This is a genomic window from Nocardia sp. NPDC058480, assembly GCF_042720495.1.
In the GTDB taxonomy this organism is placed as follows: Bacteria; Actinomycetota; Actinomycetes; order Mycobacteriales; family Mycobacteriaceae; genus Nocardia.
This window is the reverse complement of sequence record NZ_JBHXMN010000014.1, coordinates 1-57671: the sequence shown is the minus strand read 5'-3', so window position 1 is coordinate 57671 and position 57671 is coordinate 1. Positions and strand designations below refer to the sequence as shown.

At 67.2% G+C, this 57671-nt stretch carries 51 protein-coding genes; 22 read left to right on the top strand and 29 right to left on the bottom strand.

What is annotated here, in order from left to right:
• Positions 1–329: 329 nt before the first annotated feature.
• Positions 330–1256: a carbohydrate kinase family protein gene (locus tag ACFWO8_RS26250; protein ID WP_378964688.1), complete on the top strand. Its 927-nt coding sequence runs from the start codon at positions 330–332 to the stop codon at positions 1254–1256.
• Between the two features lie 137 nt (positions 1257–1393).
• Here the strand turns inward: ACFWO8_RS26250 and asnB are convergent, their stop codons facing one another.
• Positions 1394–3370 (bottom strand): asparagine synthase (glutamine-hydrolyzing), encoded by a 1977-nt coding sequence (gene asnB / locus ACFWO8_RS26245; protein ID WP_378964684.1) that lies wholly within the window; start codon positions 3368–3370, stop codon positions 1394–1396.
• Between the two features lie 483 nt (positions 3371–3853).
• Between asnB and ACFWO8_RS26240 the strand changes: the two genes are divergently transcribed.
• Both ACFWO8_RS26240 and ACFWO8_RS26235 read left to right on the top strand, forming a co-directional pair.
• Positions 3854–4843 carry a cytochrome c oxidase subunit II gene (locus ACFWO8_RS26240; RefSeq protein WP_378964676.1) on the top strand — a complete coding sequence of 330 codons (990 nt, stop codon included), beginning with the start codon at positions 3854–3856 and terminating at the stop codon, positions 4841–4843.
• A gap of 10 nt (positions 4844–4853) precedes the next feature.
• On the top strand, positions 4854–5270 hold the full coding sequence (locus ACFWO8_RS26235) for a cytochrome c oxidase subunit 4 (protein ID WP_101463622.1): 417 nt from the start codon (positions 4854–4856) through the stop codon (positions 5268–5270).
• A gap of 58 nt (positions 5271–5328) precedes the next feature.
• On the opposite strand, the gene ACFWO8_RS26230 is transcribed toward ACFWO8_RS26235, so the two are convergent.
• From ACFWO8_RS26230 to ACFWO8_RS26220, 3 genes are all read right to left on the bottom strand, one after another.
• On the bottom strand, positions 5329–6600 hold the full coding sequence (locus tag ACFWO8_RS26230) for an FAD-binding oxidoreductase (protein WP_378964207.1): 1272 nt from the start codon (positions 6598–6600) through the stop codon (positions 5329–5331).
• A 51-nt stretch (positions 6601–6651) separates the two neighbouring features.
• On the bottom strand, positions 6652–8205 hold the full coding sequence (locus ACFWO8_RS26225) for an alkaline phosphatase D family protein (protein WP_378964200.1): 1554 nt from the start codon (positions 8203–8205) through the stop codon (positions 6652–6654).
• A gap of 96 nt (positions 8206–8301) precedes the next feature.
• The gene (locus ACFWO8_RS26220) at positions 8302–8994 is read right to left on the bottom strand and encodes an O-methyltransferase (protein ID WP_378964195.1); all 693 of its coding nucleotides are present in this window, start codon (positions 8992–8994) and stop codon (positions 8302–8304) included.
• 161 nt (positions 8995–9155) lie between these two features.
• Between ACFWO8_RS26220 and ACFWO8_RS26215 the strand changes: the two genes are divergently transcribed.
• Entirely contained in the window at positions 9156–9860 is a 705-nt protein-coding gene (locus ACFWO8_RS26215; protein WP_378964189.1) for a TetR/AcrR family transcriptional regulator, read from the top strand.
• Positions 9861–9879: 19 nt separating this feature from the next.
• On the opposite strand, the gene ACFWO8_RS26210 is transcribed toward ACFWO8_RS26215, so the two are convergent.
• The 11 genes from ACFWO8_RS26210 to ACFWO8_RS26160 form a co-directional block, all read right to left on the bottom strand.
• Positions 9880–11259, bottom strand: a complete 1380-nt coding sequence (locus ACFWO8_RS26210; RefSeq protein ID WP_378964185.1) for an ABC1 kinase family protein — start codon at positions 11257–11259, stop codon at positions 9880–9882.
• Positions 11260–11590: 331 nt separating this feature from the next.
• A complete protein-coding gene (locus ACFWO8_RS26205) occupies positions 11591–12319 on the bottom strand; it encodes a lysophospholipid acyltransferase family protein (RefSeq protein ID WP_378964176.1) in 729 nt (242 codons plus the stop codon).
• A gap of 118 nt (positions 12320–12437) precedes the next feature.
• A complete protein-coding gene (locus ACFWO8_RS26200) occupies positions 12438–13433 on the bottom strand; it encodes an ROK family protein (protein WP_378964171.1) in 996 nt (331 codons plus the stop codon).
• On the bottom strand, positions 13430–14125 hold the full coding sequence (locus ACFWO8_RS26195) for a hypothetical protein (RefSeq protein ID WP_378964167.1): 696 nt from the start codon (positions 14123–14125) through the stop codon (positions 13430–13432). Before ACFWO8_RS26195 ends, ACFWO8_RS26200 begins: the two co-directional genes overlap by 4 nt.
• Positions 14115–15365 (bottom strand): ArsA family ATPase, encoded by a 1251-nt coding sequence (locus ACFWO8_RS26190; RefSeq protein ID WP_378964164.1) that lies wholly within the window; start codon positions 15363–15365, stop codon positions 14115–14117. Before ACFWO8_RS26190 ends, ACFWO8_RS26195 begins: the two co-directional genes overlap by 11 nt.
• A gap of 26 nt (positions 15366–15391) precedes the next feature.
• A complete protein-coding gene (locus ACFWO8_RS26185; protein WP_378964161.1) occupies positions 15392–15829 on the bottom strand; it encodes an SRPBCC family protein in 438 nt (145 codons plus the stop codon).
• 186 nt (positions 15830–16015) lie between these two features.
• Positions 16016–16411 carry a polyketide cyclase / dehydrase and lipid transport gene (locus ACFWO8_RS26180; protein WP_378964156.1) on the bottom strand — a complete coding sequence of 132 codons (396 nt, stop codon included), beginning with the start codon at positions 16409–16411 and terminating at the stop codon, positions 16016–16018.
• Positions 16412–16454: 43 nt separating this feature from the next.
• On the bottom strand, positions 16455–17582 hold the full coding sequence (locus tag ACFWO8_RS26175) for a glycosyltransferase family 4 protein (protein ID WP_378964151.1): 1128 nt from the start codon (positions 17580–17582) through the stop codon (positions 16455–16457).
• A gap of 63 nt (positions 17583–17645) precedes the next feature.
• A complete protein-coding gene (locus ACFWO8_RS26170; RefSeq protein ID WP_378964146.1) occupies positions 17646–18653 on the bottom strand; it encodes a peptidase MA family metallohydrolase in 1008 nt (335 codons plus the stop codon).
• Positions 18654–18662: 9 nt separating this feature from the next.
• Entirely contained in the window at positions 18663–19727 is a 1065-nt protein-coding gene (locus ACFWO8_RS26165) for an NlpC/P60 family protein (RefSeq protein ID WP_378964140.1), read from the bottom strand.
• A gap of 224 nt (positions 19728–19951) precedes the next feature.
• Positions 19952–20521, bottom strand: coding sequence for a C40 family peptidase (locus tag ACFWO8_RS26160; RefSeq protein WP_378964133.1), 570 nt, complete (start codon positions 20519–20521; stop codon positions 19952–19954).
• Between the two features lie 674 nt (positions 20522–21195).
• Between ACFWO8_RS26160 and ACFWO8_RS26155 the strand changes: the two genes are divergently transcribed.
• The 4 genes from ACFWO8_RS26155 to ACFWO8_RS26140 all read left to right on the top strand — a co-directional run bounded on the left by ACFWO8_RS26155 (position 21196) and on the right by ACFWO8_RS26140 (position 25316).
• Positions 21196–22470, top strand: coding sequence for an ATP-binding protein (locus ACFWO8_RS26155; protein WP_378964124.1), 1275 nt, complete (start codon positions 21196–21198; stop codon positions 22468–22470).
• 37 nt (positions 22471–22507) lie between these two features.
• Positions 22508–24367 carry a DEDD exonuclease domain-containing protein gene (locus ACFWO8_RS26150; RefSeq protein WP_378964120.1) on the top strand — a complete coding sequence of 620 codons (1860 nt, stop codon included), beginning with the start codon at positions 22508–22510 and terminating at the stop codon, positions 24365–24367.
• Positions 24368–24484: 117 nt separating this feature from the next.
• Positions 24485–25036, top strand: coding sequence for a hypothetical protein (locus ACFWO8_RS26145; RefSeq protein ID WP_378964115.1), 552 nt, complete (start codon positions 24485–24487; stop codon positions 25034–25036).
• 4 nt (positions 25037–25040) lie between these two features.
• Positions 25041–25316 (top strand): Lrp/AsnC family transcriptional regulator, encoded by a 276-nt coding sequence (locus ACFWO8_RS26140; protein ID WP_378964112.1) that lies wholly within the window; start codon positions 25041–25043, stop codon positions 25314–25316.
• Between the two features lie 9 nt (positions 25317–25325).
• Here the strand turns inward: ACFWO8_RS26140 and trpD are convergent, their stop codons facing one another.
• Together trpD and ACFWO8_RS26130 are read right to left on the bottom strand one after the other, a co-directional pair.
• Positions 25326–26387, bottom strand: a complete 1062-nt coding sequence (gene trpD / locus ACFWO8_RS26135) for an anthranilate phosphoribosyltransferase (protein WP_378964106.1) — start codon at positions 26385–26387, stop codon at positions 25326–25328.
• A 91-nt stretch (positions 26388–26478) separates the two neighbouring features.
• Complete coding sequence (locus ACFWO8_RS26130) at positions 26479–26895, bottom strand: hypothetical protein (protein ID WP_378964101.1); 417 nt, start codon at positions 26893–26895, stop codon at positions 26479–26481.
• A gap of 143 nt (positions 26896–27038) precedes the next feature.
• On the opposite strand from ACFWO8_RS26130, the gene ACFWO8_RS26125 reads away from it, so the two are divergent.
• The 5 genes from ACFWO8_RS26125 to ACFWO8_RS26105 all read left to right on the top strand — a co-directional run bounded on the left by ACFWO8_RS26125 (position 27039) and on the right by ACFWO8_RS26105 (position 33026).
• Complete coding sequence (locus tag ACFWO8_RS26125) at positions 27039–28475, top strand: RNA-guided endonuclease InsQ/TnpB family protein (RefSeq protein ID WP_378964098.1); 1437 nt, start codon at positions 27039–27041, stop codon at positions 28473–28475.
• Between the two features lie 268 nt (positions 28476–28743).
• Positions 28744–29355: a heme-copper oxidase subunit III gene (locus ACFWO8_RS26120; RefSeq protein ID WP_378964094.1), complete on the top strand. Its 612-nt coding sequence runs from the start codon at positions 28744–28746 to the stop codon at positions 29353–29355.
• A 55-nt stretch (positions 29356–29410) separates the two neighbouring features.
• Positions 29411–30283: a c-type cytochrome gene (locus tag ACFWO8_RS26115; RefSeq protein ID WP_378964090.1), complete on the top strand. Its 873-nt coding sequence runs from the start codon at positions 29411–29413 to the stop codon at positions 30281–30283.
• Entirely contained in the window at positions 30280–31419 is a 1140-nt protein-coding gene (locus ACFWO8_RS26110; protein ID WP_378964085.1) for a ubiquinol-cytochrome c reductase iron-sulfur subunit, read from the top strand. The genes ACFWO8_RS26115 and ACFWO8_RS26110 overlap by 4 nt, the downstream gene beginning before the upstream one ends.
• Positions 31416–33026 (top strand): cytochrome bc complex cytochrome b subunit, encoded by a 1611-nt coding sequence (locus tag ACFWO8_RS26105; protein ID WP_378964082.1) that lies wholly within the window; start codon positions 31416–31418, stop codon positions 33024–33026. The genes ACFWO8_RS26110 and ACFWO8_RS26105 overlap by 4 nt, the downstream gene beginning before the upstream one ends.
• Positions 33027–33084: 58 nt before the next feature.
• Here the strand turns inward: ACFWO8_RS26105 and ACFWO8_RS26100 are convergent, their stop codons facing one another.
• Positions 33085–33582 (bottom strand): polyadenylate-specific 3'-exoribonuclease AS, encoded by a 498-nt coding sequence (locus ACFWO8_RS26100; protein ID WP_378921815.1) that lies wholly within the window; start codon positions 33580–33582, stop codon positions 33085–33087.
• Between the two features lie 143 nt (positions 33583–33725).
• Between ACFWO8_RS26100 and ACFWO8_RS26095 the strand changes: the two genes are divergently transcribed.
• Positions 33726–34382 (top strand): response regulator transcription factor, encoded by a 657-nt coding sequence (locus ACFWO8_RS26095; RefSeq protein WP_378964077.1) that lies wholly within the window; start codon positions 33726–33728, stop codon positions 34380–34382.
• Positions 34379–35572 carry a sensor histidine kinase gene (locus ACFWO8_RS26090; RefSeq protein ID WP_378964070.1) on the top strand — a complete coding sequence of 398 codons (1194 nt, stop codon included), beginning with the start codon at positions 34379–34381 and terminating at the stop codon, positions 35570–35572. The genes ACFWO8_RS26095 and ACFWO8_RS26090 overlap by 4 nt, the downstream gene beginning before the upstream one ends.
• A gap of 52 nt (positions 35573–35624) precedes the next feature.
• Here the strand turns inward: ACFWO8_RS26090 and ACFWO8_RS26085 are convergent, their stop codons facing one another.
• On the bottom strand, positions 35625–35999 hold the full coding sequence (locus ACFWO8_RS26085) for a hemophore-related protein (RefSeq protein WP_378964067.1): 375 nt from the start codon (positions 35997–35999) through the stop codon (positions 35625–35627).
• Positions 36000–36153: 154 nt separating this feature from the next.
• Between ACFWO8_RS26085 and ACFWO8_RS26080 the strand changes: the two genes are divergently transcribed.
• Positions 36154–37539 carry a class II 3-deoxy-7-phosphoheptulonate synthase gene (locus ACFWO8_RS26080; protein ID WP_378921718.1) on the top strand — a complete coding sequence of 462 codons (1386 nt, stop codon included), beginning with the start codon at positions 36154–36156 and terminating at the stop codon, positions 37537–37539.
• A gap of 78 nt (positions 37540–37617) precedes the next feature.
• Here ACFWO8_RS26080 and pknB read toward each other — a convergent pair whose 3' ends face one another.
• Complete coding sequence (pknB, locus tag ACFWO8_RS26075) at positions 37618–39537, bottom strand: Stk1 family PASTA domain-containing Ser/Thr kinase (protein WP_378964667.1); 1920 nt, start codon at positions 39535–39537, stop codon at positions 37618–37620.
• Positions 39538–39662: 125 nt separating this feature from the next.
• Here pknB and ACFWO8_RS26070 point away from each other — a divergent pair, with 125 nt between their 5' ends.
• Positions 39663–40031: an Rv2175c family DNA-binding protein gene (locus ACFWO8_RS26070; RefSeq protein WP_378964056.1), complete on the top strand. Its 369-nt coding sequence runs from the start codon at positions 39663–39665 to the stop codon at positions 40029–40031.
• Between the two features lie 97 nt (positions 40032–40128).
• Here the strand turns inward: ACFWO8_RS26070 and ACFWO8_RS26065 are convergent, their stop codons facing one another.
• From ACFWO8_RS26065 to ACFWO8_RS26050, 4 genes are all read right to left on the bottom strand, one after another.
• The gene (locus ACFWO8_RS26065) at positions 40129–41253 is read right to left on the bottom strand and encodes a phytoene/squalene synthase family protein (protein WP_378964663.1); all 1125 of its coding nucleotides are present in this window, start codon (positions 41251–41253) and stop codon (positions 40129–40131) included.
• Between the two features lie 38 nt (positions 41254–41291).
• Positions 41292–42953 (bottom strand): alpha-(1->6)-mannopyranosyltransferase A, encoded by a 1662-nt coding sequence (locus ACFWO8_RS26060; protein ID WP_378964049.1) that lies wholly within the window; start codon positions 42951–42953, stop codon positions 41292–41294.
• 101 nt (positions 42954–43054) lie between these two features.
• On the bottom strand, positions 43055–44734 hold the full coding sequence (gene crtI, locus ACFWO8_RS26055) for a phytoene desaturase family protein (protein ID WP_378964043.1): 1680 nt from the start codon (positions 44732–44734) through the stop codon (positions 43055–43057).
• A 13-nt stretch (positions 44735–44747) separates the two neighbouring features.
• Positions 44748–45902, bottom strand: coding sequence for a polyprenyl synthetase family protein (locus tag ACFWO8_RS26050; protein WP_378964657.1), 1155 nt, complete (start codon positions 45900–45902; stop codon positions 44748–44750).
• A 251-nt stretch (positions 45903–46153) separates the two neighbouring features.
• Here ACFWO8_RS26050 and ACFWO8_RS26045 point away from each other — a divergent pair, with 251 nt between their 5' ends.
• A complete protein-coding gene (locus ACFWO8_RS26045) occupies positions 46154–47155 on the top strand; it encodes a methylenetetrahydrofolate reductase (RefSeq protein WP_378964038.1) in 1002 nt (333 codons plus the stop codon).
• A gap of 193 nt (positions 47156–47348) precedes the next feature.
• Here the strand turns inward: ACFWO8_RS26045 and ACFWO8_RS26040 are convergent, their stop codons facing one another.
• Positions 47349–47858 (bottom strand): DinB family protein, encoded by a 510-nt coding sequence (locus ACFWO8_RS26040; RefSeq protein ID WP_378964034.1) that lies wholly within the window; start codon positions 47856–47858, stop codon positions 47349–47351.
• 446 nt (positions 47859–48304) lie between these two features.
• Here ACFWO8_RS26040 and ACFWO8_RS26035 point away from each other — a divergent pair, with 446 nt between their 5' ends.
• From ACFWO8_RS26035 to ACFWO8_RS26020, 4 genes are all read left to right on the top strand, one after another.
• Positions 48305–50734: a pyridoxal-dependent decarboxylase gene (locus ACFWO8_RS26035; RefSeq protein ID WP_378964028.1), complete on the top strand. Its 2430-nt coding sequence runs from the start codon at positions 48305–48307 to the stop codon at positions 50732–50734.
• A complete protein-coding gene (locus ACFWO8_RS26030; protein ID WP_378964023.1) occupies positions 50731–51489 on the top strand; it encodes a hypothetical protein in 759 nt (252 codons plus the stop codon). Before ACFWO8_RS26035 ends, ACFWO8_RS26030 begins: the two co-directional genes overlap by 4 nt.
• Positions 51486–53252, top strand: a complete 1767-nt coding sequence (argS, locus tag ACFWO8_RS26025) for an arginine--tRNA ligase (RefSeq protein WP_378964019.1) — start codon at positions 51486–51488, stop codon at positions 53250–53252. Before ACFWO8_RS26030 ends, argS begins: the two co-directional genes overlap by 4 nt.
• A 98-nt stretch (positions 53253–53350) precedes the next feature.
• Entirely contained in the window at positions 53351–54061 is a 711-nt protein-coding gene (locus ACFWO8_RS26020) for a 2'-5' RNA ligase family protein (protein WP_378964011.1), read from the top strand.
• Here ACFWO8_RS26020 and ACFWO8_RS26015 read toward each other — a convergent pair.
• From ACFWO8_RS26015 to ACFWO8_RS26000, 4 genes are all read right to left on the bottom strand, one after another.
• Positions 54058–55278: a multiprotein-bridging factor 1 family protein gene (locus tag ACFWO8_RS26015; protein ID WP_378964007.1), complete on the bottom strand. Its 1221-nt coding sequence runs from the start codon at positions 55276–55278 to the stop codon at positions 54058–54060. The genes ACFWO8_RS26020 and ACFWO8_RS26015 overlap by 4 nt on opposite strands.
• A 341-nt stretch (positions 55279–55619) precedes the next feature.
• Positions 55620–56198: a DUF2867 domain-containing protein gene (locus ACFWO8_RS26010; protein WP_378964004.1), complete on the bottom strand. Its 579-nt coding sequence runs from the start codon at positions 56196–56198 to the stop codon at positions 55620–55622.
• Between the two features lie 508 nt (positions 56199–56706).
• Positions 56707–56844 carry a hypothetical protein gene (locus tag ACFWO8_RS26005; protein WP_378963999.1) on the bottom strand — a complete coding sequence of 46 codons (138 nt, stop codon included), beginning with the start codon at positions 56842–56844 and terminating at the stop codon, positions 56707–56709.
• A 189-nt stretch (positions 56845–57033) separates the two neighbouring features.
• Complete coding sequence (locus ACFWO8_RS26000) at positions 57034–57279, bottom strand: hypothetical protein (RefSeq protein WP_378963995.1); 246 nt, start codon at positions 57277–57279, stop codon at positions 57034–57036.
• Between the last annotated feature and the right edge of the window lie 392 nt (positions 57280–57671).

The following is a 57671-nucleotide window of genomic DNA, read 5'->3' as shown; positions in this document are numbered from 1 at the left end:
TTCGGCGTTCCGTCTCGCCCCTCGGATCCGGGGCGGCCGAAAACGTGGTGGTTGGGTTGGGAGTCCGTAGGTGGGCGGGTAAGTGCGCGTGGTCCACTCGTGAGGGTGGTTGCCTTCGGCGTGGTGGGCGCGTGGTCCATTGGTGACGGTGGGTTACGCCCAGCGCGGGTGATCAGGTTGCGCTGAGGTGAACCATCGGGGTGTGGCGCTTGCTACCGTTGAAGTCCGGGATCGGTTGATCCCGGACTTCTTTTGTTTCCCGTCTAGCGTCGAAGGGGCCCTGCCTCGTGTCTGTTGCCGTGTCCGCATCCATCGCCACCGACCACCTCATGCGCTTCCCCGGCCGGTTCGCCGATGCGCTGCTCGCTGATCAACTCGATCATGTGTCCCTGAGCTTTCTCGTCGACGATCTGCAGATCCGCCGTGGCGGAGTGGCGGGCAACATCGCCTATGCGATGGGTCTGCTGAAGCAGCGTCCGGTGCTCGTGGGTGCCGTCGGCGCCGATTTCGCCGAGTACCGCCAGTGGCTGGAGGCCAGCGGCGTCGACTGCTCGGCGGTGCACGTCTCCGCGACGTCGCACACCGCGCGGTTCGTGTGCACGACCGATGAGACGATGGCGCAGATCGCCTCGTTCTATCCGGGTGCGATGAGCGAGGCGCGCGATATCGACATCGCCGCGATCGCCGCCGCGCACGACGTCGACCTGGTGCTGGTCGGCGCGAACGATCCCGAGGCGATGGTCGCCCACACTCGCCAGGCCAAGGCACAGGGCATCGCCTACGCCGCCGATCCGTCCCAGCAGCTGGCTCGCCTCGACGGCGAGCAGGCGAGCGAACTGGTCGACGGCGCGGCCTACCTGTTCACCAACAAATACGAGTGGGCCCTGCTGCAGCAGAAGACCGGCCTCAGCGAAGCCGACATCACCGCCAAGGTCGGCATCCGGGTCACCACTCTGGGCTCCGAAGGTGTGCTCGTCGTCGACGCCGACGGCACCGAGGTCCGCGTCGGCGTGGTGCCCGAGGTGGCCAAGGTCGACCCGACCGGCGTCGGCGACGGTTTCCGCGCCGGCTTCCTCACCGCCCACCGCGCCGGCCTGAGCCTGGAACGCGCCGCCCAGCTCGGCTCCCTGATCGCGGTCCTCATCCTGGAAACCACCGGCACCCAGGAGTGGACCCTCAACACCGAAGACGCACTCGAGCGCCTCACCAAGGCCTACGGCACCGACGCCGCCGACGAACTGGCCTCGCTTCTGTAGCGATGATCTACGCCCCGGGGTGGCACGTGCCACCCCGGAATGCGTAGCGCAACAACTGATTTCGTTACGACATGGGTAACTCGCCGGGAACGGCCAGAACCCGCATGGTCCTGACCGTCGGCCCGGCTACTCAGCCCTTACGCACTCACGTCCGGCTGAATACCCGGAGAGGCGGGCCGGACCGGGTAGGTCGGTTCCTGGATTTCGGGCTTGATGCGGTCTTCTACGAAGATGCCGTGCCAGACCATGAAGACCAGGACGGTCCAGAGGCGGCGGCTGTGGTCCGAGAGGCCTGCTTTGTGGTCGCGGAGCATCTGGAGGATGGCCGGCTTGTTCAGCAGGTGGTCGGTCTGGGACTCGGCGATCTGGGTTTCGGCCCAGTCGTAGAGTTCGGTGCCGCGCAGCCAGTGGCGCAGGGGGACCGGGAAGCCGAGCTTGGCGCGGTGGAGGACGTGGTCGGGGACGATCCCGTCCAGGGCCTGGCGCAGCGCGTACTTCGAGGTTTCCTTGGTGATCTTCTGGTCGAAGGGGATGCCTTCGGCGACGCGCATGACCTCGTTGTCGAGGAACGGCACACGCAGTTCGAGTGAGTTGGCCATGGTCATTTTGTCGGCCTTGACCAGGATGTCGCCGCGCAGCCAGGTGAACAGGTCCAGGTGCTGCATGCGGGCGACCGGGTCCCAGCCGGCGGACTGGGCGTAGATCGGGGCGGTCACGTCCTGGTGGGTCCACTCGGGGCGGAAGTCGCGCAGGACCGAGCGCAGCTGGGCGTCGTTGAAGCTGCGGGCGTTGCCGTAGTAGCGCTCTTCGAGGGACAGCGATCCGCGGTGCAGAAGGGACTTGCCGCGCTTGCCGTCGGGGATCTTGTCGCTGAGCTTGCCGAGCAGCTTGCGCGCACCGGCAGGCAGGTATTCGAAAGGCTTGAGCGACAACGGTTCCCGGTAGATCGTGTAGCCGCCGAACAGTTCGTCGGCGCCCTCACCGGAGAGCACCACCTTGACGTGCTTGCGGGCCTCCTTGGCCACGAAGTACAGCGGGACCAAGGCAGGGTCGGCGACCGGGTCGTCGAGGTACCAGACGATCTCGGGGATCGCGGCGGCGAACTCGGCGGGGGAGACCACCTTGACGATGTGGCGGGCGCCGATCAGCTCGGCGCTCTCGGCGGCCACGTCGACCTCGGAGTAGCCCTCGCGCTCGAACCCGGTGGTGAAGGTGATCAGCTTCGGGTTGTGGCGCATGGCCAGCGCGGCGATGGCGGTGGAGTCGATGCCGCCGGACAGGAACGAACCGACGGTGACATCGGCGCGCATGTGCTTGGCGACCGAGTCCTCCAGCGCGGCGGCGATCTCGGCGTAGCGGGCCTTCTCCGCACCCTCGGCGAACGGGCGAACCCGGAAGTCGGGGCGGAAGTAGCGGGTTGTGACCGGCTCCTGGCCGAGCTTCACCGTGGCGTAGGTGCCGGATTCGAGGCGGCGGATGTTGCGGTGCAGCGACTCGGGCTCCGGCACGTACTGCAGCACCGTGTAGTGCTCGAGGGCGCGCGGGTCGAGCTCGTCGGACAGGTCGAGCGGGCTCAGCAGTTCGAGCAGGCTCTTCTTCTCGCTGGCGAAGGCGGTGCCGCCGGGGCCGGTCGCGATGAACAGCGGCTTGATACCGAACGGGTCGCGCGCCAGGAACAGCTGCGAGGTCTCGGTGTCCCAGATCGCGAAGGCGAACATGCCGCGCAGCTTGCGCACGGCCTCGGGGCCCCAGAAGTGGAAGGCGGCCACGATGGCCTCGCCGTCACCGTCGGTGGCGAAGATCTTGGCATCGGGGAATTCGGCGCCGTGTTCGACGGCCAGCTGCTCGCGCAGCTCGAGGTAGTTGTAGATCTCGCCGTTGAAGGTCATCGCGTAGCGCTGCGGGTTGTCCGCGGGCCCCCAGCGCAGCGGCTGGTGCGAGTGCTCGATATCGATGATGGACAGGCGATTGAACCCGAAGATCATGTGATCGTCGTGCCAGGTGCCCTTCTCGTCCGGGCCACGATGCCGCTGGCAGTGCAGCGCGTCGTACACCTGATCGACCACCGCGGTCGTCGCGGAATCAGCTGTCAGGAATCCGAGCAGTCCGCACACGGTGTCGCCCAACCTTCTCTCGTTCGATGATGGGTGGCCACAAACGGGCCGAAACGCTGTGTCCGAGTATGCCGCACACCTGCCCGACACGCCGCGCTCGCCCGCTCGCGCGGGGCACCCGGTCGCCAGACGGGGGTCAAACCGCAGGTCGCGATGATCGGTGACGTCACGGCGGAGTGTCGAAAGTGACCCCGCGACAAGACAGTGCCCGCTTTGGTCTACGCTGCGTAGTACTCAGGTCCTTCTCAGGTGTGCAGGCGTCACAGCGGCAATACTTCAGGACGGCCTGAAACTGCTTTGAAGAGGTGTCGGAACGGGCGAATCGCCGCCCGGACGACGCAATGTGTCGGAATGTGTGGCGACCAGGAAGGCGTGAGCGTGGCGCACAAGGCGAGCGAAGAGATCGGGGCACGACCCGTTAAGGGCCGGCAGGGCCGGATCCTTCGGCGGGCCGGGCTGGCGGTGTCCTTGGGGATCACCGCGATGCTCGTCTCGGGCTGCTCGATCGACAATGTTTGGCTCCGATTCGGCTGGCCATCGGGTATCACCCCGCAGGCCACCCGGATGCGTGAGTTGTGGACCTGGTCGGTGCTGGCCGCGCTCGCCATGGGCGTGCTGGTCTGGGGCCTGACCTTCTGGACGGTCATCTTCCACCGCAAGCGCAAGAACTCCCCGGAGTTCCCGCGCCAGACCGGGTACAACGTGTCGCTCGAGCTGACCTACACGGCGATCCCGTTCGTGATCATCGCGGTGCTGTTCTACTTCACCGTGGTCGTGCAGAACTACGTGCACGAGAAGACCGACAACCCGGATGTCACCGTCGATGTGACCGCCTTCCAGTGGAACTGGAAGTTCGGCTACCGCAACATCAACAATGTCGGCGGTCTCACCTGGAACGGCATCGATACCGAGCGAGAGCTGCTGAACGAAGAGCAGCTCGCCGAGTACCGTGAGCTGAAGAACGACAAGGGTCACCCGCAGCCGGGTCCGTTGCACGGCAAGCCGGCCAACGACATCCTCTCGTACCTGCACTACGACAAGGTCGAGACCTTCGGCTCCAGCGAAGAGATTCCGGTCCTGGTGCTGCCGACCGGCAAGCGCATCGAGTTCCAGCTCGCCGCCGCCGACGTGATCCACGCCTTCTGGGTGCCGGAGTTCATGTTCAAGCGCGACGTGATGCCGAACCCGAAGGAAAACCAGTCCGACAACGTCTTCCAGATCTCGGAGATCGAGAAGGAAGGCGCGTTCGTCGGCCGCTGCGCCGAGATGTGCGGCACCTACCACTCGATGATGAACTTCGAGGTCCGCGCGGTCTCGCCGGAGAAGTACGCCAAGTACATGCAGGCGCGCATCGACGGCAAGACCAATGGTGAGGCGCTGGCATCGATCGGCGAGTCGCCGGTGGCCACCTCCACGTACCCCTTCAACACCAAGCGCGATATCAAGAGCGCTTCGGTGAACGAGAGCAAGTGAGGATTCTGATATGAGGATCGAAGCGCGGATCTTCGAACTGCTCACGGCCTTCTTCATCCTGGTTGGCATCGTCTACGGGTTCTTCACCGCGCAGTCGCGCACCGGCATCGAGTGGGCAGGCACCACCGCGATCGTGCTGACCGCGGGCCTGTCGCTGATCATCGGCACCTACTTCCGGTTCGTCGCGCGTCGCATCGACCTGCGGCCCGAGGACTACGAAGAGGCCGAGATCGTCGACGGCGCCGGTGACCTGGGCTTCTTCTCACCCGGCAGCTTCTGGCCCATCCTCCTGGCGGCCGCTGGTTCGGTCACCGCGCTGGGCCTGGCGTTCTTCCAGTTCTGGCTGATCGGTCTCGGCGTGGTGCTCGTGCTCGCCGCCGCAGCCGGCCTGGTGTTCGAGTACTACCTGGGTGCCGAAAAGCACTGAGTTACAAGTAAAGGAAGGCCCCCACCGGAATCCGGTGGGGGCCTTCCTTTTCGGCTGTCTAGACGCTGTAGCGCAGTGCCTGTTCCGAGCGGCAGATGTCGTCGATACCGGCGACGATCTCGCGCAGCTGCTCCGAGGGCAGGGCGGAGGGGCGCAGGCGGCAGGTGAAGGTGATCAGGCCGTAGTCGGCGGGGGTGAGGCCGCGGGCGGCGGCTTCGGCGCGCAGGTACTCCGAGCGCACGCCGTAGGTCATCGCGGAGATCACGGTGAAGCAGCCCGAGCGTTCGCGGTGAGCCGAGAACAGGTCGTGCAGGCCGTAGAAGACCGAACCGTAGTTGGCCAGTGGAGCGAACACGCCTACGCGGTACGCGGGGCCGCGCTCGGAGGAGTTGATCACGGTGTCGGCCAGGTACTCGGCGTCGCGCATGGTGAGGACCTTCGGCGCGAACATCAGCGCGCCCGCCGCCGCGTTGCGGACCGGCATGCCCGCCCGCCCGCCCGCGGCGGAGGCGATGGCGCCCAACGACTTGCGGGTCCGCGTGCCGACCTCGCGCCGGGCCCGCAGGCCGCGGGTGGGGGCGGTGGGGTACAGGCTCGACCACTGACCGAAGCGGACGGCACCGAGAGTCACCTGGCCGGTGCCGACGGGGCGCGCCACCTTCAGCGGTGCGGTATCGACCCAGCGGCCGACCTGGAGTGCCGCGCTGCCGGGGTTGGTGATCTCGTTGGTCGCGTGCTCGACGAAGGAGTCGAAGTCGAGGAAACGGTCGGCGTCGGTGGTGAGCATGGTGTGGTCTTTGTCGACCTCGACCACATCGAGGGTCAGCGCGGTGATGATGCCCGCGCGACCACCCGCGCCGAGGATGCGATGGAAACGCTCGGTGTGGTGGCCGCGCCCGCAGGTGCCGATCCGGCCGTCGGGGTCGACGTACTCGAGGTCGACGATCTGGTCGATGAACATGCCGTAGCGGTGCGAGGCGGTGCTCACCCCGCCGACGGAGGCGAAACCGCCCGCGGTGATGTCGCGATGATCGCCGACCACCGGCAGGCCGAGGCTGTGCGCGCCGAGGCGGCGGTCGATCTCGGACAGCTTCGCGCCCGCCTGCACGCGCACGGTGCGTCGACCCAGGTTGATGTCGAGCACCGAGTTCATCTTGCGCAGCGAGAGCACGCCGCGCTGATCGGTCAGACCATAGGACTCTTCGGTCTGTTCACCGCCGCGCACCGTCAACCGTTCCGACCGGCCGCGCGAATCACGCACAGTGCGAACGACATCCGCCGTATCGGTGGGGAGATATTCTTCGGAGATGACGGTTTGCGGCGTGCCCATGACCGCATAGCTAACCACAGGTGCGCGGTTCTTGCGCAGGGTACTTCGCACCTATTTCCGCGTGGGCGCGAGTTGCTTGGTGAACAGGACTTTTCCGGTCGCGTCGCACAAGTTGACGGTCATTTCTCCGGTGCGGCCGTCGATCTTCACCTCGCCGAAGTGCTGGTACTCCGGGTCCATCGGGGAGGTGTTGGGTGTGGGCGGCGCGTGGACATAGACCGCTTCGGGTCCGAAGGTGGGGTCGAGGGGGTTGGGGCCGAACGCGCCGGCGTTGAGCGGGCCCGAGACGAACTCCCAGAACTCGTCGAAGTCGGTGAAGGCGGCGCGGGTGGGGGAATAGTGGTGCGCGGCGGTGTAGTGGACGTCGGCGGTGAGCCAGACGACGTCGGCGACCTTGTTCGCCTTGATCGCCGAGAGCACCTGGGCGATCTCGGTCTCGCGGCCCGAGGGTGCGCCGGGGGCCGCGTTGGCGGGGCCTTCGAAGGCGGTCTTGCCGTCGGGGACGATGACGCCGAGCGGCAGGTCGGCGGCGACGATCTTCCAGGTGGCCTTGGAGTCCTTCAGGCCGTCGGTGAGCCACTTGGTCTGGGCGGCGCCCAGGATCTGGCCCTTGGCCGCGGTATTGGCGGTGTTGGCGTCCTTGTAGGCACGCATGTCGAGGACGAATACATCGAGCAGCGGGCCGTAGGAGATCTTGCGGTAGAGACGGCCGTCGACGGCTTCCTTGGGCTCCAAGGGCATCCACTCGTGGAAGGCCTGCCAGGACCGCGTCGCGAGGGTGTCCATGCTGCGTTCGGTGTAGCCCTTGTCGGCGGCCACCGTGCCGCCGGGGGACCAGTTGTTGGTGGTCTCGTGGTCGTCCCACTGGACGATCTGGGCGACGGCGGCGTTGAACCGGCGGTAGTTGTCGTCGGTGAGGTTGTAGGCGTAGTTGCCGCGGAACTGGTCGAGGGTTTCCGCGGGCGCGTTCTTCGCCTCGGCGGTGATGTTGCGCCAGATCCGGCCGTCGGGCAGCGTCACCGACTCCTTCAGCGCGTTGTCGGCGTAGATGCAGTCGCCGGAGTGCAGGAACAAGTGTGGGTCGCGAGCGGCCATGGCGGAGAACACCTTCATACCGCCGAGGTCGGGGTTGATCCCGAAACCCTGGCCCGCGACGTCACCGGACCACAGCAGCGAGATGTCGGCGGGCGCGGTCGGCGCCGTGCGGAACACGCCGGTGAGCGTCTCCGAGCTCGCGCCGCCCTCCCCGTCGAGGCGCACCCGGTAGTGCACGAGCTGCCCGGCGGGCAGACCGTTCACCCGCACCCGCCCGGTGCCGTCGGTAGCCGGGGTGAGCAGCGGCCCGGTGAATCGCTTGACGTCTGTGAACTTCTCGCTCGCCGACGTCTCCACCACCAGCGTCGCGGGCGTGTCCGACCGAGCCCAGATCAACGCACCATCACTACGCGGATCCCCGACCGCGACCCCGTGCGTGAGCGCGGGCCTGGCCCGCACCAGAGCGGGCCCATCATCACCACAGGCCACCAGGGCGGGAGCAGTCACCACACCGAGAGCGGTTGCGCGCAGCAGCGTGCGCCGAGACATCGCGAAATCCGAAACAGCCATGAACCTCACGGTGCGCCACCGGTCGGAACACGCGGTCGTTAGCAAGGCAACGGAACATGAACGATGCCGTACGACGGGCCGAACACGGTTGGCCCATCAGAGCTTGACTGCCATCTCCAAACCTCCTTCGAACGGCAGCGTTTGGGTGGTGAACCCATTGCCTGGATCATCGATGAAGTCGAACAGATCGCGGTAGCTCGGTGGGCGGTTCTCGGTGTTATCGACGATGACGACGGCGCCGCGGCGAAGGTGGGGTGCGATCAACTCGATCGCGGGACGGGCCATGACCGGCCAGATATCGATCAGGGCGAAATCGATGGGTTGATCGATGTGCTGAAGGGTTTCGCGGAGGTCGCCCTCCCGGAGGTCGACGTATCGGTCGAGGTCGGCGGAGGCGAGGTGTTCGCGCGCACCGGCGGCCTTGGCGGGTTCGTGTTCGGTGCCGATGACCACGCCGGGCTGTCCGTCTTCGGTGGCGACCAGGTGGATCGCCTGGGCGAGATAGAGGGTGGAGACGCCGTACGAAGTGCCCACTTCTACCGCGCATTTCGCGCGGAGGGCGAGGCAGAGGCGGTGGCAGAACAGTGCCTTGTCGTGGTCGAGAGCGACGAATTTGTCGGCGAGGAAGCGCGTGGCGTCGTTGTCGATCGTGCCTGGATCGAGCGCTTCGCCGCGTTCGGCGCGGGCGGTGAAATGGTCACCGATATCGACGATCTGGTCGGTGCTTCGCTGCTGCAGCTCGGCGATCAGCCGATCGAGGTGCGGGTTTCGCAGTTCGCTGTGTGTCACGGGGACAACCTTTCTTGCTGGAAATCTTTGCGCGGCACGGCGGCGGTGTTCGGGCGCGCGGCGGTTCCGCTGTCGTTCGGGGCGACCGGCCCCAGTCTGCGACCGCGGCGCGTTAATGTCAATGATGTGTGAACATCAAGCGCCTGGGTTATCGTGCAGGAGTGCCGGACCAGCTATCACCAGGGCGTCAGCGCCGAAGTCCGGTCGCCCGAGGCGGGCGGCCGACGCTCAACGCCGACCTGATCGCCGCGGCCATGCTCGAGTTGGCCGGGCGCGACGGGTTCCGTGCGGTGACGATGCAGGTCCTCGCCGAACATCTCGGGGTGACCGTGCGTGCGCTGTATCGCCATGTCCGGGACCGGCAGGATGTCGTCGACCGGGCGGTCGAACTCTGGCTGGCGAAATGGCCTGAGCCCGAACTCGATCCGGGCGATTGGCGGGCGAGCTTTGCCGAGTACTGCCGCCTGCGACGCGAAACGAACCGCGCGCATCCGCGTGCGCTGCTCTTCTCTCTCGATGAGCAAGTCGGCGATGTGCGCCTGCACCCGAGGCGCCTCACCGCGCCCGACGCCTTCCTCGGCTTCCTGACCGGCCTCGGCCTGAGCATGCCCGACGCGCTGTTCGTGCACCGCGACCTGACCCTGCGGCTGTACGCCTTCGCCCTGCTCGTCGACTACCGCCATGACCTCGGTCAGCCGGGTGTCGGCGACTCTCCGATGCCGAGGCGCTGGCTCGATCGCTTCCCCGATCTGGACGTGCCCCACCTGCGCGAAGCCATGGACGTTCCGCGCACCGACCCCGATGAAATGTTCGACCGCATGGTGGACGACATCGCCCACACCATCACCCGGCTCCGCGAGCGCTGAGCTGGGTGATGGGCTCCGCCTACAGCCCTGCCGCCGCGGCGGTTTCGGGGTACCAGCGGGTGCATTCGGCGCGGAGGGGGACGGCGGTGTGGAGTTGGCACAGGACTGCCAGGCCGCCGAGGAAGGAGCGGAGGATGGGGGTGTGGTCGGGGGGCATGGTCAGTTGGCGTAGGACGTTGGAGAGGCGGAGGTCGGTGGCCAGGCGGACTTGTTTGCGGAGCCAGGCGGAGGAGAGCGGGTAGGTGGGGGCGAGGAGGGCTTCGCGGGCCGGTTGGAGACGGGCGGCGACGGTGGCGATGTCGAGGTCGCGGTCGGGGGCCACGAACCCGTGGCGGCGCATGGCGGCCTCGAGGTCGGCGGGGGAGTCGGCGATGACGGCGGCGCCGACGTCGCCGGCTACGTCGAGGAAGGTGGCGGGCCAGGGAGTGCAGGCGCCGAAGTCGACGACACCGAGGCGGCCGTCGGGCATGCGCAGGAAGTTGCCGGGGTGTGGATCGCCGTAGACCATGGCGGCGCGGGCGGGGGCGGAGAACAGGAAGCGCATGATCAGCACGCCGAGGCGGTCGAGTTCGCCTGCGTTGCCGCGAATGATCAAGCGGGGCAGGGGAACACCGTCGAGCCATTCGGTGACCAGGACGTCGCCGCGCTGGGCGATCACCCGGCTCACCACGATATCGGGGTCGTCGGCGAAGGCGGTGGCGAAGGCACGCTGGTTGACGGCCTCACGGGCGTAGTCGAGTTCGTCGCGGATCTCGTCGCACAGCGCCTCCACCACCGGGCGGGTATCGGCGGCGGGCAGCAGTGCGGTGAACAGTGGGGTCGCGCGACGCAGGGCTTGCAGATCGGCGAGCACCGCGCGCCGGGAACCGGGGTACATGACCTTCACCGCGACCTGGGTGCCGTCGTGCCAGCGGGCGCGGTGGACCTGGCCGACCGAGGCGGCGGCGGCCGCGCGGTCCTCGAATTCGAGGAACAGTGAGCGCCAGTGCGGGCCCAGGTGGGCGGCGAGCTCCGCGTGGACCGCGCCGGGCAGCATCGCGGGTGCCGAATCGTGCAGTCGGGCAAGAGCTTGGCGGTACGGTTCGGCCAGGTCGGGAGCCAGTCCGAGTTCGAGTAGGCCGAGGAGCTGGCCCAGTTTCGCGACGCAGCCCTTGAGTTCGCCGAGCACCTGGAAGAGGTGTTCGGCGGTACGGACGCGGATGTCGCGGTCGACTTCGGCGGGGTCGCGGCCCGCGGCGCGTTTACCGAAGCCCGCGATGCGCCTGCCCGCGTAGGCGACCGGTACCGCGGCCAAGCGGGCGCCGCGTACCACCCGGCCGGTGGGTGGATTGCCGTCGCGAGGTGTCGCGCGCCGGGTGAACGGCATGACGCGACCCTCGTCGGATTCGCCTGCGGCCATGCCTACCTCGCTGTCCGCCGACGCCCGCCACCTCTGGTAGCCCACCCGCCCGTCGGCCATTGCCGCCAAAGATTACCAATCGGGTGTGCGGGTGTCCGGGCAACGACAGTCCAGCACAGCTGGTTCGCTCGAGGCCGGGCCGATAATCGGCGGCCCGATAGTCGAGCGCGACGCTCGACACGTGAGCTGATCGGCCCGTTCAGCGCTGGGTGGCTCTGGAAGTCCGGAATCGACCCAGGTTCCAGCAGGCGATCGCCCCTGTGTGTGTGCGGTCCGGCCGAGCGTGCTGACGTTGCGAGTCAGCTCATCGTGCGGCGCAACAGGGTTCGACTCAGCTCGCCTTGGTCTCGGGGATGCGGGTGGCGTCGATCTGATTGTCGGTGGGCGCGACGCCCTTCTTGAGGCTGTGCGCGTAAACGTCGACGTATTCCTGGCCGGTGAGGCGCATCAGTTCGTACATCACCTCGTCGGTGACGGCGCGTTCGACGAAGCGGTTGCCGCTCATGCCCTCGTAGCGCGAGAAATCAAGGGGCGCACCGAACTTCAGGGTGACCTTCTGACGACGCCACTTGAACGGTCCGGGCGGGCTCACCTTGTCGGTGCCGATCACCGCGACCGGGATCACCGGGACGCCGGTCTCGAGCGCGAGGCGTGCCATGCCGGTCTTGCCCTTGTAGAGGCGGCCGTCGGGGGAGCGGGTGCCCTCGGGGTAGAGGCCGACGAGGCGGCCCTCGTCGAGGAGCTTGGTGGCCGCGGTGAGCGCGTCCTCGGCGGCCGAGGCGCCGCTGCGGTCGATCGGGTACTGGCCGGTGCCGCTGAAGAAGAACTTCTGCAGGCGGCCCTTGAATCCGGGGGTGGTGAAGTACTCGGCCTTGGCCAGGTAGTTGATCCGGCGCGGGCTCAGCAGGGGAGCGAAGAGCCAGTCGGAGAAGGAGAGGTGATTGCCCGCCATGATGGCCGGGCCGTCGGTCGGGATGTTCTCGACCCCTTCGACCTCGGGCCGGTTGTACACGTGCATGAACGGTCCCACGAGAACGAACTTGATCAGCCAGTAGAGCATGACGTCCTTTCCCCGGGGACCGGGATGGTCGTGTAGAGCCTCGTCGGAAAACGACTTTACCGCTGGTCGCAGGTCACAACCAACCCAGGACGGTAGCCGCTGTGCATGGATGTGACACTCATCTCCCGGTGCGGCCCGCGACCGGTGTGTCCAGCGCCGCCCTGGCCAATTCCGCGGCGCCGATCATGCCGGCGGCCTCGCCGAGCTGGGTGGTGCGCAGCCGGGCCAGCGGGCGGTGCCCCGCGCCGGTCACCGCGGCCGCGTAATGCTCGCGGGCCTCGTCGAGGAACAGCGGCGCCGAACTGCTCACCCCGCCGGCGATCACCACGAGGTCGGGATCGAACAGATCGCTGACGAAGGCGAGACCGAGGCCGAGCCAGCGGGCGAAGTCGGCCATCACCCGGACCGCGAGTTGGTCGCCGTCCTGGGCGGCGCCCGCGACCCGGCGGCCGGTGAGCGAGCCGGGATCACGGATCACCTCACGTGCCAGCGCCGAGCGCACGGGGTCGGTGGCGAGCATTTCGATGGCGGTTTCGGCCAGTGCCGTTCCGCTGCAGTAGCGCTCCCAGCAGCCGTGTTTACCGCAGGCGCAGGCGCGCCCCTCGGGGACGACCTGGAGGTGGCCGAGTTCGGGGGCGATGCCGTGGCTGCCGCGGTAGAGCCGACCGTCGATGAGCAGGGCGGCGCCGATACCGGTGCCGATCGCGACGAGCACCACCGTCTGCCCGCCCGCCGCCGCGCCGAAGCGGTACTCGGCCCAGCCCGCGGCGTTCGCGTCGTGCTCGAGGATCACCGGCAGGCCGAGGCGCGCGGTGAGTCGTTGGGCGACGGGGGCGTTCTGCCACGGCAGGTGCGGGGCGAACAGGACCGTCGATTGATCCGTCGAGATGAAACCGGCGACGGCCAGCCCGACCGCCGCGATCGGATGGCGCCGGGCCAGCTCGCGCACCGAGCGGTCGATGGCGTCCTCGAGCGCGCGCGCCGAATGCGGGGTCGCCGCCTGCACGGTGTCGAGCACCTCGCCCTCGGCGTCGACCACCGAGGCGCGAATGTTGGTGCCACCTACGTCGATGCCGACCGTGAGCAGGTGTTGAGGGTCGATCCGGCTGGTCATCCCCGGATCGTCACCGGAATGTCGACATATTGCGAGCGTGGCGCGCGGGGGGCCGATCGATCCTCGGGGGCGGGGCGGCGGCGCTGAGACGGATTGTCGGCGAAAGCGTCTGTGCCCGAAGCATTCGCGGCGGCACCGGTCCGGTCCGGTTCGGGCGTGATGTGCGGTGTCCGGGTGGCCCGCGGGGCGGTGTATTCGTCGACCCGGCGAGGGCGCGGAACGCCGGACTGATCCGCGTGGGTGGCGCCCCGGCGTGGGCTGGAACCCGGATCTTGCAGGCCCGTGGCAGCGTCCTGGCGTGGGGGCTGACCCGTGGGCTCGGTGGCTGGACCGTGCGCCGCTGCCGGGCCGTCGGTCGAATTCGGGTGTGCCGCAGCGTGTTCGGTCCACTCAGGAGGCAGGACCGGTTCGACGGGGATGCCCGCAAGGGCTTCGCGCAGGACCGTCACCATGGAGGTGCCGTGTTCGGCGAGGGCGGCGACGACGTCGTGGTGGTCGCCGCGCACCAGGGCCGCGGCCGCGCAGACCGGGCACCAGGCGCAGCCGCCCAGGTCAGCTCGGCCGTCGGCGGCGGTGCGGCGCAGCACCGGTTCGACCCGGGCCAGGAGGACTTCGGAGAGTAGGCGCAGCTCCTCGGTGAACTCGGCGAAGCCGTCGTGGCCGTGACGCTCGGACTGGGAGTCAGTGCTCATCTGCGGAGGCCTTCGTGTAGTTCGGATCGGCGGGCCACACCTGTGGGTCGGGCCGGAAGCGGACCACGAGGTGACCGGTATCGAGTTCGGCGCCCGCCACCGTGCAGCGTCGCAGCACCGGCGCGAGCCGTACGCGTGTGCGTACCCCGTCGGCTCCCACGATCAGATCGTCCTCCACTCGGCCCAGCCGCAAGGTGCCGGGATCGACCACCGGCAGCCGCATCCGCATCGCGTACACGGAGTCGACACCGGAGCCGGACTCCCATCGAACCATCGGTTCGCCCGATTCCGCGCCCTGAGCGTGCGCGGCGGGCAGCGTGTCGACCGAATGCGAGAACACCGCCAGCGAATTCACCCCCACCGGTTCGGCACCGGCGTGCTGGGCGATCAGGATCGGGACATCGGTGAGTTGTTCGTGTAGCCGGGCCACCACTTCGAGTTGCTCGGCGCGGCGGTTGAGGTACCAGTGCACGGCCGGGTGGGCGTTGTCGCCGGGCGGCGGCACCGGGGCGAGCACCTTGTTCACCACCACCGCGTCCATCCGCAGGCCGAGTAGCGCCGCCGCCGAACGCACCCGCCGTGCCTCGGCGACGGCGACCTGCTCGGGCCCGGTGATCAGGCGGGCGCTGGTGCGGGTGCGGTCGGCGAGGAGGTCGCGGACCTGTGTCACCGCCACCACGATCCGTTCGACCGCGGCCGCGAGCACCGCCTTGCGCAGGTCGAGGCCGATCGCGCTCATCGTGCGCGCGTGCTTGGGCCAGAGGCGTTCGAGGTAGTTGAGCATCGTGTCGGGTGCGGTGACGATGCGCAGCATGTCGGCCGAGGGCGGGCAGTCGACGACGATGACGTCCCAGTCGTTCTCCTCGGCGTACTGGGCGATCTCGACCAGCATCAACAGTTCCTGCACACCGGGCAGCCCGGTCAGCTCGGCCGGGTCGAGCGCCGCCAGATCGAAGCCGTGATCGTGGCCGCCGCCCTTGGCCAGCATCGCCACCACATCGCGGAAACGGTCCTCGAGCAGGGCGAGCGAGTCGATCTCGATCACCTCGATACCGGGTGCCACCCTGGCCACCCCGGCCACGGTGCCCGGATCGTGCGGGAAGCGGAAACCGAGCGCGTCGCCGAGCGAATGGGCCTGATCCAGCGAGGCGATCAGCACACGCTGACCCGAGCGGGCATAGGTCATGCTCGTCGCGCAGGCCAGCGTCGTCTTCCCGACACCACCCTTGCCGACGAACAACTCGACGCGGGTACCGCCCGGGGCGCTCAGCCTTCGACCCGCTTCTTCAGCTCGTTCAGCGCCGTGTCGGTGATGACCTTCTCGGCTTTGCGTTTGAACATGCCGATCATCGGGATGTTCAGGTCGACGGTGAGTTCGTAGACCACCTCGGTACCGCCACCGGGCCGGTCGAGCAGTTCGTAGCTGCCGTCCTGGGCCTTCTGCAGGTCACCGCTGAGCAGGCGCCAGGTCACAGCCTTGCCGTCGGCTCGCCAGGTGTAGGACAGCACATAGGTGTCTTTGACGACGCCCGCGTCGAGCACGAACCGGGCGGTGGCCGCGCGGCCATCGGCGTCACGCTCGATGACCTCGACCGACTTCGCCGCAGCGACCCACTCCGGGTAGGACTCCAGATCCGCGATGACGGCCATCACCTGCTGCGACGGTGCGTCGATCAGGATCGATCTCTGAGTCCGGTCGGCCATGGCAGCCAGTCCTCTTTCTGTGTTTATTGGCGGCTGGTGCCGCTGTTCTCGGTGTTTATCGGCGGCTGGCGCCGCGGTTCTCGGCGCTGAACTCCACCTCTTCCCTCCCTACGGGCACTCCTTCGTCGCACCCTTCGGTCAGTCCATCGGCGGAGGCGCGCCGAGAACGTGCATCGAGAACGTGCATCAAGGGGCGGCGGCGACCGGGGGGGCGACGCCTGCGGGTCGGCCGGCTTCGAGCCGTGCCTTGAGTTCGAATGCCATGTTCCGGCCCGCGACCCGGCGGGCCCGATTGGCCGCGGCCAGCGCGCGTGCCGACTTCGATTCGGCGGCGGTGGGTTCGGCGTGCAGGAAGTAGTGCAGGATCGCCCCCTCGGGGACGGCCTCGAGCCACACCTCCATGGTGCCGGTCAACGCGCCTGCCACCGTCCAGCGGATGCCTTTGTCGCCGCGATCCTCGCGCACGTCGAGGCGCAGGTCGGGCCACCAGCGGCGCCAGTTGTTCGCGGCGCTCAGCACGTCGGCGATCGCGGCGCCCGGTGCGGCGAGAAAGGTCTGATCTGCGACCTGGATACTGCTCACCAGGCTGAGCGTAGTGGACGCCACACCGGGCCCGGCCGGGGTGTCACCGCAGCAGTTCCCGCAAGCGGGTGCCCTGACGGTCCCAATGCCAGTTCTGCTCCACCCACGCCCGGCCCGCGGCGCCCATCTGGGCCGCCTTGTCCCGGTCGGTGAGCAGTTCGACGATGGCGTCGCTGATCTGCGAGACCGACCGGCCGTGCACCACGATGCCGGTCTCGCCCTCGCGCACGGTCTCGGGGGCGCCGCCGGAATCACCGGCCACGACCGGGACCCCGGTCGCCGATGCCTCGAGGAACACGATCCCGAGACCCTCGACGTCCAGGCCTGCCCCGCGCGTGCGGCACGGCATCGCGAACACGTCGGCGATCGTGTGATGGGCGGCCAGCTCACCCGAGGGCACCCGGCCGGTGAACACCACGTTGTCCTGCACGCCGAGCGCCTCGGCCAGCGCGCGCAGTCGCGGCTCGTACGGTCCGCCGCCCGCGATCACCAGCACCGCACCGTCGACGCGCTCGCGGATCTCGGCCATCGCCACGATCAGCATGTCCTGGCCCTTGCGCGGGACCAGCCGCGACAGGCACAGCACGGTCGGGCGCTCACCCAGGCCGTAGCGGGCGCGCAGCTCTGCCCTGGCGGCCTGGTCGGGCCGGAATTCGGTGGGGTCGACGCCCGGCGGCAGGTGCTCGAGCGCCGCGCGCGGACCGAAGGCCGAGGCGAAACGGCCACGGGTGTACTTGCTGACGTAGGTCACCACATCGGTGTGCTCGCCGATCGAACGCAGCACCTGCCGCGATCCGGGCAGCATCGACCAGCCGACCTCGTGACCGTGGGTGCTGGCCAGGATGCGCTCCGCACCCGCGCGCCGCAGCATCGGCGCCATCACTGCCAGGGGAGCGGCCGCGCCGAACCACACGGTGTCGCAGTCGTGTTCGCGCAGCAGCGCGCCCGCCCGCTTGATGACCGCGGGGGTCGGCAGCATCAGCGTGGTCGGATGACGCACCACCTGGAACTTTTGCGCCGCGTCGAACTTCTCGTGGCTGTCACCGCGCCAGCGCGGCGCGTACACCACCAGGTCCTCGGGCGGCAGCTGATTCGACAGTGCCTGCAGATACGACTGGATTCCGCCCGGCCGAGGCGGGAAATCGTTGGTAACCAGCAGAGTTCGGGCCATAAGAGAACAACCTAATCGGTCGGCTGAGGGGTGGGCAGACGTGGTCGGGCGCGCCTGCGCCCATCATGCAGCGTGACCGCGCAACCACGTCCGCCACCCGTCCAGCAGCTCGGCGCGCGAAGCCCCGAGCACGGCGGTGAACGCGGCGTCCTGTGCCGCCGGGGACTGCGGGCCGGTCGCCAGGCGCTTGTACAACGTGTTGAGCGTGCTCGTGCCGTAGCGATCGGCCAGGAACGCGCAGGTGCTCCACGCGCTTTCGTAGGCGTAGGCCGCGTCGACACCGGTGAAATCGGCGTCGGCGACGAGCTCGGTGGGCAGGGTGCCCGCGCGCAACCGGGTGGTCAGGGTGGGCGCGATCTGAGAGAACGCGGTGTCCTGATCGCGCTGAGCGACGTACTCGGCGAAGCCTTCCAGCATCCACAACGGTGCGCCGTCGGTGGTGGCGGCTCTGGTGGCGATGTGGGTGAGTTCGTGGCGGAGCAGGGTGGCCAGGCCCTCGTCGCCGACTCGCAGGCGCGCGTCGGGATTGAACACGATGCGCTGGTCGGTGGGCTGGGTGCCCGGGGCGTAGGACCCGGTGAGCGATACGGCGGCTACGTCGGCCCCGGTGGTGCCCGCGGATCTGGTCAGCGCCGTGAATTCGGCGGGCGTGCTCGCCACGACCACGACGGGCGCGCGGTTCCAGTCGGTGCCCCACACCGCGCTCACATCCGAAATGGCCTGGCCCAGTTGACCTTCGAGGACATCGAGGTCGGCGCGATGGCTGGGATGGGCCACCAGCAGTGCCTCGGACGCGGCACCTTCGGCGACTTCACGCACCAGGATCGGGCCATAGGGTTGCAGCTCGCGCCGCACCGGACTCAGGCGCGGATTGTCGATGCCCTCGGACATGCCGAGCACCTCGGCCTCGTCGGTTGCCAGCTGCAACGGCCCCGCGTTACGCGGCACCAGGATCAGCGCGACACACGCCCCGGTCAGCAGCGTGACCGAGGCGAGCGTGAAGCAGAATTCCAGGCGGCCATTCGACGAGAACCACGAACGCAGGCCCGAGCGGGGGGACGATTCGGTCACCGGTCTGGCTCAGTATCGCCGGGCCGAGTGGTACGGGGTGGTGTTGATCGGTGCGACAGCGACCGGCACACCGAACGTGGAGGCGTGCACCATCATTCCGTTGCCCGCGTAGATGCCGACGTGGGTGATGTCGGGATAGAACAGGATCACGTCGCCGGGCAGCAGCTCGTCCTTGGACACCGGCGTGCCGTAACCCGCCTGCTGGGAACTGGTGCGCGGCACACTCTTACCGACCTGCTTGAACGCCCACTGCACGAGACCGGAGCAGTCGAACTGGTCGGGCCCGGTGGCGCCCCAGACATACGGATCGCCGACGCGGGTGAGGGCGGCGGCCAGCGCGCTCGTGCCGCTGCCGGGAACCAGGCCCGCCAGCAGCGAATCGCGGTCGAAGCCGGGGGGGAACGGCGAACCGGCCAGCGTCGACTTGTCGCGGGCCGAGAGCTGGCTCCATGCCTCGACCACGGAGGTGGTCGAGGTGGCGAGGTCCTGGCGTTTGCGATCGACATCGGCGCGCACCGCGTCGGCGGCGGTGGTCGCGGCATGCGCGGCCTCGGCGGCCGTGCGGGCGACGGTGTCGGCCGCGGTGGCGGCGTCGGCGGCCTGTTTGAACTGGCGGACCGTGTCGGCGGTCTGCTGGGCGAGCACGTCCAGCGTCGACATCTTGTCCAGCAACTGCTGCGGTGAACCGCTCGACAGCACGGCGAACATGCTGTTGGTGCGCACGCCGGTATAGGCGGCCACGGCGGTGCGGTCGATCATCGGCTGGAACTTGCGCACTTCGGCGCGGGCGGCCTCGACGACCGCGGAGGTGGCGGCGACTCTGTCGTCGGCCTCGCGCTGTACCGCGAGCTTGGCGTCGAGATCGATCTGAGCGGTAAGAGCGAGTTGGTTGAGCTGCTCGGACTGGCGCGAGAGGTCGACCATCCGGGAGATCGCGTCGGTCGCGGTGGTCGGCAGGGCTACCGGGTCGGCGCCGGCGGGACCGGCGGTGTAGATCGCGCACACCAGCATCGCGGCGGACAGGGTTCCGGCGAAACCACGCGTAGCGTGCGCATTCCGGTGGTGTGCAGTCACAGTGCCCCGTGCCCCGTTCTCTCGTTGTCCCCCGATGCAGCGCAATACCTGAGCGGGATCTCCTCGTCAGCCGAGAAGGTCTCGATCAGGTTACGGAACTGCATGCATCTGTGTCCAGTAAAGCTACGTGCGCCGCTCAACCCAGTGGACGGCGCGTATGCCCGGACGATCGCTGCGACTACGGTGCGCCCTTCCCCGTGAACGACGCACCGTGCCCGGCTGGATCAGAAGCGGCGAGCACCCGCGAACGGCATCGACGACACCGGTGCGAGCTGGACCGGGGTGCCCGAGGTGGAGGCGTGCACGACGTTGCCGTCGCCCGCGTACATGCCGGAGTGGCCGCCGCCGTAGAACGACACCATGTCGCCGGGCTGCAGGTCATCGATCGAGACCGGGGTGCCCGCACCCAGCTGGGCGCCACTGGTGCGCGGAATGTCCATGCCGGCCTGGGCGTAGGCCCACTGGATCAGACCCGAGCAGTCGAAGGCGTTCGGGCCTGCGGCGCCGTAGACGTAGGGCGAGCCGATCTTGCTCAGCGCGGCATCGAGGGCGATGTCGGCGGCGGTGGCGCGCGGCGCGGTGAAAACCTGCGGCGCGGCCGGGATCTCGATACCGGGAATACCTTGGGGCAGCGGAATCTCGTTCGGCACCTCGAACGTGCCGATGCCGGGCACGGTCACCGGCGTGGCCGATGCCGGGGCGGCCGGCAGGAGGAACGCGCCGATGGTGGCAGCGCCGACGGCTCCGACGGCAACGGCACGCTGCGCCTGACGCTTGACGGTGTTGTTCGCCATGATGCGGAACTTCCAATCTGCCCCACGACGCCGTGTCCGTATGACGCGGCGGGCTTCGTCTCGCTCGGCCGTTTCCGGTCAGCGGGACTCCGTGAGGTCTCAAAAAGGTTACGAAGACATCACGGGGGTTTGTAAAGTCGGACATCGGTCCAAAGGGGATTTCGGGTGATATCACCGAGCAATGCGTGCGAGCTGGATCACACCCGATCACGAAACGATAACGCCAGGTCGCGTCGACTGGGATTTCGGAGTGCTACCGGCGCGTCGCCAATAAGGCTCGCAGGGCTGTTTTCGCTCCCCGAATCGGTGAACCCGCAGGTAGCACCTGCCCGTTGCGGGTGTCGACGGTTCGCCGGGCGGTCCGCCTCGCAGGCGGCGCGCCGTGAGCTGCGACGTGCGCAGAGCGGTAAGGCTGATTACCCATTGAAATCTGACGGACTCATGTGAATTTCATAAGTATGTGAGCCCGGTCACGATTGAGTTTGATCTCGGTCATTTTGTTCGCATCAGAACGAAAGCCTCGCGCCGAATTATCGGCGCCGAAGATCACGGACCCGCGTTGAGCCGGGGCGGGGGACGAGTCGCCGAGTGGATCTGTGTGCTCGCCGCTTGGCGGTAAAGCCGTTGTGGCGGTTAGGGTACGGCCGAATATTCGCAGTTCGAAGGGGGCGCGGGTGGCCGACGACCAGGTTTTGACCGACATGCTGACGATGCTCGATCGCAGTCCGACGGTGCTCGCGCTGCGCGTGTGCGTCATCGAGCTGCTGATCGAGCGGCAGCGCTATGCCGACGCGCTCGCCCACTGTGGCACCGCGCTCGGCCACGATCCGGGGAATGCCCAGGTCCTGGGGTTGATGATGCGTTGCACGACGGCGTTGTCCGGTGGATCTCCCACGCCGGGCGTCGCCCCTGCGCCCTTGCCCGACACCTCCACCCCCGGCTCCGCCGTCGCACCCTCCTCGGCGCAGTCGGACTTCGACTGGGCCGCGGCCGAGGACGAAGTCGGCGACATCATCGAACCGGCATTCGTACACGGCGTCCCCACCGAGTTCGTCACCGACGATGACGCCGCCACCGTCGAGCGCCCGACCCTGCGCCTGGCCGATGTCGGCGGCATGTCCGAGGTGAAACAGCAGCTCGACCTCACCCTGCTCGGCCCGCTGCGCAATCCGGAACTGGCCAAGGCATTCGGCACCTCGGCGCGCGGTGGCTTGCTGCTCTACGGCCCGCCCGGCTGCGGCAAGACCTTCATCGCCTCGGCGGTCGCGGGCGAACTCGGCGCCAACTTCTACCCGATCGAGATCACCGACATCCTCGACATCTACACCGGCGCCAGCGAACGCAATGTGCACAGCATCTTCGAGATGGCCCGTCGCAACGCCCCCTGCGTGCTGTTCCTCGACGAGGTCGACGCGCTCGGCCACAAGCGCAGTCAGATGCAAGCCTCGGCGACCATGCGCACGGTCGTGAACCAACTGCTCACCGAAATGGATTCCGCCACCCACAGCAATGAAGGGGTGTTCGTGCTCGGCGCGACCAACCACCCGTGGGATGTCGACGTCGCGCTGCGCAGGCCGGGCCGCTTCGACCGGATGGTCTTCGTCGGTCTGCCCGATCTCGCCGCCCGCGCGTCGATCCTGCACTACCACCTGCGCGACCGCCCCGTGGCGGGCATCGACCTCAACGCCCTCGCCGCCCACACCGACGGCCTCTCCGGCGCCGACCTCGCCCACGTGTGCACCTCGGCCACCCAGCTGGCCATGGCCGACTCGATGCGCTCGGGTGAAGTACGCCCGATCGGCATGGCGGACGTGCGGGCGGCGCTGGCCCAGATCCGGCCGAGCACCGGCGCCTGGTTCGAATCCGCCCGCAATGTGGTCGAATTCGCCAACGGTGACGGCAGCTACGACGAGCTGGCGCTGTACCTCAAACGCCAGAAGCGGCGCTGACACGAGCTTGTCGGACCCCCGTCCTACGCTGCTCGCCGTGCCCGATCCCCTTCCGCTCCCGGCTGCCGCTCGGCAGTTGGCCTTCGATGAGCTCGATACTCCGCTGTATGCCACCACTTTCGTCGTCGTCGACCTCGAAACGACCGGGACCAGCGCGGATCGGGACGCGATCACCGAGATCGGGGCGGTGAAGGTGCGTGGGGGTGAGGTGCTGGGGGAGTTCGCGACGTTGGTGAATCCGGGGTACGCGATTCCGCCCGCCATCGTGCAGATCACGGGGATCACCACGGCGATGGTGTACGACGCGCCACGGATCGAGGGGGTGTTGCCTGGGTTCTTCGAGTTCGCGGCGGGGGCGGTGCTGGTGGCGCACAACGCGCGATTCGACACCGCGTTTCTCAAAGCCGCCGCGGCGCGTCAGGACATTACGTGGCCCAATCCGCAGGTGTTGTGCACGGTGAAATTGGCGCGGCGGGTGCTCACGCGTGACGAGGCCCCGTCGGCGCGGCTCGGGGTGCTGGCGCAGATCCTCGGTGCGTCGACCACACCGACGCACCGCGCGCTCGATGACGCCCGCGCCACCGTCGACGTGCTGCACGCGCTGATCGGTCGGGTCGGCAATCAGGGCGTGCACAGCCTGACCGAGCTACTCGACTATCTGCCCGGCGTCACCGGAACCCAGCGCGCCAAGCGCACGTTCGCGACCGACCTGCCTGCCGCGCCCGGCGTCTATCTCTTCCGTGGACCGTCGGAGGAAGTCCTCTATATAGGGACGGCGGTGAATCTGCGCCGTCGCGTGCGCAACTACTTCACCGGCTCGGAAACCCGTGGCCGGATGAAAGAGATGGTGGCACTGGCGATTCGGGTCGACCATGTGGTGTGCGCGCACGGCCTCGAAGCGGGGGTCCGCGAGTTGCGGTTGCTCGCCGCGCACGCGCCGCCGTACAACCGTCGCTCGAAGTTCCCGAAGCGAGGGTGGTGGCTCACGTTGAGCGACGAGGCCTTCCCCCGGCTGGTCGCCGTGCGTACCCCGACCCGAACCGCGGTGGGGCCGTTCAATTCTCGCGTTGATGCTGTCGACGTGGCGGCCACGATCGCGGAGTTCGCTGGGATGCGAACCTGCGCCACCCGCCTCACCCGCACGGCGAAACACACCTGCCCACCCGCTGTCGTCGGCGGCTGCCCCGCCGCTCGAGATGGTGACCTGGACGCGGAGAGCTACGCCCCGGCTGTCGACGCGGTCCGTGCCCTGATCGCCGGCCGCGCCGACACCCTGCTCCGCGCGATGATCGATCGCATCGAAACACATTCCACCGCACAGCATTTCGAGGCGGCCGCCCGTCTGCGTGACCGCGCCGCGGCCGTCGCCACCAAACTCCACCGCACCCAGCGACTGGCCGCCCTGGCCCGCCTCGCGGAATTGATCATCGCCCTCCCCGACGGTGCGGGCGGATGGGAATTCTCCGTCATCCGCTACGGCCGCCTCGCCGCCGCGGGCACCGCCGCCCGCGGCACCCCACCGATGGCCGTCGTCGATCAGATTGTCGCCGCCGCCGAAACAGTGATCCCCGACCTCGGCGTCGCGTCGTCGGGTAGCGGGACCCAGCGCCCAGCAGCCGACTCCGCCACCGCGTCTGTAGAACCCACCGCCGCGTCCGCGAGCCCCGGCACCGCCATACCTGGCGCCGACGACATCCCACCCCTGCGTGGCGCCCCACCGGAGGAAGTCGGAGTAATCGCTCGCTGGCTCGCCAAACCGGGCGCGCGGATCGTGCGCACCAGCGACGGATACCACGAACCGCTGCACGGCGCCGGTCGCTGGGTGGGGTGGGCGCAGCTCGCTCGCGCGGCCGCGGCGACCAGGAGTGAGCAGGAGCAGTACCTGGCCGAGCGTTGACGAGCCGCTGGAACAACAGCCTCCGGCGGCTGGCCGAACGGGTGTGGAGTCCGTCCTGGATTATGGAACTCGACTCCGTGCACTGTGGCGCGGCGCAGGGATGAGGAGCAGCGGCGGATGTTCGTGAAGGTGTGCGGTCTGACCACCGAGGAGCAGATCGACTGGGCGGTCGAGCTCGGATACTCGGCGATCGGCGTCATGCTGACGACCAAGAGCAAGCGGTACCGCACCCCCGAACAGGCACGCGCCCTCGCCGATTACGCGCGCGGCCGCATCACCACCTTCGCCGTCGCCCTGCAGGCGAGCGAGGTCGCCGAGGTGGCCGACGCGTTCGACGTCGTGCAGCTCTACCAGTGGGCCGACCTGCCGAACCTGGCCTTCTGCTCGTCGAACCCGCCGGAACCGGGGCAGACCAGCGAATACTTCTTCTACGACGCCAGCGCGGGCTCCGGTGTCTTCGAGGAATTTCCCGACTGGGTGCGCGCGCAGCCGGGCCGGGTCGTGCTGGCGGGGGGCCTCGACCCGGACAACGTCGCCGATGTCATCGCCAGGCACCGGCCCTACGGTGTCGACGTGTCCAGTTCGGTGGAAACGGCACCCGGTGTGAAGAGTCGTGACCTGATGCGACGGTTCAAAGCGGCCACCGAGCGGCCCGAAGTTCTAGAGTGATCCCATGATTACCGCGATCGTGATGATCCAGGCGCAGAACTCTCGCATCCCCGAGACCGCGCAGGCCCTCGCCGACACCGAAGGTGTCGCCGAGGTGTACTCCTGCGCGGGCGACGTGGACCTGATCGCGATCGTGCGGGTCCGCGACCACGCGCGCATCGCCGAGGTGGTCACCGCGGGCATCGACAAGGTGGCGGGCGTGGTCCGCACCACCACCCACATCGCCTTCAAGTCCTATTCCAGCGCCGACGTGGAAGCCGGATTCTCGCTGGGGGAGTGAGCCCGCGGTTCAGTTCTCGTCGAGCACCTGGGTGAGTTCGGCCCAGCTCTGCAGCAACTTGGCCGCCGCCCCGCTGTCCACCGCGGCGGCGGCGCGCTCGAGCCCGCTGGTCAGCGCCGCGTCCAGGTCGAGATCGGCATCGCCGACCCCGCGGGAGAGGTCGTAGGCCACGATCGCCGCGGCCGAGTTCAACAGCACCGCATCACGAACAGCTCCGGCCGTCCCCGCGAAGACATCGCGCGCGACCTGGGCGTTGACCTGGGCATCCCCGCCGCGCAGGTCGTCCAGATCTACCCGGGCGATGCCGAGCCGCGTCGGATCGATCAGCGTGTGACGGATCCGCCCACCACTGACCACCCACACGTCGGTCTGATCCGAGGTGGTGATCTCGTCGAGCCCGTCCCGCCCACGCACTACCAGCGCACTCGCCCCGCGCGCCGCGAACACCCCGGCGATCACGGGCGCGAGATCGGCGAACGCGCACCCGATCAGCCCGGCCCGCGGCTGCGCCGGATTGGTCAGCGGCCCCAGCACGTTGAACACCGTCGGAATGCCGATCTCCTTGCGCGCGGCACCGGCGAAACGCAGCCCGGAGTGGAACAGCGGCGCGAAACAGAACCCGATCCCCACCTCGCGCACCGACCGCGCCACCGACTCGGGTCCGAGCGCGAGCTTGACCCCCAGCGCTTCGAGCACATCGGCCCCACCGGATTTCGACGACGCCGCCCGGTTCCCGTGCTTGACCACCGGTACCCCGGCCGCCGCCACGACCACCGAGGACATGGTCGAGATGTTCACCGACCCCGAACGATCGCCGCCGGTGCCGACGACATCGACCGCGTCGCCTTCGATATGAACCAGTCGCGCGTGCCCGAGCATCCCGGCCACCATGCCCGCCAGTTCGGTCGGCGTCGGGCCCTTGATCTTCATGGCGACGCCGAACGCCGCGATCTGGGCCGGAGTGGCGTTGTCGGTGAAGATCTCGTCGATCACCCAGGTGGTGTCGTCCGCGGCCAGGTCGCCACCGTCGGCGAGGGTTCCGAGCACCTGGGGCCAGCTGCGCACGCTCATCTGCTCTGCTTCTCCTTCGACGAGACCGTTGCGCCACTCTAGATCGGGCGCGCGGAGGTGGCACAAGGTCTTTTTGCGCCGTCGGGCAAGTTTACGGGGCGGTGCGGGGCGGTTGCAGCGCGTCCCAACCGTCGGCCACGCCGTCGTGGCGCTGCGCGAGTCCGGCCATCCGCGAGCGTTCCTGCGAACAGCTCAGCGGATCGAGCCGTTGCACCCGCTGCAAGATGACCGGAACCAGGTCCTGCCCGGGAGCGGCGGCCTCGGCGCGTTCGTATCCGTCGTACCCGGCGATCTCGCACGCGGCCTCGATCTGCCCGGCGGGTAGCCGCAGATGATGCCGCAACACCGCGTCGGCTTCCCGATCCAACTCACCGGCTCGGTCCAGCGCGGTCGAACAAGCCTCGACATCGTCGAAACTCGACGCGACCACGACAAGATCGTCACGCCTTGGATCCAACTCCCGCGCCGACCCACCGAACAGCCGCCGCCACATCCGCACCACGACCATCGCCGCCTCCTCGTTACGTGAGCGTTTGAGAACTATGTCAGGTCTGGGTGCGGCCGCGTGGGATCACCGCGACGTGCAGCGTTGCCTCGAACTGGACAAGTGACGCGGGCACTGGGTGTCGGTGGCGTCTGTCACACTCATCGATGATGAGCCGCCACACCACTTTCCGATACTGTCTCGACCCAACGGTCGAGCAGTCCCTCGTGCTCACCCGGCACGCCGGCGCGGCCCGGTTTGCGTTCAATCAAAGCCTCCATTTCGTGAAGACCGCCCTGACCCACCGCAAGATCTCTCCGGAGCACCCGGTCCCGTGGACCCGGTTCGATCTGATCAACGCATTCAACACATGGAAAAGGACCGAAGAAGCAGGGCGGGTCTTCGCTGTCGGCGCCAACGGAGTAGCCGAGGTTCAGGTAACCGGGTTGGTGTGGCGTACCCAGGTGTGTCAGCAAGTGTTCGAAGAAGCCGCTGTCGACTGTGGACGCGCGCTCGCTGCGTTCTCGGACTCCCGTACTGGCAAACGCGCAGGTAAACGAGTCCGCTTTCCCCACTTCAAAAAGAAGGAAAAGTGCGTCCCGGCGTTTCGGATCCGCAACAAGCACGTCAAGGGCGGGCGGGCGATGATCCGGGTCGGTGACAACAACGCCGCGCGGTCAGTGACCTTGCCCGGAATCGGTGACATCCGAGTCCGCGAGGACACCCGCCGACTTCGGCGACTGCTCGCCAAGGAGCGGGCGAAAGTCCTCTATGCCACTATCTCCTTCCGGGCAAGACGTTGGTGGATCAGCCTGGCACTCGAGGCTGCGGACTTACACGTGGCCCGCCGTCACCGGCCTCGGGAAAATGGCGATAGCCATGGTTGGGTGGGGGTCGACCGGGGGTTGACCACATTCGTGGTCGCTTCGACCGCCGACGGGACCGAAGTCGGCCGCATCGACACCGCGCCGAAACCACTGGCAGCCGGGCTGCGTAGGCAACGTCATCTGGCGAAATCGGTCTCACGAAAACCGAAGGGGTCACACAACCGTCGAGACGCCGCTGCTCGGCTGGCGCGACACCATCATCGAATCGCGAATGTCCGTCGTCATTTCGCCCATCAGGTCGCCAACAGGCTGGTCAAAACCCACGACCGTCTTGTTGTAGAAGATCTGAACGTGGTGGGAATGCTCGGAAACCACCGCCTGGCACGCGCGATCAGCGATGTCGGATGGGCAGACTTCGCCCGGCTACTGACCTACAAGCAGGCATGGCGAAGCGGTGCGGTCATGACCGCGGATCGTTGGTATCCGTCGAGCAAGCGGTGCTCGGCTTGCGGGAGAATCAACCGCGACCTGACATTGGCCGATCGGATGTTCTCCTGCGAGTGCGGGTTCAATGCCGATCGTGACCACAACGCGGCAATCAACCTTGCTCTCTGGCCGACGATCGAGCAGAACTTCTCACGACCCCCGGACCCCCGAGCAGGAGGCCGGGTTACCAAAGTCCGCCGACAGGACGGCGCTGACCGACGCTCAACGAGTGCCGGTGAAACCATCCTGGTAGACGCGGAAACCGACGTTCACCCCACGTTCGTGGCCTGAACCGACGACGCCCGAGAAGGGCGGCGTCTGCGCACCACCGCGGTGCGTGGATGCGCTATCAGCCTATCCACAGCCAACGCTGTCACACTGGCCGTGCCTGGCCTGGCTACGGCCGTACGCGAAGGGGCAGTTGGCGCGTCTCCGCCAGGTTGTCGCCAACACGCCGACGGAAGTCGTAGACCCCCTCTGTGCGTGGGTTTTCCGACTGGCGCCACAAACTTTCGTACCCGGGTACATGTGTCGTACTACGAAGAGTCATACTTACCCCGTGACGACCGCAGTAGGCACCCCAGGATCGGCCATTACTCAGCGTGTGCATTCGCTGAACCGGCCCAACATGGTCAGCGTCGGAACCATCATCTGGCTGTCGAGCGAGCTGATGTTCTTCGCCGGCCTGTTCGCCATGTACTTCGTTGCTCGCGCGCAGGCGCAGGGACATTGGCCCCCGGAGCCGACCGAGCTGAACATGACTCTCGCGATTCCGGTGACGGCCGTGCTGATCGCGTCCTCGTTCACCTGCCAGATGGGTGTGTTCGCCGCGGAGAAGGGCGATGTGTTCGGTCTCCGTCGCTGGTACACGATCACCCTGCTGATGGGCGCGTTCTTCGTCGCCGGGCAGGGCTACGAGTACTACCACCTGGTGGAGGAGGGAACTTCGATCGCCGGCAGCTCGTACGGCTCGGTTTTCTACATCACCACCGGCTTCCACGGCCTGCACGTGATCGGTGGTCTGATCGCGTTCGTGTTCCTGCTCGTCCGCACCACGCTGAGCAAATTCACCCCCGCCCAGGCCACCGCCGCGATCGTGGTGTCCTACTACTGGCACTTCGTCGACATCGTTTGGATCGGGCTGTTCGCGACGATCTACTTCGTCCGCTAGCGCGCGGCACACAGCATTTGCACAAGTCGGTTCCGTCTACTCCAAAGGGACACAGATGAGTTCATCTCCCCCGTCGGCCCCAGAGCCCGCCGGCCCCGGCGCCGGGCAGGCCGCACAGGCCGCCAAGGCGCGTAAACAGCGTCGCGCCCGCCGTCGTATCGCGGGTGCTCTCGCGCTGATGATCGGCTTGGTCGGAGCCGGCTTCCTGGCGACCGCGCTCACTCCGCAGGCGCAGGTCGCGACCGCGCACGAGGACCAGTCCGCGCTCATCCGCGAGGGCAAGCAGCTCTACGACACCTCCTGCGTCACGTGCCACGGCGCGAACCTGCAGGGTGTCGCCGATCGTGGTCCGAGCCTGATCGGCGTCGGCGAGGCCGCCGTCTACTTCCAGGTTTCCACCGGTCGTATGCCGATGGCCGCCAACGGCGCCCAGGCATTGCGCAAACCGCCGAAGTTCGACGCGCACCAGACCGACGCGCTCGGCGCCTACGTCGCAGCCAACGGTGGTGGCCCCTCGGTGATCCGCGACGCCAACGGTGAGATCGCCCAGGAATCGTTGCGCGGCGACGACATCGCCCGTGGCTCGGAGCTGTTCCGCATGAACTGCGCCTCCTGCCACAACTTCACCGGTCGCGGTGGGGCGCTCTCCGGTGGCAAGTTCGCGCCGCCGCTGGCCGAGGCCAACGAGCAGCAGATCTACCAAGCGATGATCACCGGCCCGCAGAACATGCCCAAGTTCTCCGACCGGCAGCTGTCGCCGGAGGAGAAGCGCGACATCGTCGCCTACGTCAGGAACTCCGCCGAGGAGAAGGCCCCCGGCGGCTGGGATCTCGGCGGTTTCGGTCCGGCCACGGAAGGCCTCGCCATCTGGGTTATCGGCATCACCGCCGTTGTCGGCGCCGCGATGTGGATCGGATCCCGATCATGAGTGGACAGGAGCACAGCGACATGGGTCGCGAACCCACCGAAGACGAACTGGACGCGATGACGCGTGACGAGCTGGTCGAGCTCGGCACCAATCGCGACGACGTCGATGTCGTCTACCGCAACGAGCGGTGGCCGGTGCCGGGCACCAAGGCCGAGAAGCGCGCCGAACGCGCGGTCACGTTCTGGTTCGCCATCTCCGGCCTGGCCGCCGCCGCGCTCATCGGTGTCTTCCTGTTCTGGCCGTGGGAGTGGAAGGGCTACGGCGATGAAGGCCATGCCGCCTACTCGCTGTACACCCCGCTCGTCGGCCTGACCTTCGGCATCTCGGTGCTGGTCATCGGCATCGCGGTCGTGCTGATCCGCAAGCGGTTCATCCCGGCCGAGATCTCCATCCAGCAGCGCCACGACGGCCCGTCGCCCGAGGTCGAGCGCCGCACCCTGGCGGCCGAGCTGGGCGACGCGCTCGAGACCTCCACCCTCGGTCGTCGCAAGATGATGCTCGGCACCGCGGGTGCCGGTGTCGGTGTGCTCGGTATCGGTGCCGCGCTGGTGTTCATCGGCGGCATGGTGAAGAACCCGTGGGCCAAGCGCGACAAGTCGCCGCTGTGGGTCTCGGGCTGGACCCCGGACTACCCGGGCGAGACCATCTACATCCGCCGCGACACCGGTCGCCCCAACGACATCGTCCTGGTGCGCCCGGAAGACCTGGACGCGGGCGCGATGGAAACCGTGTTCCCGTGGAAAGAGAAGTGGCGCGGGGATGCGCACGAGACCCTGCAGTCGCTGCGCGGTATCCGCAACGCGGTCATGATGATCCGCCTGCGCACCGAAGACGCGGAGAAGGCGATCAAGCGCAAGGGCCAGGAGAGCTTCAACTTCGGCGACTACTTCGCCTACTCGAAGATCTGCACCCATCTCGGCTGCCCCACCTCGCTGTTCGAGCAGCAGACCAACAGGATCCTGTGCCCCTGCCACCAGTCGCAGTTCTCGGCGACCGAGTGGGGTAAGCCGGTCTTCGGTCCTGCCGCCCGCGCGCTGCCTCAGCTGCCGATCACCGTCAACTCCGAGGGCTTCCTGGTCGCCGCGGGCGACTTCATCGAGCCGCTCGGCCCGGCCTTCTGGGAGCGTCGTTCATGAGCCAGGTAAACGAGTTGGACGAGCGGTATCGCGCCGCCGCGTTCATGAAGCGGTCGATCAACAAGGTCTTCCCGACCCACTGGTCGTTCCTGCTGGGTGAGATCGCGCTCTACGCGTTCATCATCCTGCTGCTGTCGGGTGTGTACCTGACGCTGTTCTTCGACCCGTCGATGACCCACGTGGTCTACGACGGCGCCTACCAGCCGCTGCGCGGTGTCGGCATGTCGCGGGCGTACGAGACCGCGCTGAACATCTCCTTCGAGGTGCGCGGCGGTCTGTTCGTCCGGCAGATCCACCACTGGGCGGCCCTGCTGTTCGCGGCGTCGATCATCATCCACCTGTTCCGCATCTTCTTCACCGGCGCGTTCCGCAAGCCGCGTGAGGCGAACTGGGTGATCGGCTCGCTGCTGCTGATCCTGGCGATGTTCGAAGGCTTCTTCGGCTACTCGCTGCCCGACGATCTGCTCTCCGGTACCGGCCTGCGTGCCGCGTTCTCGGGCATCACAATCGGTGTGCCGGTCGTCGGTACCTGGATGCACTGGCTGATGTTCGGCGGCGACTTCCCCGGCGACATCATCATCCCGCGCCTCTACATCGCGCACGTGCTGTTGCTGCCCGGCATCATCCTGGCGCTGATCGGCGCGCACGTCGCGCTGGTCTGGTACCAGAAGCACACCCAGTTCCCCGGACCGGCCCGCACCGAGCACAACGTCGTCGGCGCGCGCATCATCCCGGTGTTCGCCGCCGACCAGGGCGCGTTCTTCGCGTTCACCCTCGGCATCGTCGGCATCATGGGCGGTGTCCTGCAGATCAACCCGATCTGGAACCTCGGTCCGTACAACCCATCCCAGGTGTCGGCGGGTTCACAGCCCGACTTCTACATGATGTGGACCGATGGTATGGCGCGTCTGATGCCGCCATGGGAGCTCTACCTGGGTCGGTACACGATCCCGGCGGCGTTCTGGGTGGCGCTCGTCATGGGTCTGGTGTTCACGCTGCTGATCGCCTACCCGTGGATCGAGAAGCGGCTCACCAACGACCGCACGGCGCACCACAACCTGCTCCAGCGTCCGCGCGACGTGCCGGTGCGTACCGCGATCGGCGCCATGTCCATCGCGTTCTACGTGGTGCTCACGCTGTCGTGTGTCAACGACATCATCGCGCTGAAGTTCGACATCTCGCTGAACGCGACCACCTGGATCGGTCGTATCGGTCTGCTGTTGCTGCCGCCGATCGCGTACTTCGTGACCTACCGGTTCTGCATCGGTCTGCAGCGCAGTGACCGGGCGGTGCTCGAACACGGCATCGAGACCGGTGTGATCAAGCGTCTGCCGCACGGCGAGTACATCGAGATCCACCAGCCACTGGGTGGGGTCGACGCGCACGGCCACGCCATCCCGCTGGAATACCAGGGCGCCTCGGTGCCCAAGAAGATGAACAAGCTGGGTTCGGCGGGCAAGCCGGGCACCGGTAGCTTCCTCAAGGCCGACCCGAGGGCCGAGGGCGAGTCCTGGGCCGAGATCGAGGAGAACGAGGAGCACCGGATGCTCACCGTCCTCGCCGAGCAGCAGGCTATCGCCAACAACAGCGAGCCGTTCGGTCACTGACCTGACGTGTAGCACAAAGGCCCCGAGTCGAATTCGACTCGGGGCCTTCGCTGTTGTCCTAGAGGCGCGGGGTGCGCCGGTATGTCTCGATGGCCTCGAACTTGGCCAGGTTGTGGCGGGCGTCGGCGAGGGCGTCGTGCGCGTCGTCGGGGATGGGCGGCAGCGCCGGGCTGCCGTTGACAGCCCAGTGCTGGCGCAGTTCGTTGGTGTAGCGCGGCATGCCCTTGGGTAGCGCGGTCATGTCACCCCACAGCTGGCACAGCGCCACATGGTCGTAGGCGCCGACCCAGGCCCACAGCTCCGGCTGCACACTCGGCCGCGGCAGGAAGAACTTGAACAGGTCGTCGCGGATCTGTTCCCTGGTGCGATACAGCGGCGACCCGGCGGGCGGGAGCTTCGGCAGCACATGCTTACGGACCCACGGTCCCGCCCGCCCCGCATCGAATTCGGTGGAGACCGCATAGTATTCGCGCCCGTCCTCGCAGACGACGCCGATCGAGACCAGGTCGATCGTCGTGCCGTCCTCGATGAATTCCGAATCGTAGAAATATCGCAGGGAAATCGCCTCTTCGTGCCGGTGGGGTGCTCGTCCGACCGAAACCCTATGTCGACGGTCGGGCTGCCGGACGCACGGGTCCTGGTACTGCGAATATTCGCCCTCACAGCGAACCAACAGCTTCGCCGGGCAGGATGACCCGGGTGCGGGTGCTGGTGGTCGAAGACGAGACAGTGCTGGCCGACGCGATCGGCACGGGATTGCGTCGCTACGCGATGGCGGTGGACGTCGTCTACGACGGTGACGCGGCATTGGAAAGAGTGCCGGTGAACGACTACGACGTCGTCGTACTCGACCGCGACCTGCCCGGTGCCTCCGGTGACGAGGTGTGCCGCTGGATGATCGAGCACGGGGTGGACAGCCGGGTGCTGATGTTGACCGCGGCGACCGCGATTCGCGAGCGGGTCGCCGGGCTCGGGCTCGGTGCCGACGATTACCTGACCAAACCGTTCGCGTTCGCCGAACTGGTCGCGCGGGTACAGGCGCTCGCGCGCCGGTCCAGGCCCGCGACACCGCCGATCCTCACGCGCGCCGGCCTGCGTCTCGACGTGCACCGATGCGCGCTCACCCGCGATGGTGTGCCGATCGCCTTGTCGCGCAAGGAGTTCGCGGTGCTGGGTGAGCTCATGCGCGCCGACGGAGGTGTGGTGTCGACCGAGCAGTTGTTGGAGAAGGCATGGGACGAGAACATCGACCCGTTCACCGGCGTGGTGCGGTACGCGATCATGATGTTGCGACGCAAACTCGGGGAACCGGCGTTGATCGAGACCGAGCCGGGCATCGGCTACCGGATCCGATGAGTAGGTCGCGCTCGACCATCCGGCTGCGGTTGACGCTGCTGTACGCGGGGTCGTTCTTCGTGGCCGGTGCGGTGCTGATCGCGCTGATGTACTTCTCGCTCGAGCAGTGGCTGGAGCAGCGGCCCGTGGCGGCCACCCACATGATCATCAGCAAGCACCTGGCGCTGGGCGACCGGATGCCTGCCGCCGACCGGTTGGCCGAGGCCATCGTCGCGCAGGCCGAACAGGAGCGTCGCGAAGTCCTGCGGGCGATGCTGTTGACGTCGTTGACCGCGCTCGTTGTGGTCGGGATCGCGGCGGCGGGCTTCGGGTGGCTGCTCGCCGGGCGCGCGCTGGCACCGCTGCAGCGGGTCACCGCGACGGCACGCCGGGTCGCCGACCGCAGCTTGCACGAACGGATCGCACTGGAAGGGCCACCCGACGAGATCAAAGACCTCGCCGACACTTTCGACGCCATGCTCGAGCGCCTCGATCGCGCGTTCGACGGCCAGCGGCGCTTCGTCGCCAACGCGTCCCACGAGCTGCGCACGCCGTTGGCGATCAACCGCACCCTGATCGAGGTGGCGTTGGATCGGCCCGATCCGCCCGCGTCGCTGCGTCAGCTCGGTGAGACCTTGCTCGAGGTCAATGGACGGCACGAACGCCTCATCGAGGGATTGTTGCTGCTGGTTTCGAGCGAGCAATTGCTCACCGAACACCGGCGCTGCGATCTCGCCGATCTCGCCCGCCATGTGGCCGGGTCGAGCGCTGGTGCGGCCGCTGATGCCGGAGTGGCAGTGGATTGTTCGCTCGCCACCGCGCCGGTCGACGGCGACCCGATCCTGCTGGAACGGCTGGTACACAATCTCGTCGACAACGCGGTGCGCTACAACGTCTCCGACGGCCGGGTGCGGATCCGCTGCGAGAGTGCGGATGGATTGGTGCGGCTGGTGGTCGCGAACACCGGGCCCGTGGTGCCGGTTTTCGAACTCGACGGCTTGTTCGAGCCGTTCCGTCGCGCGTCCGCGATCACCCGCCGCGCCGACGAGCCCGGCGCGCGCCGGGGCGCCGGGCTCGGGCTTTCCATTGTCCGGTCGGTCGCGCACGCGCACGGTGGCTCCGTGCACGCGGCCGCCGATCCCGCCGGCGGGCTGATCATCACGGTGTCACTGCCCGCCGCCGGAACCCCGAACACCGGCCTCAGCCGATAGTTCGCGCGGGTGGGCGGCTCACGAACACGCGGTCACCGACCCGGGCGCGCGATCAGTAGTCGCCGCAGACCTCGAATACCTCGCGCATCGCGGCGTGCTGTCCGGTGTGCTCGCCGGTGTGCTGTCCGGCGTGTGCACCCTGGCGCTGCTGGATGACGATGCGCCGCTCCTCGGGCGTCTTCGACAGCAGTTCGGCGAGTTTCGCCCGATGCTCGGGGTGCTGCGCCATCTTCGCGGCGAGCTCGGGGGCGTGGGCGAGCGCGGCGGCCTCGATCTGTTCCAGTGAACAGGTTGTGTCGAGCATCGGATGCGACCGGTCGGCCGGTGCGGCGGCCGCCATGCCGATGGTGCCCACGGTGGCGAGTGTGGCGAGGCCGGTCACCAGCGCGGTGCGGACGGTCGTGCGTTCGGGCAGGTTCGTCTTCATCTTCGGTAGACCCTTCTGATCGTGTGGTCGCGGTGTCGTGACCGCATGCCAGTCCACCAACCTGCTCGTTTGCCCGGTGTGAGGAAGCGCTGACACGGCCGTACGGAGCGGCCCGGGGGTAGGCGCGGCCAGAGCAGGTCCGTATTCTGATCTGGTGACCTGGACCGTCGACGTACCCATTGACCGCCTGCCGGAACTGCCGCCGCTGCCCGCCGAGTTGCGCGGTCGCCTCGATGCCGCGCTGGCCAGGCCCGCCCTGCAGCAGCCGTCCTGGGATGCCGACGAGGCCGCCGCGATGCGGACTGTGCTCGAGAGCGTGCCACCGATCTGCCTGCCCGCCGAGGTGGAGGACCTCAAGGCGCAGCTGGCCGCCGTCGCGCGCGGTGAGGCGTTCCTGATGCAGGGCGGTGACTGCGCGGAGACCTTCGCCGACAACACCGAACCGCACATCCGCGGCAATATCCGCACGCTGCTGCAGATGGCCGTCGTACTCACCTACGGTGCGAGTCTGCCGGTGGTGAAGGTGGCGCGGATCGCGGGCCAGTACGCCAAGCCGCGCTCGTCCGACACCGACGCCCTCGGCCTGAAGTCCTACCGCGGCGACATGGTGAACTCGCTCGTCGCCGACGAGGCATTGCGTCGCCACGACCCGTCGCGACTGGTCCGCGCCTACGCCAATGCCAGTGCCGCGATGAACCTGGTCCGTGCCCTGACCAGCGCGGGCACCGCCGACCTGCACCGCCTGCACGACTGGAACCGCGATTTCGTCGCCCAGTCGCCCGCGGGCGCGCGCTACGAGACGCTCGCCGAAGAGATCGACCGCGGCCTGCGCTTCATGGCCGCCTGCCAGGTCAACGACCCGAGCCTGAAGACCGCGCGCATCTACGCCTCGCACGAGGCGCTGGTCCTGGACTACGAGCGTGCCATGCTGCGGCTGAGCGAGTCCGAAACGGGCGAACCGCTGCTCTACGACCTGTCCGCGCATTTCCTGTGGATCGGTGAGCGCACCCGTCAGCTCGACGGCGCTCACATCGCCCTGGCCGAACTCCTCGCGAACCCGATCGGCCTCAAGATCGGGCCGACCACCACGCCGGAGCTGGCCGTGGAATACGTCGAACGGCTCGACCCGAACAACGAGCCGGGCCGGCTCACCCTGGTCGCCCGCATGGGCAACGGCAAGGTGCGCGATGTGCTGCCCCCGATCATCGAGAAGGTGCAGGCCACCGGCCACCAGGTGATCTGGCAGTGCGACCCCATGCACGGCAACACCCACGAGTCGTCCACCGGGTTCAAGACCCGCCACTTCGACCGCATCGTCGACGAGGTCCAGGGCTTCTTCGAGGTCCACCACGCCCTCGGCACCCACCCCGGCGGCCTGCACATCGAGCTGACCGGCGAGAACGTCACCGAGTGCCTCGGCGGCGCCCAGGACATCTCCGACCTCGACCTCGGCGGCCGCTACGAAACCGCCTGCGACCCGCGCCTGAACACCCAGCAGTCCCTGGAACTGTCGTTCCTGGTCGCGGAGATGCTGCGCTGAATCAGCGGGACGAGCCCGGGGCGGTCAGCGAGGACCGCGCCCGGGCTTTTCTTTTTCCTTCTCGGGATCCTTACCCCTTCAAGGCAGGGCGGTGAGCGTCACGACGCTGCCCGCCTCCACATTCGAGTTGATGCCCGGTACCTGGCCGATCACCAGGGAACTGTCGGAATCGGTGAGGGACTTGACCTCCACCCGCAGGCCGAGCTGTTGCAGCTTGGAACGGGCATTGCCGACGGTCTGACCCATCGCATTGGGCACCTTCACCGCGTTCGACAGGATCAGTGTCACGGTGTCGCCCGATTGCAGGGTGGTGCCGACGGCGGGCTCGGTGGCGATCGCCTTGTCGCCCTCGACGTTCTTGTCGAACTGCACGCGCGTCTCGCGAACGACCAGGCCCGCGGTGGTCAGCGCGCTCGCTGCCTCCTCGGCGGTCTTGCCGCGCACATCGGGCACATTGACCGGCTGAGATCCCTTGCTGCGGTACACCTTCACCTGCGCGCCCATCGGCAGAATCGTGCCCGGCGCGGGCTCCACCTTCGCCAGTGAACCCTTCGGCGCGGTACTCGCCGCCTCACCGCTGTCGATCGGCTGCAGACCCGCATCGCGGATCGCCTGATTGGTCGCGCTGAGCTGGTCGCCGGGCTTGATATCGGGCACTCGCGGTTTGCCGTTCGAGATCAGCACCGCGATCGTGGAACTCTTGGTCACCCGCGACCCGGCCGACGGATCGGTGCCGACGACCCCGCCCACCGGAATCGTGTCGGAGGCCTTTTGCCGCAACGCCGTCTCGAAACCGGCCTCGTGCAGGACCGCGACGGCCCGCGCGGAGTCCATGCCCGCGATCGGCGGCACCGCGGTGTAGCGGCCGACGCCGAGCCACCAGCCGCCGATGCCGACCAGCAGGGTGAGCGCGGTGACGATGCCCACCCACACCAATCCCGTTCGGCGCGAATGATTGTCGCCACTGCCGAACGCGCTCGCCGCCGGTGCGGGGGAATACTCCTCCTGCCGAGGGCGCTGCGCGGTCACCACCCTGGTGTGGTGCGGTTCGGGTGCGTGGGAATGGTGTGCGGCGACAGGATGCGGGGTCGCCGGGCGCTCGCCGGGATGATGCGCGGCGCCGGTCTGGTAGCTCTCGCTGAGATGTTCGGCCGAGTCGCGCGGTGCGGGCACCCGATACGGCGGCAGGTTCAGCTCCATCGCGATCGTCTGCAGTTTCGCCGCCATCTCGTTGGCGTCGGCGAAGCGCTGCGCGGGGTCGCGGGAGGTGGCCTTGGCGACCAGGGCGTCGAATTCGGGCGGCACGCCACCGATGAAGTTGCTCGGCGCAGGCACGTCGTTCTCGACCCGCTGATACGCCACCGACAGCGAGTTGTCACCGCTGAACGGCACCCGCCCGGTGAGCAGCTCGAAGATGAGGACACCGAAGGCGTACACGTCACTGCGGGCGTCGGCGGTGCCGGTGGTGACCTGCTCGGGGGAGAGGTAGGCGGCCGTGCCGAGGATCACACTCGCGGAGGTGGTGTTGGCCGCGGCCACGGCGCGGACCAGGCCGAAGTCGGCGATCTTCACCTCGCCCGCGTCGGAGATCAGCACGTTTTCGGGTTTCACATCGCGGTGCACCAGGCCGGCGTCGTGGGCGGTGCCGATCGCGCGCAGCACCGGCTCGGCCACGGCGCGCACGGCGTGTGGCGGCATCGGCCCGCGTTCGCGCAGCAGCTCACGCAGCGTGCCGCCCTCGACCAATTCCATGATCAGGAACGGGTATTCGCCGTCGATACCCTGGTCGTACACCGCGACCAGCGACGGATGCTTGAGCTTGGCCACCGCCCGCGCCTCGAACTCGAAACGGCTGAGGAACTGCGGGTCGCCGGCGAACTTCGGATCCATCACCTTGATCGCCACGGGGCGATCGAGCCGGGTGTCTGTCCCACGGAAGACCATCGACATCCCGCCGCGGGCGATCGGCGCATCGATGCGATAGCGCCCTTCCAGCATCTGGCCGATCAAGTGATGTCCTCCGGCATTCAACCGGCCGCCGTGTGCGGCCACCACGATGGTAACCGGGTGGAGTCGGCATGCCAGACGATGCGTGCGCGCTGACACGTACTACCGTTGTGCGGGTGAGTGCCTTCCCCTGCAGCAACGACGTGCTGCCCGACACCGAAACCATCGTCTCGCTGCCCGAGGCGGCCGACATACTCGGCGTCCCGGTCACCTCGGTGCACCAATTGCTGCGTGACCACCAGGTCCTCGCGATCCGTCGCGACGGCGTCGCAGGCATTCCGTCCCGCTTCTTCGATTCCGAGGACGAGATCGTCCGCATGCTCCCTGGCGTGATCACCGTCATGCGTGACGCCAAGTACACCGACGAGGACATCCTCGGCTGGCTCTACACCGAAGACGACACCCTCCCCGGTCGCCCCGTGGACGCCCTGCACGGCCATTTGGCCCGCGAGGTAGTCCGCCGCGCCCACGCCGAACCCTTCTGATCCTCACACCGGATCGAGTTGCGTCGTAGCTGCCTTCGATCTCGTCGACGGCAGCTCGATCCGGCCTGACTGACAGTTCACGGTGCTGGACCGGCGACTAGCGGTGGCGGGTGGGGGTGGTCAAACCCTTGGCGGCGACCAGGATTCGGCGACGGTTCGGCACCGTGGCGCGGGTGGTGAAGACCTGATAGTCGGCTGCTTCGATGCGGTCGAGGATTTCGGCGTAGAGGGTGGCGGCGGTGGTGATCGCCGGGCGTACTCGGGGGGCGAGCAGGGCGATGCCGGGGACTGCTTGCCGGTAGATGTCGCGGTTGACGGCGATCAGGTGGGCCAGCGCACGGCGTAGCGGTGCGTCGGCGTGGCCACGATGGTGGCAGTCGCGCAGGTGGGCTTCGTCTACGCCGAATGCCCGCAGCTCGTCGGTGGGGAGGTAGATGCGGTCGCGGTCGAGGTCTTCGGCGACGTCGCGCAGGAAATTGGTGAGCTGGAAGGCTTCACCGAGGGCGCCTGCCGCGGGTTCGGCAGCGGCGACGGGGACGACGGTGCCGAGGACCGGAAGCAGTTGCAGGCCGATGGCAGCGGCGGATCCGCGCATGTACTCGCGGAGCTCGCTCATCGTGGCGTAGCGGGTGCGGTGGGTGGCCGTGCCGGGGACGTCCATGCGCATGGCATCGAGGAACGTCCAGATATGGGTGTGTGCGATGTCGTAGCGGGCGATGGTGTCGGCGGCCGCGGTGACGATCTGGTGGCGGCGCAGGTCGGTGGTGTCGAGGTTGCCCTGTTCCAGGGCTAGGCGCAGCTGCTTCTCGACCAGGTCGAGGTGCTGGGCAGGGGAGACGTCGGAGAGCAGTCCGAGATCCCGTCGGTCGTGCCGAGGAGCCGGGGAAAACTCAGCGAATGGACCGGCTTCCCGCGCATCGGCCACTTGCCGGGCGGTGTTGCTCCGGGCGACATCTTGCTGACCGAAGACGTGTCGGTCGGAGTGGGACCCGGGGGCATCCTGCGGGTCGAGGACGCGCGCGGGGTCATCGGCGTGATCGACGATGTCATCGACCATCCGCGCGAACGCGTACAGCGCGTGCACGGCCCGCCGGCGCTCCGGCGAGAGCAGCGTGGTCGCCAGGTAATAGGTGCGCCCGTGCTCGGCCGCGATCCGCCGACAACTCGCGTACGCAGCAGCCAGCTCGCCGGTCAGCGGTCGGGCACCAGCATCGGCAGCCACGTTCACGATCTCTCTCCGAAGCCGGGGTGCTCGACCGCTCATGCCCGAACTGGCGGCGCCGATTCCGTGGCAGCGGCCTTCGACCTGGCCGAACGCAGATGCAGCGGATCAACGGTACGCAGCGACACGGCCGCGACCACGGCGGCGAACGTCGCCAGCGCGACGTGCCAGAAGTTGTAGAGCCCGATCGACCCGTCCGGCTGGAACACCAGCATCAACCAGGTGCAGATCCCTACCAGCCACATCAACGTCGTGGTCGACAGCGCGAACGCGGCGGCCAGCGCCAGCGGCCACGAGTAGTACCAGGGCAGCGCGGCGGGCGAGAGCAACACGATCGCGACGAAGGCGATGATGATGCCCATCACGGCCTCACGTTCACTGTGCCGGAACCGCCACCAGGTCGCGACGAGCAACACCACCATGGCGATCTGGCACAGCGGGCGGGTCACTTCCAGCACCGAGTCGTGAGCCAGCGGGGTCACCCAGGTGACCATGTGCGCGAGAATCGTGGGCAGCGAAAGCCAGTTGATGATCTTGTTCGAACCCTGCAACGCGGTGACCCAGCCGAAGCCGACGCCCGCGATCACCGACGCCGCGCCGAACACCAGCGCGAATACGCCCACGCCGATGCCGGCGATCTTGGCGAAGACGAACAGCGGGTGCGGCATATCCGCGGACGGTCGGGCAGCGTCGGGGTGTCGCTGTTCTTCGGTGAGCGCGGCATCGGAATCCACCGCCACTCGACGCTCGGCAGCTCGGCGTTCCTTTTCGTGCAGAATCCAGATCCACACCAGGAACGGCAAGGCGACGCCTGCGGTCGCCTTGATCGCGACGCCGATCGCGACCACCACGATGCCCGCCACATGGTGGCGTTCGAGCACCAGCGCGACGCCCGCGCACATCAGCCCGACCATCAGCATCTCGTTGTGCACGCCGCCGATCAGGTGGACCAGCACCAGCGGGTTGAGCACCGCCAACCACAGCGCCACCGTCGGCTTACCGCCGAGATGCTTGGTCAGATACGGCACGGCCCACATCATGAGCGCCAGCCCGGGCAGCATCGCGAAGCGCAGGGCGATGGTCCCGGCGATCACATTGTCGCCGGTGATCGAGGTGATCGCGCGGCCGATCAGCAAGAACACCGGCCCGTACGGCGCGGTGGTGGTGGTCCAGACCGTGCTCACGTTGTCCAGCAGCACGCCCGGATTTGCGACGGGCCCCACCTGATAGGGGTCGAAACCGTCGCGTAGCAGCGCGCCTTGGGCGAGGTAGGAGTAGACATCGCGGCTGAACATCGGCGCGGCGAACAGCAGCGGCGTGATCCAGATTCCGACGGTCGCCCGCAACTCGTTGAGGGTGACCGTCGGGTCGCCCTTGCCGATGGTGATGCGACCGAGGCGAACCCACGCGGTGATCATCATCAGCACGCCGACCCAGATAACGATCATCGACAGCGCGTACCCGTGGCCGAACCGCAGCCAGGACAGGTGTAGCGCCTCGAGGAGCGGGTCGCGTTTGCGGACGGCGCCCGCACCGAAGCCACCGAAGGTGATCATCATGGCGCCGAAGAATCCCATGAGGGCCGCGTGGCCTTCTGGGCTCCGGGCGAACTCGCCTGCGGTGCGCAGCCAGGTCCGGACGCCGGGATCGGCCCCAGTGGGTAGGTGACGCTGGCGCTCGATAGTGCGCGTGTTGTCCATGGTGCCTACGGTCGTCTCGGAGGGCGGCATGTTCGGTCGGTCCCCCCGGATGGTCGGCGGTCGCAACCGCGAGCTGATAAGTCGGCCGTCAGTTTACGGCTTCAAGTTGGAACACTAACCCGGTGGTCGGTACCGGTGTGTGCCCGGCTGCCGGTGATTCGTGCCGCCGCCAGCTTGCCCGACAGCAGCGTGGTGGGCACACCCACCCCCGGAGTGGTGCCGCAACCTGCGAGAACAACGTTGTCCACACCCCTTGGCAGATTGCGTGGCCGGAAGGGTCCGGTTTGCCGGAACAGGTGCGCGATCGAGAACGGCGTGCCCGCGATCATGCCCTGGGCGGCCCAGGTGCCGGGAGTGTCGAGGTGGTCGACGCGGAAATGTTCGCTGATGCCGGTGTAGCCGCGCTGTTCCAGTACCGCGAGCAGCTCGCGCAGGTAGGCCGGGCCGAGCCGGTCCCAGTCGAGCGGGGCGGCGGTCAGGTTGGGGCAGGGTGCGAGCACCGACAGAGGTTCGCAGCGTCCGCTCGCCCGGTCGATGAACTGGTCGGCATCGGTCAGCGCGGGCCGCGTGAGCAGCAGTGACGGATCGCGCATGAGCTGTCCGCGACCCTTGCGCGCGGCGATCTCGGCGAACGTCTGCGCCCACGCGGCGCCGAACTCGATGGTGTGATGGGCCTGCACGGGCCAGCGCGCGGCGATCTCGGCGGGGATGGTGCCGTGGGCGACGACGGCCGACGGCGAGGCCCGCAGGCCGCGACGGTGGCGCAGCCCGAATCGGGGTAGCGAGCCGATGTCGGCGGTCAGGATCACCGCATCACACGAGTAGCTGCGTCCGTCGGTAGTGCGGACGGCTTCGGCGTGACGTGCACGGGCTGGGGCACCCGCTCGGATTCCAGGTGTCGAGGCGTCCCCTTCGAGGGCGTCGGCCGATCCCGCACCCTTTCGGGTGTTCGACAGGCGACCGTTGGCGCGGGTGTCCGAGGTCCGGTTGGAGCGCGTCGCGTAGTCGATGCCGTCGACCTCGGCGTCGAGGACGAGACGGCCACCCGCAGCGGTGAATGCCTCGGCGAGCGCGGTCGTAATCGCGCGCATCCCACCTTCTGGGAAATAGACGCCCAAGCAGGTGTCCATGTTCGGGATCGCGCCGTAGATCGCCAGCGCGTGATCCGGCGACATGCCCGCATACAGTGCCTGGAAGGTGAACAGCCTGGTCAGCCGCTCGTCGCGCAGATAGGACCGCACGCGAGGGCCCAGCTTGCCGAACCCGCCGAGTTTGGCGAGCGCGGTCAGCGCGGCCCTGGCGCGCGGCGTGCGCACCATGTCGAGGGGCGAATCGAAATCGGCGTTCATGAACTCGTCGAATTCGGCGTCGTAGATGCGGCCGAGCCAGTCGCGCAGGCGTCGGTAGTTGCGCGCTTCGGCAGGCCCGCACGCACTTTCGACCTCGGCGGCCATCTGGTCGGCATCGTCGAAGACGCGGATGTCGCTGCCGTCGGCGAAGCGTGCGTGATAGGCGGGGGTGAGACGGTGGATGCGCAAGCCGACGCCCTCGCGGGTATGCCCGACGGCGGCCAGTGCGTCGTCGATCACTTCGGGCAACGTGAGAACCGTTGCGCCGCTGTCGGTCTCGTAGTCGTCGAACCGGTAGCGACCCACCCGTCCGCCCGGATGATCGGCCCGTTCCAGCACCGTCACCTCGTGGCCCGCGCCCCGCAGATGCAGCGCGGCCGCGAGACCTGCCAGTCCGGCTCCGACTACGACGACGTGATTCACTTGTCCCACAACACTTTTCCTATCAGGCTGCGCGGCGAGTGGCAGCCAGTGCCATGGCGTGGAGCAACTGCTCGGCTCGCGGCGTCGCGGAACTGGTCGCGATGGCGGCCAGCCCGGTATCGGTGAGCTCGGTGATCCGCCGCTCCACCTCGTCGACCGCGCCCAGGTCGGTGAGTACCGTGCGCAGCCGGTCGACGGCGGCATCGTCGAGATCCGTGCCGAGACCGGTCCGGATCAGGGCGGCCGATGCCGGATCGGCCCGGTGCAGCGCCTCCGCGATCAACACGGTTCGCTTGCCTTCCCGCAGGTCATCGCCCGACGGCTTCCCCGTCACCACCGGATCGCCGAACACGCCGAGCAGGTCGTCGCGCAGCTGGAACGCGATCCCCACATCGGTCCCATAGGTCCGCAACGCATCCACCAGCGCCTCGTCGGCATCCGCCAGCGCCGCACCCAGGTGCAACGGCCGTTCGATCGTGTAGGCGGCGGTTTTGTAGCGGTTGATCCGCAACGCGGCCTCAACCGATTCGTCGCAGCCTGCCTCGCCGTTGACGTCGAGGAGCTGCCCACCGAGCACCTCGGTGCGCATCCGCGCCCACACCGGCGCGAACCGGGCCAGCGCTTCCTGGCTCAACCCGGCCTCGTGGACCAGATCGTCTGCCCAGGCCAGCGCGAGATCGCCGATCAGAATCGCGACGGCCGAGCCGTAAGCGGCGCCGTCGCCGGGCCAGCCCGCCGCCCCGTGCCGATCCTCGAACTCGATGTGCACGGTCGGGTACCCGCGCCGCGTCCGCGAGGAGTCGATGATGTCGTCGTGCACGAGCGCGCACGCCTGTACCAATTCCAGGGCCGAACAGGCGGTGAGCACCGCGGCGGCGTCGGGCCCCGCGGGGTCGCCGCCCGCACCGAGCCACCCGGTCCACGCGAACCCCGGCCTGGTCCGCTTGCCGCCACGAACAACGAACTGTTCCAGCGCCTCGACGGCATCGATGAACACGGGCCCCAGCGGCTCGACGATCTCACGCCGGGTGGCGAAGAAGCTGGTCAGCACCTGTTCGACAGCGGCGACGAAAGCCGGCGTGCCCGGTGTCAGCGTGGCGAGATCGACCGAGGTCAGCGCGTCGGCGGCGGACCGGGAGAGCGGGGTACCGATTCCGGCGAACAGGGCGGCCTCCAGGGGCGAAGTGGGCGAACAGCGGGACCGGTTGGGCACTCGGTGGTGCGGTCACCAGCGTTGGGTCGAACGATACGCGGGTGGGCTGGGCGCGCTCCCGGCGCACAGGGCCGCTGCGACGCAGCCCACACCCGGCGTTTCGGCGGGTTCTGCCGTCGCGGACACGTCCATTGGACTTGACGCATTGTCCGGTGTTCGGTGGCCGGATTCCCAGTCGGTGCCGGGGCCTCATCGCCTCCCACTAGACTGAGCCGGTGGATTTCGACAATGGACGGGGAAGTTCGACCCCAGATCGACCCGCCCAGCGGCCGTCGATCGTCTCGAACACCCCCTCGGTGGTGCAGAGTCTGCGCACTCATTCGGGCAGCGGCGTGCCCTTCTCCGTCGAGTTCAACCCCCCGCGTGACGCGGCGGGCGAGGCTCGGCTGTGGCGTGCGGTCCGCGAGTTCGAACGCATGCATCCCGCCTTCGTGTCGATGACCTACGGCGCGGGCGGCTCCACCCGCGACCGCACCGTGCGCATCACCGGCGCCCTCGCGCAGGAAACCACCCTGCTCCCGGTGGCCCACCTCACCGCGGTCGGCCACAGCATCGCCGAATTGCGCTCCCTGATCGGCTCCTATGCCGACTCCGGTATCTGCAATGTCCTGGTCCTGCGCGGCGATCCGCCCGGCGACCCGCTGGGTGAATGGGCCAAGCACCCCGGCGGTGTCGAATACGCCGAGGAACTGGTCCGCATCGTGCGCGACCTCGGCGACTTCCACGTCGGCGTCGCCTCGTTCCCCGAGGGCCACCACCGCTCGCCCGACCTCGACCACGACACTCACCACCTGGCCGCGAAACTCCGTGCGGGAGCCGAGTATTCGATCACCCAGATGTTCTTCGACGTCGAGCACTACCTGCGCCTGCGCGACCGCGTGATCGCCATGGACCCCATCGAGGGTGCCAAGCCGATCATTCCCGAACTGATGCCCATCACCTCCCTGCGCACGGTCGCCCGCGCCGAGGAACTCAGCGGCCGCCCCGTCCCCGCCGACGTCGTAGCCCGTCTCACCCGAGCGGCAGGCACCGGCCCGGAAGAAGACCGCGCCGCGGTCCGCGCCGAAGGCATCCAGATCGCCACCGAAATGGCCCAGCGCCTCACCGACGAAGGCGCCCCCTGCCTGCACTTCATCACCCTGAACTTCGCCAAGGCCACCAGCGAGGTCCTCACCAACCTCGGCTACGGGGTGACGGCCGCCCCGATCAGCGCGTAGAACTGGCGGTTCTAGTGCTACTTTTCGCGCGAAAAGTAGCACAGCTGGCTGGCAGTGCTACTTAAGTAGCACTCCGCCTCATCAGTGATAATTTTCGGCCGAAAAGTATCACTGAATGCCGATCCGAGGGTTCGAGCTTCTCTCCCCTTCCGCTTATCGAGGTCTGCCGCCGAAGGCGAGGCCGTCGATGTCGTCACTTGTCGTTCCGGGCTGCGCGCAGTAGCCGCAACTGGCCGATCTCGGTGACGTTCTTCATCAGCTCGCCGTTCACCCATGCCAGGGTGTGGGCAACGGACTTGTCCGAGTCGCCCTGCCACGGAAATACCGCTGGGGCAACAAGATCGGCCTCGGTGACCTGATCCAGAATTGGCAGCCATTCCTCGCGCAGGCCGCGCAGCCAGTCGGCGACCGCGGGTCCGGGGCCCGGCCACGCGATCTCGCTACGGTCTCGTGGAGCGCGTTCTCGCAGGTGATCGATGGCGACGCTCCACCACCACCCGATATGCCAGCTGATCCAGCCGATGGTCGGGACCGGGATCGGATCGGGCTCGGAGTCCGCCCAGTCCGGCTCCCAGCCGCCGCGCTCGTCGAGGTGCAGTGTCCAGCACAAACCCGCGGGCTCCCACAGGAAGTCGTCTTCTTTCAGTCGATCGAGATGGAACTCGAACAAGGACCAGATCAGATCGAACTGCCAGCGCAGCACGGTAGAACACGATGCATCCACACACCGCATCTTGCGCGGAACCGCCGATCCTGACCATTGGTTTTGCCGACCAGAAGCCACTGAGTCCCTTGGCGCGGAGCCGCAGACCCCCGGCCATACGGCGATCAGCTGGCCCAGCACCGTAGAAGAGCGTCACTGCTTTGAGTCGCCAGGGTCTTCTATCGCTCGCTGATCACCGGCAGGACCATCGGGTCGAGCTTGGATGATGCCCAGATCATCTCGAGCCGGTGGCCGGACCGCCTGCTCCCAGAGCTGTCCGGGAATCGACCGATTAGCTTCGCTGCCAGCTAGGTCAGTTGGACCTTCCGAAGGGCCGGATTCCGCTTGCATGTCGGTTCCGTAGCGGTTGCGTCGCTTCCCGCCTTCTTCTGCTGCCTGGATCGTTGTATGCACCAGGTTGTTACCCCGTTCGGAAGGCAAACACCATGCACACGACGGCAATTCGCACACATAACCCGCCCGCCGTAGACCCGCATGACGGGCTGGCACATCAGGCCCTCGATATCGGCTTGCAGTTCAAAGCGCGCACGGAGATCTTCGGTCGACGGAGCACCGCGGGGGAGATCCGCAATCTGCTGGTCACCGACCTTCCCATCGAGCCGATGGCGGGTGAGGCGGTGTTGGCCGAATTCGTTGATCGGGTCCTGCCGCTGTGCAAGAACGAAGCCTCGCCGCGGTTCATGGGTTTCGGCGACACCGGTGACGATCACCTCGCGCTGGCGGGCAGTGTGCTCGCAACGCTGACGCAGCAGAACATGATCAACCAGTCGTTCGACAGTCCGAGCGCGACTTTCATCGAGATCACGGTTCTCCGGTGGCTGCGGGGGCTGCTCGGCTACGCGAATCCGCTGGTCGGGAATGTGAACACGGTCTGGGACGTTGGCGGCATGGTCACTCCCGGCGGAACGACCAGCAACACTGTCGCGATGATGCTCGCCCGTGAGGCGAAAGCGCCGGGCACGATGCAGTCCGGGGTGGCCGATCCGAGCCGATTCGCGGTTGTCGTGCCGAGGGGAATTGGGCACTACAGCGTGAAGGCCGCGTTGACCTGGATCGGGTGCGGCGCACACATCATCGAGGTCGCGACTGACGGGTTCCGTTACAACACAGACGAACTCGCGCGGACCCTACGTGAGCATCGTGATCGAGTGATGGCGGTTATCGCGTACGCCGGCGACAGCCGAACACAAACAATCGACGACCTGCGGGCTGTCCATGATGTCGTCCGGGCTATCGACCCGAAGATCTGGTTGCACGCGGATGCGTGCTGGGGGTTGCTCGCGGCGTTCAGCCCGAACCTGCGGGACAAGATCGACGGTATCGCCGAATTCGACAGCATCACCGTGGACCCGCACAAGATCATGGCAGTGCCATACGGGTTGAGTGCGCTGTTGGTGCGGGATCCGGCTGCGGTGCGGACGATCTCGACCTACTCGGACCTGATCATGCAGGAAGACTTCGCGTTCGGCCAGGTCACACCGTTCATCGGAACCAAAGGGTGGATGTCGCTGAAGCTGTGGATGATGATGCTCGGTCGTGGCCGAGCGGGGCTCGTGGAGTTGGCCGATCACCGACATGAGGTGGCGCAGACGTTCGCGGGGTTGGTCGATGCGCACCCGCGGTTGGTGCGGCTCAACGACCTGGATCTTGCGGCAGTGGTGTTCGCCTACCTGCCGGCAGGCATCGAGGCAGGAAATCTGGATGACGCGGAACTGGACCGACTCAACCGGCTGAACATCGCGATCCATGCACGGATGATGGACGAGGGCCGGTGGCACCTGCATCAATTCACCCTCCCCGATGACCTGGGTCGGCTGCGCTCGGGAGCGGTCGTGCACCCCCTGCGTTATGGCGAACAATCCCGCGGTCACCGAGACCTATATGCGCGACGTCCTTGCCTACCTCGACAACCTCGCACTCGATCTGGAGGGAGAAACAGCATGACGAACAAGACCTTTCGCGCGGTCTACGAGTCGGCAGGCGTCTATGACGAACTGCTGCTGCGCCATTACTACGGCGGCACGGAGGATGTCGACCTGGTTGCGAACTGGCTTACCGAACATCACCGCGCCCCAACCGCCTCGTTCGAGGTCGTGGAGTTCGGTTGTGGCACAGGCCGGATCACCGAGACGATCGCGCCCTACGCACGCAACCTCGTGCTCGCCGACTACAGCGAAACGATGGTGAGCGCCGTTGCCCAGAAATTTCCCGCGGCGCAGACGATCTGCGCAGATACCAGCGACGCCGTGACCACGCTCCTTCGGGAGGGCCGGTCGAAGAGCTTTGACCTGGTGACAGCGTTCTGGTCGTTGAGTTACCCGATCGGGGAGTTCTTCGAGGAACTCTCACCTACGGGTGTGCGGCCTCGCCAGGATCAGGTTCACGCGCATACCCAGGCACGGGAATTCGTGCTCGACCTGGTTCGGTTGGTCGCTCCGGGCGGGCACCTGCTTGCCATGTTGTTCGATGCCGAGAGCCCTGAGCAGCAGTTGGTGACCCGTGGTTGGGAAGCTGTCGCGCCGTTTCCTGTGGGAGGTCGCGCGTACACGAGGAATGTCCTGGTCGACGCGCTTCGTGACGCGGAAGAGCAGGGCATTGGGGCGTTGACCCACACGCGTCTCGGGGGAGTGGCGTGGGCATCGAGCCGGGAAGCGGCGCGTGAATGGTTCTTCGGGGTGCATTTCAAACACCATCCGCAGTTGCTCGACGATCCTGAGCTCGCGATATCGGTGGAGGAATTCATCGACCGATATGAGATCGCAGGTGGTGTCGCTCTCCCGAGCGGAGTCCACTTCGTTGACTTCCATGCCGCCGCGCACCCGTATGCGTCGCTTCCGATCGGCCTGTCGTCATGACGCCCGAGCTGTTCGCCGCGGCAGCGGAGCTGTGCCGCACATTCACCCCGGCAGGAGGGTACGGAATCGTTTACGGCTCGCAGGCCGGTTCAGGGGACTCGCGTGCTGATCTCGACCTCGTCTTGGTGGGGCGCGATCGACTGGGCCGCTGCATCATGGACGGCTTGGTGGCCGCGGTTCGTCGGATCCACGATGGCTTCGGCTTAGCTCACGACACGGAAGTCGATTACGAGACAAAGCTTTTCGCGACCTATTCTGATGTCGATCAGGCTGTCGCTCTGCGGTGCTTTCCGAGGATTGATGGTTTGCTCAGTCCCGTCCCGGTGGTTGTCGAAGCAGACTGGTTGAATTCGTCCGCCTTCGCCCAACGGCTGCTGCTCAATGCCCTCACCAGCGAACATATGTTCCTCGGCGGGAACGTGGGACGGTATCGCGCTGACCGCTCGAGAGCCGAACAGGCGGTCGCGGTGTTGGCGATCTCGATGCTCGCGACACCGGAGATCACAGTTCCCCGCGCGGTCCAGGCATTGACCTGCGCGCCTGATGGTGCCCACGGCAAGGACTTCTTGGGCTACACCCGCAGCGCTCACCTCTGCTCAACGGTTCAGTCGGGTTTGGCGTCGTTGGTCGCCCGGGACCTGGTCGAGGTCATCGACGGCGCGCGATTCCGGCAGCGCCACGCCAGTCACGGCTATTCCACTTCACGCACCTGCGACAATGGGTTCACCATCCCCTTCGAAAGGAATCCAAGGTGAGCTCTGCCGGTATTGTGCCGCTGCTCGGACGTGTCGCTGCCGCTGTGTCGGAGGCGATTGTGCGAGTCCGTCCTGAAATGGCGGACGCGGACCCGGTAGTGCGACGATCCGATCGGGCCGACTTCCAATCCAACGCCGCGCTGCCGTTGGCGAAGAAGGTCGGCATGCCGCCGGCTCAGCTCGGCAGCGAGCTCGCGACCTCGCTCGATCTCACTGGCGGTGTGATCGCTGATGTGCAGGTGTCGGGACCGGGATTCCTGAATATCTCTTTGGTCGATCGAGCCATCTGGGAAAGCGTCGCGGCTCGTCTGGCCGACGCCCGCCTCGGGGTGCCGGCCAGCGAGGACGAGCGGCGGGTGGTTATCGACTACTCCGCTCCGAACGTGGCGAAGGAGATGCACGTCGGGCACCTGCGGACCACGATCATCGGTGACAGCCTCGCCCGAGTCTTCGGGTTCCTCGGTGCCGATGTCGTGCGCGCGAACCACCTCGGCGACTGGGGCACCCAATTCGGCATGCTCATCCAGTACATCGACGAGCACCCCGAATCGCCATGGCACACTGAAGAACTCGACGCTGAAACCAGCTCGGTGTCGGCCCTGGACAGTCTGTACAAGGCCGCGCGAGCTCAGTTCGACGCCGATCCCGACTTCGCCGACCGAGCGCGGACCCGGGTGGTTGCCCTGCAAGCCGGCGACCCCGACACAGTTGCGCGGTGGCGTGAGATTGTCGCTGAGTCGGAGAAGGCCTTCGGCGCGATCTATGACCGGCTCGGCGTCCTGCTCACGCCCGATGACTATGTCGGGGAGTCGTTCTACAACGACAAGTTGGCCGACACCATCACCGAACTCATCGACAAGGGCGTAGCCGTAGACAGCGACGGCGCGATCGTGGTGCTGTCGGAGGAGGTCACGGGCCCTGACGACAAGCCTGTGGTGCTGATGGCTCGCAAACGCGACGGTGGCTATGGCTACGACGGCACTGACCTGGCCACCATCCGATATCGCATCGCCGCGCTCCAGGCGGACCGGCTGCTGTATGTCACCGACTCGCGACAGGCGCTGCACTTTCAGCTGATCTTCGAAGCCGCGCGCCGGGTCGGTTGGCTCACGGACGCGATCCAGGTCGACCACGTCGCCTACGGCACTATCCTGGGCCCGGACGGCAAACCGTTCAAAACCCGTGCAGGAGGAACAGTTCGGTTGATGGGCCTGCTCGACGAAGCCACCGCCCGTGTGCGCGCTGTAGTTGCCGAGAAGAACCCTGATCTGACTGCTGCCGAGCTCGACACCATCGCCGAACAAGCGGGGATCGGTGCGGTCAAGTACGCGGATCTGTCGACATCGCGAGTCAAGGACTACACCTTCGACCTGGACCGGATGACGACACTCAACGGCAATACCGGCGTCTACCTGCAGTACGCCCACGCTCGGGTGTGCTCGATCCTGCGCAAGGCCGATGCCACAACCTCTGCCACGGTCGATACTCTCGCCCCACTCCAACCAGCCGAGCGGGAACTGGCACTGGCCTTGGACGGCTACGGGGTCGTCCTGAGCGAGGTCGCTGACGCGCTCGAGCCGCACCGGCTGGCGGGTTACCTCTACGAGCTCGCCCGCACCTACACCGCATTCTATGACTCGTGCCCGGTCATCGCTGCCGAGGAACCGATTCGTTCGAACCGAATCGCATTGTGCCAGCTAACTGCTCGCACGTTTGAGCTCGGATTGGGCCAATTGGGAATGGCGGCACCGCAACGGATGTGACCCTTGACCGGGCGCTCGCCACATCGGTGCTGCGTCCGGTCGGCAGTCCGCAAACTCGCCGGTAAGAAGTTCGACATGGAGAGGCAGATCAGCCGGTCATGACATCGAGTAGCCCGTTTCCCGAGCTGCTGCCGGACTCGACATCGGATCCGGAAGCCATTGCACGAAATGATTGGAACGCGTTCTCCGAGATCGAGGTCCTTCGCGACCATTGGACTGTGAAGCAGTGGGCGCCGGGCCGTACGGGCTACTACTGGTATCTGACGTTCGACGATTCCGATCTGATCGAGCTCGCTGCCGAATGTCAGGGGGCACTGGCAGTCGGCGGGGTTGATCCGGTTCCGCTGGATGCCTTGCACATCACGATGATGAGGGTCGGCGACATGACCGTTGTCTCTGACGAGCAGATCGACAGGCTGGTTTCGCTTGCACGCGAAAGCCTTTCGGAGGTGAAGCCATTCGACCTTACTGTTGGCCCGCTGAGTGGCTCGCGCAGCGCGATCAGGTTCTCGGTCGCTCCGTGGGATCCGCTGCTTGATCTACATCAGGTCCTGTCGACATGTACGGCAGAAGCATTGCCGACCTCGACGGTTGCGTCGGCGCCGAGTTCTTCCCGGTTCCGACCGCATTTGGGTATCGCCTACAACAACACTGACCGCGCTGCCGCTGAGGTCATCGACGCGGTAGCGGCATTGCGTGCGGCCAGAAGTGCCAGCGTGCGGGTGAACCAGGCCGAGCTGGTCGTCCTCAGACGGGATGGCCACAGCTACCGCTGGACTACCCGCGCGGTCCTTGCTCTGGGCGGTTAAAGCCCACTTTCAGGGGCAATCAGCGGTTGCGCCGAACGACGCCACTGCGCCAAACGCTCGGCGTAATCACGAGAAGGTGCCCGATGCCGGGATTCCATCAGAGCGCCGAGTTCGTTCGCCCGCTGCCATATCGAACGGATGGGTCGATCTGCCGAAGCATCGAGGGCCTCGATGCCGAGCTGAACCGCATGCTCGACTTCTGGCGAGCGTTGTAGGACAAGCGCAGTCGCCACATCCAAGCGCACCAACGTTCGACTCCATACCGAGTCCGACTGCGAAACGTGATCCTCGACCAACCCGCCGAACTCGAGGGCCTTGTCGAATCGCCCGGCCGAGAGGAACGCGGTGGCAGCGTTCGCCATGAGACGGGCTTTGCCGTAGGACTCGAATGTCAACGCGGGAGTCAGTCCCGGAACGGCATTTTGGTGATCGGCCAGTGACAGCGCCCGCTCGATTGCCTGCTCGACCTCCACTGCGTCGCCCAACTTCCCCCATGCGCGGGCCAACCCGTTGGAGTACAAGCGGATTGCCTGAGACCCCGAGCCGGCCAGCTCGATCCCTTCCTCGGCCAACTTCACTGAACTCACGAAATCGCCTGCGTAGTAGGCGCAGAAGCTTTCGGTCGATTTGACCCACGCCAGCATCTCGCCGTCCTCGATCAGCGATGCCAGTACCTGCGCTTCGCGGCAGTGCATCCGAGCGCTGCCGAACCGGCCACAGTTCACCGCCATGTACGCCAGAACCCCCGACAACCGCGCCGCAATCCGATACAACTGCTCGACATGAGCTGGGTGACGACGTTGCTGGAGAAGGAGATTCACCCGCCGACGAAGCTCCTGAACCTCGCTCGCCAGATGGCGCGGCCCCTCCACCTCATAGCGGTCGACGATCTCACCGAGGGCAAGACTCAGTCCATCGACGAGATCGCCATCACCACGAAGCTCGGCGAGATGTTGCAGCCGACCGACAATCGCATCTGATCTATCGAATGGATCGGCGTCCGCACCCGCGGGGGCCTCGGACACACATCGCGCGGATTCGAATCGGTGACGCTGATCGTCGTCGAGTCGCGCAAGGAGAGTGTCCATCGCCGCAGCGTGCTGGTGCGTGAGTGTGATTGTCTCACCGCGCTTCTCCCACTTCCGGACGACCGATTCAGTGAATCCGAGACGCTCGGCAAGTTCCGCTTGGGTGATCCGGAGTGCCGCGGTACGCATTGCGCGAACCTCGACGCCGGTCCATCCTGTCACCGCCACTGCAAACCCCCGCTCGTCGCCGCTGATTAGAGGGTAGAACCTTCGGCGATGAAGCGGAGTGATCGCGAGCGGATTCGACCAGTTGTTCGCCGAACTGGATTTGAACGATGACGACCTGAGCCACGCGAGTCAGAACATCGATGATCCCGTTCGAGCGCGGGCGAAAACTGAACATTGCTGCGGACCCCGAACGTGAGTACCGCCTGACTTGGTCGGATTCGCTCGGTGTGGTGCCCCTGGCCGGGGCTGATCAGCGGTGTGGCAGTCTGCGCAACTTTTGCGGGGTGCGCGAACGGCGCGGTTCAGTGGGGGATGGGGAGGTCGTTCCAGGTTCGTTCCCAGCTGCGGGTCATCGCGGGGTAGACGATGCCGTAGCGGAAGGGCTTGATCAAGGCCATGTAGAAGCGGCCGAACCAGCCGTTGGGCTTCACCAGAACCGCCATTTGCAGGTGGTAGCCGGAATCGTCGGCGACCCAGCCCAGGTGCATGATGCCGTGCATGGTGCCGTTGGCGATTTCGGCGGCGTATTCGTTGTCGAGGACGTAGAGGGCGGTGAGGGGGCCGTCCTCGTCGGGGATGTCGGTGTCGCGTAGGTCGGTGGGTAGGCGGTCTCGCAGGGAGGCGACGCGGGTGCCGGTGCCTGCGTCTTCGCGGTCCCAGCCGAACAGTTCGCCCAGCTTCCAGCGGATCTTGAACAGTAGGCCGCTGATGCCGGTGGATTCGGAGGCGCGTTCGGCTCGGAGGGCGGCCAGTAAGGCGGGGAAGTCGTCGGGGCCACCGCCGGGGGTGCGGAATTTCCAGATGTCCTCGACGTCGAAGTCGGGGGCGATCTCGTGGATGCGCCAGGGTTGATCGGTGTGGGCCGATTCGGGTAGTCGCATAGCTGGAACCTCCATGTGTACGGCAGCGTATAAGTCGAGACTACCGCTGATATACGCCTACGTATAGAAGGGGGGGTGTGACGGATGCGGGCTTGACGGGCGGGCGAGCGTGGGGGCCGCGGAACGCCCCCACATCATGCTCAGGTGCTGCAGATCGCAGATCCGCGAGAAATGCTGTGCTGCTACTCGTGTCGTACAGGTTTGACGAATGCGGTTGTTGCCAAGGCGAGTACGAGCAGACCCGCGCAAAGGTAGCTCGACACTTCGATGCCTGCGGCCATGGCCGCGCGGCCTGCTTCCGCGATGGGGAGTGTTTGCGGATTTTCGGCGAGGGCTGTGATCACCGATCCGGCGCTGTCGGTGACGGTCGACTCCAGTTGCCGCACCTCCGATTCGGGCAGGTCGGCGTCGGTCAGGCGGTCGCGTAGGCCGGTGCCGACGGTGCTGAAGTAGATGGTGGTGAGGACGGCGATGCCCAGTGTCGAGCCGAGTTCCCGTGCGGCGCTTATCAGGTGGAGCTCGTGTCGAACAGGTTGGGGAGGCGCCGGGCGTAGGTTGCCTCGGATGAGACGGTGATGAGGTCGACCGCCGACACCAGCGCTTCGGGAATCTCGTCACCGAGGTGAGCGACGGATGGCACGACCACGGCGTCGACTCCGTCGCGTGCGATGGTGGCCAGGAGGCTGGACGAGCGGGTCGGCGGTGAACTCGCTGAACTCGATCGTCTTGGTCATCCGATATCCGAGACGTTCGGCGGCAGTTCTGATCTGGATCTGGTCCCACACCTTGCTCGCGCCGGACACGTCCGACCGGAGGTAGCCGATGGCGGGCGGCTTCATGGCTGGACCTCAGCGCTCGCCGCGCGCAGGCCCTTCGCGGTCGGCTGCCACAGCGCGCCGCCGACCAGCTCAACCTTGCTCACCCACCGACCAGCGTGCAGCTTGGCCAGGTACTCCTCGGTGCGGAAGGCTGGGTGGTTCTGCTCGGCTGCCAGATCTGCTGCCGTACATGGCAGTGCGGCATAGGAGCAGAGGCTGCGTAGCGTCCACAGTTGTAGGCGGGACGGCTGCGGTGCGGTCATCGGGTTGCCTGCCACTGGCCGCACCGGTTGGGCCACGCGAGCTGCTGCGTCCGCAGTGACTCCACTCCCCGGTCGATCTCGACCCGAGGGCGCTGCAGAATCGCGGCCAATGTCTCGGGGTACAGGAGTCTTCCACGCTGGTGGAGCGCCTCCATTACGGCGGATTCCAATGTGGTCATGATGATTTCCCCTTCACGGCGGGAATGCCGAGCGAACTGGCTGGTAGCCCGGCGGTTGACATGCCGCAACGCTAAGGTCGGTGATCAGGGGCGACGGGGAGGATTTCTCCCCTATCCCGCTTAGTGGTCCTGGTCGTAGGTTTTTCGGGGGTTCACGCGGCTGCTGGTTGTGCGGCAGGCTGGTGGTCGCAGCCGGTGTGCTGCTGGGAGTGC

Excerpts from the sequence above, each read along its gene's own strand:
- ACFWO8_RS26250 (WP_378964688.1), top strand. The coding sequence starts at position 330 with ATGCGCTTCCCCGGCCGGTTCGCCGATGCGCTGCTCGCTGATCAACTC.
- trpD (WP_378964106.1), bottom strand. The coding sequence starts at position 26,387 with ATGAGCGTGCGCAGCTGGCCCCAGGTGCTCGGAACCCTCGCCGACGGT.
- ACFWO8_RS26205 (WP_378964176.1), bottom strand. The coding sequence starts at position 12,319 with ATGCTCTACTGGCTGATCAAGTTCGTTCTCGTGGGACCGTTCATGCAC.
- ACFWO8_RS26240 (WP_378964676.1), top strand. The coding sequence starts at position 3,854 with ATGCTCGTCTCGGGCTGCTCGATCGACAATGTTTGGCTCCGATTCGGC.
- ACFWO8_RS26035 (WP_378964028.1), top strand. The coding sequence starts at position 48,305 with ATGCACACGACGGCAATTCGCACACATAACCCGCCCGCCGTAGACCCG.
- ACFWO8_RS26160 (WP_378964133.1), bottom strand. The coding sequence starts at position 20,521 with ATGGCGAACAACACCGTCAAGCGTCAGGCGCAGCGTGCCGTTGCCGTC.
- ACFWO8_RS26000 (WP_378963995.1), bottom strand. The coding sequence starts at position 57,279 with ATGACCGCACCGCAGCCGTCCCGCCTACAACTGTGGACGCTACGCAGC.
- ACFWO8_RS26030 (WP_378964023.1), top strand. The coding sequence starts at position 50,731 with ATGACGCCCGAGCTGTTCGCCGCGGCAGCGGAGCTGTGCCGCACATTC.
- ACFWO8_RS26010 (WP_378964004.1), bottom strand. The coding sequence starts at position 56,198 with ATGCGACTACCCGAATCGGCCCACACCGATCAACCCTGGCGCATCCAC.
- ACFWO8_RS26105 (WP_378964082.1), top strand. The coding sequence starts at position 31,416 with ATGAGCCAGGTAAACGAGTTGGACGAGCGGTATCGCGCCGCCGCGTTC.
- ACFWO8_RS26140 (WP_378964112.1), top strand. The coding sequence starts at position 25,041 with ATGATTACCGCGATCGTGATGATCCAGGCGCAGAACTCTCGCATCCCC.
- ACFWO8_RS26175 (WP_378964151.1), bottom strand. The coding sequence starts at position 17,582 with ATGGCCCGAACTCTGCTGGTTACCAACGATTTCCCGCCTCGGCCGGGC.
- ACFWO8_RS26085 (WP_378964067.1), bottom strand. The coding sequence starts at position 35,999 with ATGAAGACGAACCTGCCCGAACGCACGACCGTCCGCACCGCGCTGGTG.
- ACFWO8_RS26115 (WP_378964090.1), top strand. The coding sequence starts at position 29,411 with ATGAGTTCATCTCCCCCGTCGGCCCCAGAGCCCGCCGGCCCCGGCGCC.
- ACFWO8_RS26210 (WP_378964185.1), bottom strand. The coding sequence starts at position 11,259 with ATGGCCGCAGGCGAATCCGACGAGGGTCGCGTCATGCCGTTCACCCGG.
- ACFWO8_RS26235 (WP_101463622.1), top strand. The coding sequence starts at position 4,854 with ATGAGGATCGAAGCGCGGATCTTCGAACTGCTCACGGCCTTCTTCATC.
- ACFWO8_RS26145 (WP_378964115.1), top strand. The coding sequence starts at position 24,485 with ATGTTCGTGAAGGTGTGCGGTCTGACCACCGAGGAGCAGATCGACTGG.
- ACFWO8_RS26020 (WP_378964011.1), top strand. The coding sequence starts at position 53,351 with ATGACATCGAGTAGCCCGTTTCCCGAGCTGCTGCCGGACTCGACATCG.
- ACFWO8_RS26185 (WP_378964161.1), bottom strand. The coding sequence starts at position 15,829 with ATGGCCGACCGGACTCAGAGATCGATCCTGATCGACGCACCGTCGCAG.
- ACFWO8_RS26015 (WP_378964007.1), bottom strand. The coding sequence starts at position 55,278 with ATGCGTACCGCGGCACTCCGGATCACCCAAGCGGAACTTGCCGAGCGT.
- ACFWO8_RS26090 (WP_378964070.1), top strand. The coding sequence starts at position 34,379 with ATGAGTAGGTCGCGCTCGACCATCCGGCTGCGGTTGACGCTGCTGTAC.
- ACFWO8_RS26125 (WP_378964098.1), top strand. The coding sequence starts at position 27,039 with ATGATGAGCCGCCACACCACTTTCCGATACTGTCTCGACCCAACGGTC.
- ACFWO8_RS26195 (WP_378964167.1), bottom strand. The coding sequence starts at position 14,125 with ATGAGCACTGACTCCCAGTCCGAGCGTCACGGCCACGACGGCTTCGCC.
- ACFWO8_RS26060 (WP_378964049.1), bottom strand. The coding sequence starts at position 42,953 with ATGGACAACACGCGCACTATCGAGCGCCAGCGTCACCTACCCACTGGG.
- ACFWO8_RS26130 (WP_378964101.1), bottom strand. The coding sequence starts at position 26,895 with ATGGTCGTGGTGCGGATGTGGCGGCGGCTGTTCGGTGGGTCGGCGCGG.
- ACFWO8_RS26200 (WP_378964171.1), bottom strand. The coding sequence starts at position 13,433 with ATGACCAGCCGGATCGACCCTCAACACCTGCTCACGGTCGGCATCGAC.
- pknB (WP_378964667.1), bottom strand. The coding sequence starts at position 39,537 with ATGCTGGAAGGGCGCTATCGCATCGATGCGCCGATCGCCCGCGGCGGG.
- ACFWO8_RS26110 (WP_378964085.1), top strand. The coding sequence starts at position 30,280 with ATGAGTGGACAGGAGCACAGCGACATGGGTCGCGAACCCACCGAAGAC.
- ACFWO8_RS26225 (WP_378964200.1), bottom strand. The coding sequence starts at position 8,205 with ATGGCTGTTTCGGATTTCGCGATGTCTCGGCGCACGCTGCTGCGCGCA.
- ACFWO8_RS26230 (WP_378964207.1), bottom strand. The coding sequence starts at position 6,600 with ATGGGCACGCCGCAAACCGTCATCTCCGAAGAATATCTCCCCACCGAT.